Origin of the sequence: Priestia sp. YIM B13490, from assembly GCF_042787735.1 — a bacterium.
Lineage (GTDB): Bacteria > Bacillota > Bacilli > Bacillales > Bacillaceae_H > Priestia > Priestia megaterium.
The window spans coordinates 805,483-859,753 of record NZ_JBHZOT010000003.1 but is presented as its reverse complement, the minus strand read 5'-3'; the positions used below and the strand labels follow the sequence as shown (position 1 = coordinate 859,753).

Here is a 54,271-nt window from a genome sequence, read left to right as displayed (position 1 = left end):
AAGAAGAAAGAAAAATGCTGCCGGCACCTCAAACAGAAGAAACATCTGTATAATATACTAACTATAGAAAGAAGGAATTCCGATGAGTAAAAGTCGTTTATTGGTTACTAACATTGTTGGAATCATTGTGATTTTATTACTAGTAGGCTTTGGTGGATATTATTTCTACGAAAAAGCAAATTACGTTAAAACAGATGAAGCGCAGGTAGAAGCACCGCTTTCACAAGTCATCGCTTCAGCTAACGGTCAGTTAAGCGAATGGAATGTAAAAGAAGGAGATAGCGTTTCACAAGGTGATTCTGTTGGAAGCTTAAAAGAAGGCGAAAAATCAACAGACGTAACGTCTATGATTGACGGAACAATTATTAAAAACAACGCATCTCAAAATCAATTAGTAAAAGCTGGCGATGTGTTAGCACAAACAGCTGATTTATCTAAAATCTACATCAATGCAAACATTAAGGAAACAGACCTAGGTGACTTAGAAGAAGGAGACAGCGTCGACATTACAGTGGACGGAGACTCAGGTAAAGTTTTCAAAGGCCACGTTGAAGCAATCGGCCGCGCAACAAACTCAGTGTCTTCTATGCTTCCTGCTCAAAATACAGGAAACTATACAAAAGTAACGCAAAAAGTACCGGTGAAAATTTCAATTGATGATGCATCAGATAAAGTTCTTCCAGGTATGAACGCAGAAGTGAAAATTTCAATTTAATAACGGAAAAAAAGCTGCTTCCTCTAAGGGAGCGGCTTTTTTTATGCCTAAACAAATAAAATAAAAAATGTGCTAAAAAGGGGATGTATACAAAGGAAATGTGTGGTAAGATACTTCTTGTTTGAAATTGGATATCGGTAAAGAAGGTGATGGGATGACCGCGGTCGAAACAAAAAAAGGGCCAAAAGAAAAGCTGAATTTGTTTTTCTTAACGTGGCCGATCTTTTTAGAAGTGTTTCTTTTTATGTTAATGGGGATTGCTGATACCTTTATGCTAAGTGCGCTGTCAGATGATGCTGTATCAGGAGTCGGAGCAGCCAATCAATACCTTCACATTGCGATTTTGGTGTTAGAGGTCATTGGTAACGGGGCGGCAATTGTTGTCTCTCAGTATTTAGGATCAAAACGGTATATGGAAGCGTCAAAGATTTCTGCTTTGGCCGTTACGTTAAATTTAGGAGTCGGGCTAGTCATTAGCGCGGGTTTTCTTTTGTTTTCAAGACATATGATGGAAGCGATGAACTTACAAGGTGACGTACTGATGTATGCACAAAGCTATTTATCCATCGTTGGAGGAGCTATTTTTCTTCAAGCGATTATTAACTCTCTTGCAGCGATTATTCGCGTACATGGCTTTACGAAGCAGGCAATGTTTGTTTCACTTGGAATGAACATTTTTCATATTGCAGGAAACTATGCTTTAATCTTCGGGAAGTTCGGCTTTCCGGAAATGGGCGTTCAAGGAGCAGCAATTTCATCTGCGTTCAGCCGATTCGTTGCCCTTATTGTGTTCTTTTGGCTGCTGTATCAAGTGATGGAATATAGAGTGAAATTTCAGTACTACATTACGCTTTCAAAAGAATATATCGGTAAAATTTTGAAAATCGGTATTCCGTCGGCTTTTGAACAAGTGATGTATCAAGGCTGTCAAATTGTCTTTTTATACTATGCAACCTACCTAGGAGCAGAATCACTTGCTGCGAGACAGTACGCGATGAATATTTCAATGTTCATTTACTTATTTGCCATTGCAATTGGAATGGGTACAGCGATTATTGTCGGCCGTTTAGTAGGCGGAAACGAAAAAGATGAAGCGTACCATCGCGTATGGAAAAGCGTCAAATGGGCCAGTGCCGTAACGATGATGATGGTTGTTCTTGTGATGACATTCAGAACACAGCTGATCAGTGTGTTTACAGACAATCCGCATATCATTGAGCTTGGGGCGACGGTGCTGCTTCTGAGCATTGTGCTTGAAACGGGAAGAACGATGAACATTGTGCTGATTAACTCGCTGCGGGCAGCGGGAGATGCCAAATATCCGGTGTTAATTGGTGCCATGTCGATGGTCATGATGAGCTTGCCGCTCGGTTATTTCTTCGTTTTCCATTTAGACATGGGGCTCGCTGGCATTTGGCTTGCCATCGCAGCCGATGAATGGACGCGCGCAGTTATTATGTTTTTCCGCTGGAAAAGCCGAGCATGGGAAAACTACGGACTTATACAGCACGAACAAACAGCTGAAGAACCAACGCCGGTTCAAGTATAAAACAAAACCTCTGCAGGATGTGCAGAGGTTTTTTGCTGTGTGAAAAAACGAAGTGAAGCTGGTCTTTTTATGCAAAAAGCTTTAATTTGTGGGAAAAAACGGGTATGGGTACAAAGGAATGGTTTTATTCTACTTATTCTTTGTTTTAGATAACGGTATATGGTTGGATAACGTATTTAGACATGAGTCTTTTTTCTCTTATTTTTCATTTTTATCTCAATTCATGAAACTAGAAGCATAAAAAAGAGAGTTTTTTCCTATTTAGCTATAATGAGACAAATTTTATACTTATAATTATTGGATTAAACTCGAAATGTGCGGAACAGGAGGAACGATATGGGGTTAGGAAGCGTATTAGACGGACTGCTGGGTGAAGTATCTGGAAGAGTCTCAGATGTAGAAGGGAAAATTTCTAAGCTAAGAACGGCTAAAAGTAAAATTGAGCATGAACAAGCTGTTTCGTTAAAAGAAATTGAACACATCAAAAAGCCTGAGCTGGGAGACAAATGGACGGGTACGTTATCGGATGATTTTGACGAAAAACGTACGGCAGCCTACGACAACATAAAAGGCATTTTAGACGGTGATTACGATGGATACATTCGTGAAATTGAAACAAAGATATGGGCGCTAGAAGCTGAAAAAGGAGCTTTGAGCGGCTTGAACGCCGTTATTGGAGAAGCGGATTCTTTATTAGCTAAAGGTGAAGAAGCCTATGACGCAGTAGAAAACAAGATTAGTGAAATTAGAAGGGGGCTGTTTTCATGACAATTAAGCTTGATCACGCTGACGTTATCAAAAAGCTTGAAGCAGTCAGCACAGCGATTGGAAATTTATCCATTAGCAAAATGCCTGACCTTGGAAAAAACAGCCTTGATACTACAGAGAAATGGGAAGCGCGCGAAGAAGAAATTCAAACGCTTATTTCTACTTATATAAAAGCACTAAACAAAAACGTAAAAGATACAAAATCTAATGTAGACTTACTAAAAGAACAAGACGAATCTATTATCCATTCGTAGCAGCAAAGGGGGATGACTGTGGGAAAGGTATACGATGCAAAAGCACTGTTTGATGTAGCAAAAGACAGGGAAAAAGCCTACGATGAGTTACTCAGCCAGCTGGGTGAACTGAAAAAAGCGCTGCAGGGCGTAGCGGACTTAGATGGCAGCTTAGAAGGAAAAGGCGCTGATAATATAAAATCTTTTTATAAGCAGCACGCCGATACGGCCGGACAGTGGGAAAACTTAATTAAAATGCAGCAAAGCTATTTTTCAACGCTTCACGTTAAAGCTGAAAAAGCAAAGCTATCAGGAAGCACGATTGTAACTGAATCATTTTTAGAAACGGAGCTAAAAAACGCCAACAGCAATGCTAAAGAAATGGTTGCGCAGCAGCACGACGATCTGCAGAGTATTTTAAACGGCATCGATGATATCGTCTCTATTTCAGCGTTTTCAACGAGTGAGTTTAACGATAAAATAGAAGAAGCAGAGAAAAAACGCACCGATACAATTGAAGCAGTGAACCAGCTTGACGCTGAATGGTCAAAAGAATACAGCGAAATGGACGATTTCTATGCGGTAGTGGATATGCTGGTAAGCGGCTTAGAGCTTGCTACGAGTCAAGGAGGAAGTGTCTATCAGCTTGCCTTTGACGAAAAAGCCTATCACGACAGCGAGCTGTATAAAGTTCAAACTAAGCTAAACGACTATGCAACTTCATATGTTGACTACAACAAGCAGCAAGAAGAAGTATACGAGCTGGAAAAAAAGCAAGAAGAAGAAGCAAACAAGCCGTGGTATGAAAAAACGTGGGACGCGGTTTCTACCTTTACAGGAGAGGTCAGCGGATATTATGATTATAAACGAGCAGCAGAAGGCGTGGACCCTGTTACGGGTGAAAAACTTTCCACCTCACAGCGCGTCGCAGCGGGAGCCATGGCAGCAGCCGGCTTCATTCCGGTTGTCGGCTGGGTAGGAAGAGCCGCAAAAGGCGGAAAAGCCATCTACAAAACGGCTAAAGGCCTAAGCGCAGCGGATCACGCCCTAGACGCCTACAAATCCGCCAAATCCTTCAAAGTCCTGGAGCAAACCGAAAAAGGCCTCTACGGTCTTGTGGCTGCAAACGGCTTAGGAGAATACATGACCGGACGCGACATGTTCGGGAATAAAATCAGTGAAGAGCAGCGTAAAGCAAGTCTTCTGCAAGCCTTAGGAATTGCTGGAGCTGGGGCGCTTTCTACGAAGGTAGCGGGGAAAACAGCGAAAGCAGGCGCTAATGCCGTGGCAAACGGAGCGAAGAAGCTTAGTGATATGCGTAATTCACTTCGTACTGAAGTTATTACGAACAGAGCCCGCAGTGCGTACCAAAGCGTTCAAAAAAGCTCTCCATCGTGGACTCAATCCTTAAAGAAAACGTATAACAATATTCTAGATTCGAATATGCCGAGACTCATGCCAGAATTAGCGCCTCTAGGTCCAGACTTGGGCCAAAGAACGGTTCGAGAGACGTTGCAGAACTCAAAAAATTATGTCATGCAGAAAGCTGAGAAAGTTTCGGTTGCTTACAAGGGTGCGGCTAATAAAAGTAAGATTGATATTGGTAAAACCGATATAGATGAACTAAGGGAAAAATGGAATGTTCCAGAAACTGAAACAGTTGCAGTTGGAAAAACGGATGTAAAAGGATTAGAAAATTTAACTTTTGAAGGCGGATCACCGAAAGTACGCAAAGAAGCTGGGTTACCTGATTTAGATGAAATAATGCCTAACAGAAATATTAAAGCTCCAGGAAATAACCCATTGTTCACTAGACATGCAGAGGAAGGAGTTCTAAATGAATTAGATTCAGCAGTAATAAAGGCAGGTATAAAACCAGAAGATGTAGCAGGAACATTAAAACTACATCAATCGAATCCTTCAGGTGTATGTAGGAAGTGTTATCAAGGGTTAGCAAACGATAAAGTACCGCCGGGTGTGTTAAAGCAATTAAGTTTAAAATATCCTAATTTAAAAATCGAAGTAACATCGGAAATTAATGAAAGCATTAAAGTAACTGGTAGGCTTAATCTAATGATTAAAAATGGAAAGTATATTGATTAGTTGGAGGTTAATTATGGCTAATACTGAATTTAATAATTTAACAGAAGACGGTAAAGTGATATTTTTTCTGGGACTTTCAGAAAAAGCTTTGTCGGTCTTTTCTCAAAAAGAAGATCAAATTTTAGCTCAAGAAGTTCTATATAAATGCTGGGAGTGGCTAGAGAATAAAGAAAATATAGGAGATATTCTTTATGAATTATTAGACAATGAGGAAAACGGTATAACAATAGTGCAAGAGATGTCGGATAATGAAACGGATGTAATAGCTTGGAACTGTGTTATTGATGCAGTTGCTTATACTAGCAGAAAAGCGTTTGAAAGAGAAGGAGTTAAATATTATCCAGAACCAATCGCTTTAGTTGATGAGACATTGGTAGACCATTTTATGGATTGTTTTGAAATGTGTATAGAGAATTCAGATAGTTATATCCAGAGAATAAATTCTTTATTGGATGACCATAAGAATAGGGATATAGCGAGTGATTTGCGGACAGAAGTTTTAAAGGAATTACAAATACAAAGTTAATTTTCACACTATCATTTTATGAATTTTTTAGAATGATAATTATCAAATTGGAGAAGAATGTTTGCAGTTTAGAATTATAGAAAACGCTATTATGTATTGAAAGAGCACTTAATAGCGTTTTAAATAACACTTGCTCTTGTTGTCTTATAAAGTATTTGTGTCTAGATGAAAAAATACTTACTTGACATTCAAAACTCCTGTTGGTTGTCTCATCATAGACTATTACGCGCGATAATAGGACTAGAAGCAAAGCACGAGCTTAAGAGAGATGAAATTTATTAGGCGATGAATAAAAGGATGACAATAAAAAAACTTGTAAGTGTTGACATAGAAATTGTCAGAACATATATAAGATTTCATACCGTTACTACAAAATAAACGAACTTAAAGCACTTGATTGTCTACTTTAGGCAACAAGTGCTTTCTTTTATCTGAGGGTATATAATTTCAAAGGGTTTTCATTTTTAATTGTTTCAATTGAAGCTTAGTCTGATTAGCTAAAGGCCTAAGCCTTGCGACCAAAGGAACCGAAAAGCTTAACAACATGCGCAACACGCTTCGCACAAGCGCCGTTGCCAACGTCACAAAGCAAGCCTACCAAAGCGTCAAAAATGCACCGGCCTCTTGGACACAGTCGCTACATAAAACGTATAACAACATCCTAGACAGCAGTATGCCAAGACTCATGCCAGATCTTGTGCCGGCTGGTCCAGCACTTGCCCAGCAGACCGTGAGGGAGACCTTGCAGAATGTGAAGCAGCAGACGATGCAGATGGTAACGAAGGTGAAATATGATCCAGTTCATAATCGCTATCGCGGAGCTGGCGGAAGATTTATGTCCAAGCGTGATGTGGAGAAGTTGGGTGATTCGGTTAAGGTAGAGACAGTTCGGAGGGTTGATAAGCCTGCAAAAGTAGAGAGTGTGAGTGAACGGGAATTTCAAAAAGGTACGGCTAATAAAACAGCTAATGTTGCAGAAGGTATTATTAGAGATGGAAGTCATATGACTACGGAAGGTGCTTTAAAACCAAATGTTAAGTATAAAACAGGAGAATATGAGTATTTATATGAGACAGACAACACGGGAAGACTCAAAGAGTTTGACGCAGGAGACTTAAGATTAACAGAGAGAGATAGTAGATTACCACATAAATCAAACACGCCAGGAAAAGAAACAGGTGACCATGCTGGACATTTAGCTGGTGATAGATTTGGAGGCTCGCCAGATCTAGATAACCTCGTATCGCAAGCAAGTGATGTGAATTTAAGTAAATACAAGAAGTTAGAGAATAAATGGGCTAAAGCAATAGAAAAAGGAAAACATGTTTCAGTTAACGTTAAAATAAATTACGAGGGTAATAATGTAAGACCAAGTAGCTTTGATATAGAATATGAAATACAGGGACGTATGAGTTTTACAAGTATAGAAAATTAGAGGTGGTTATATTATATGAAGGTATTTGAAGATTATTTTTCAGAGTTACAAACAGACATGGTGGCTATTTGTTTAGAGTATGTTGAAAATAAAGCAGATGAAATTTATATCTATTGTTCACATGAGTCTAAAATGTATGTTTTTGACTTTTTCTTTAGAATTAATGGAAAGCTAGTCCATAAACATCAACTAAATGAGGCTACAGCCAAATTAGATGGTCAAGACAATCTAGTTTATGACGTTTCAAGAGAAAGACAGAAGGCGGCTTTGAAAATTGGTAATGATGACTTGAAACTTATTCATAAGAAATGTGAAGAATTCGATAGGGATATGCCGACCGAAATGAAACTTTTTTATGATGTTAAGAAAAATAGTTTAAAAGCAAACTATAGATATGACTTAATTTATACAAATGATGACGAACTATTGCCAGATGATATTTTTGATTGTTGGTTCGAAGAAGTAAAAGAAAGTCATTTGTAAATTAGACCTTGATTGGCTAAAGCCTTTCAAGGTTTTTTACTTTAATCAATATTGAATCTTCCAAATCCTTCAAAGTCTTGGAGCAAGCCGAAAAAGGCATCTACGATATTGTCATCATAAATGGCTTGGAAGAATACATAACCAGACGCGATGTGTTGAGGAACAACATTAGTGCAGGTAAAATAGATAACAATTGTTCTAATGGAATTTGGTTTATATGGAGAAAGATAAAGGTTGGGCAAATGCTTTGAAGGAAGCTTTTCTAAAAAAGTATCGGTAAAAAGATTTTCCTGTTAAAGAGGGCATTCGATACGCCCTATCAAATTTAGAATAGAGTATCAAATTGAAGGTGAAGAACTAGGGATAGTAACACTTGAAAACCAGTCAGGAGGATAAATTTTATGCAAATGGAAAGCCAGTTACAGGAATTGTATCAAGAAATAGCAGAAACGGTTAATAATATGATTCCAGAAGAATGGAAAAGATTTTATTTTTATGCACAGATTGATGAATCAGGGGGGCGAGTTTACTTTTTTTATAAATCAATTAGAGATAATAGCTACACGTATAGTCTAGATATACCAAAACAATTTAACATATCGGAACTAGAATTTAATAATGAAGAAGATAAGCTTTTTGATCTTAGTGAACAGCTCAGGGAAATCTTTAAAGAAAATAACCAGGAACTATGGTATTCTTTTACGCTAATGTTAGAGCAAACAGGGAAGTTCTCTGTATCATTTGATTATACAGATTGGTTGAATACAGATTACGGATTTGTAGCACAGAAAAAGATTTGGAAGTATAAATATTTAGATGAAGCACCGGCGGATGAAAAAACTAAAAGTTTAATAGATCAGTATTTAAAAGAATATCCAAATAATCCTATTTAAATAATTATTAAGGCTATACAAATAAAGGAAGCAGTAAGCACAAAGTGAAGATGCGGGATTTTCGAGTACAAATATTTAAGTAGAGAATTAGCGGATGAAAAAGATAAAGAACAAATGATGAAAATGAAAAGATATGAAGAAAATTTTAACAGCAATAATCAATAAGTTATAGCATTTGAGTGTTTTTTAAAGGAGGCAAGAACTTATGGATAAGGACGATATTCATTTTCTTCAACAGTTACTTAATAGGACAGATAAGGATTACATAATAAGTTATTTATTGAATACTAATAACTCTCTATTGCTTCATTACTCTGCTGCGAATTATAACTGGAATAGTGGATTTAAAGTGCCAACAGTTATTCTAGAAAATGCAGCTTGTGATTTTGGAACAGGTTTACTGATGTTTCATTATGCAGACGGGTATCGTATGTTAGAAGATCCTGGTGAAGTTTCAAATTCCCCCTTGAAAAATTGGAAAAAATTTTTAGGGGAAGTTTACAATAAACTCATAAACTTAGAGTTTACATCTCAGGATATCTCTTTCAATCCTGCATTAACAAATATTCAAAAATATAAATTAAAGAAGAGCAATCCAAACATTCCTGAACTCCTTATTAATAAATCTCCAGGAGATGTGGTTGATATTTTTAAAATATAATGAATTAGTAACTAACTAACTAACTAACCTTAGATTAATTGATGCATTATAAAAAGAGTTAGGTGTAAGTCTAAAATACATAAAGGAAGCTAAATATCAATATCAAGCAGCTAAATCTGGAAGAATGGTAGGTATAGAATTTGAACGAACTGAAGTCATGAAAAGAGTGGCAGGTGAGACCGTTTTTGTTGGTGTTTCATTAAGGTCAAATGTATCGGAGGTTGCTAAAAGTGGAAAATGAAATGAAGAAATTACATAAAGAAATAGCTGAAACAGTGAATAAAATGATACCAGAAGAATGGGGAAAGTTTTATTTTCATGCTCAAATATCAGAAACTGGAGGAGGAACTTACTTTTTTTATAATACCCTTGAGAATGAAAAGAACTATAAATATAGTTTAGAAATTCCTTATGAATACGACATTGATAAAGAATTCTATAAAGTGAAGGACCTAACTTTACTTGAGTTAAGTAATAGATTAAGAAACGTTTTTAAAGATAATCAGCAAGAACTTTGGTACTCTTTTACGCTATCTGTTGATAGCGATGGCAAATTAAAGGTGCATTATGATTATACAAATTGGTTTGACACAGATTACAGCTTTGATGACCAGTTAGTGATTTGGGAATATAAATATTTAGAAGCAGAACCAGATGATAGCGAAAGCAAGGCGTTAATTAATAAGTATTTAAATGAGTATGCCAATAATCCAATTTAGCATAAATCCAGTATTTGTGCTTAAATTCCCATCTCATGAAGATACTAAATTAACCCTAAAGAATTGCATCAAGAGAACATTTTACAAGCGTAGAATTAAAAGTCTATAAGCGAGGTGCACCATCATATGAAAGAATTTGAAGAACGATTTAGTGAACTCCAAGCCGATATGATATCAATTTGTATGGAATATATTAACGATAGAGCCGACAAAGTGTATATCTATGCTTCGTGTGAAGGAAACATTATCGCCAGTAAGTTTTTTTACCTTATTAACAATCAATATGTAAAATCTCATCAAGTGAACGACGCCTTAGAGGATGAGGATGAAAGATATGATACATCTCCGAAAAGAGGATTTATGGTATTAGATATTTTAAATGAAGATATTGAAAAAATTGAAGCGCTGTGTAAAGAAAATAACAGAGACATGCCAACGGAGATGAAATTAATTTATGATGTGAAGAGCGGCCACTTTACAGCGGAATACAATTACGAGATGGTTTATACAAATGATGATGTTAAAACCGCTAGTTATAATGCTAATGAGTGGTTTGAAAAGGTGAAAGGTAATAGACTTTAATATTTTGCTAGGGCTTCTTAGGCAATTTAACAAGGCAGCAGGAGGAATGTTAGATGAACGAAGAAAAAGTGAATAAGCTATATCAAGACATGGGCAATATCGTAATAGAGACCATTCCGGAAGCGTGTTCTAAAGTTTATCTTTATGGTGAAGTTGTTGATGGTGCCCAAACAGCGTACTTCTATTATTATCCTAATAACAGTGATGAAATTATATACAGTCATGACATTCCTGAAATTTTTGCTGTAAGTGAAGAAGACTATGTTAAACAATGGAACAAATTATTAGACTGCATCCAAGAATTGTGGAAAGTGTTTACCGGAAGTGAGAACCAAGAGCCATGGACCAGCTTCACTTTAATTTTTAATCACAAAGAAACGTTTACGATTCAATTTAATTATGATGATCTTTCAGCCGCAGATTCCCATGCTAGGAAGACAATATGGAAATATGAATACCTTGGTATCTTGCCAAAAAGTAAGCTAGGACAAAAGCATCTAAAGAGATATCTCGAGGCTGTAAAAGATAGATAAAAAATGAACAGCTTATAGTGTAATTCATTATGTTAAATATACATATTTCAATAGGGAATGAAAGAATACTACAGAGAAGGAGTACATTCAATGGAAATAAAAAAAGATTCAATCATTTATCCATTACCATCGGATAATTTACTAGCTGAAAAGGAAGCGTTTTGGAGAGTGAAATTACCTCCAGACTATAAACAAATGATAAAAAGAAATAACGGGGCTTCTCCAGAAGCAAAAGCTTTTAAAGTGAAGAGTCATAGCTATGTATTAATAAGGTTTTTATGTATTCTTGAAGCCCCAGAGAACAATGAAGCCGGTACGTTTGATATTGATGTAACATGGACTCAATTAGAGGATCGGCTTACAGATGATGGAGATTTATTGGGAGTAGCTTTATTACCAATCGCGACTTTATTTGCAGGAGATTTTGTGTGTTTAGATTATAGAAATTCAAGAGATAACCCTAGCGTTTGTGTATGGGATCATGAAAATTCTGCTGAGCTTGAGCCGAACACGTACCCTGTTGCAGATACATTCAAAGAATTTTTAGCTATGCTTCATTAATCCGCAGCTAAAGTAGGGCATGAAAATAATTGTGGATTTTTTGAGGCTCTCCTAGAAGTAGGCGTGATCAAATAGTAAATGTTGATTCAATTAATTATAAAAAGGGGATACGAATGAAGAAGATCGTAGAATTATTTCATGATATAGATTGTACATTGTCTCCCATGATAAGTTTTTATAGCGCTTTATCAGATCAAAAATTTTTAAAAGTCTTACACTATTTTTCAGAGGAAACTGGTTATGGAAATGAGTACCACATTTGTACATTTTCAGGTGACTTAGAGCCGTGGGAAGAGGGTTATGTTGAAAACGGAATTGAATTTCTAGACGGTACGGGTGACACTGACAAAAGTGTTATTGTCGATTATGAAACGTTTTTAACTTACTTGCACAAAATCTGCCGCGTATATATTGAAGATCATGCCCATGATAAAGAAAAAGTGATGGCTCTTTTACATAAAATCAAACAAAATTATAGTAATGAAGACTAGTAGGAGTATATGAAGAAGCAACGAATCGAGTCTTGCTATAGACAATAAGCTCCCCACACTACAGCGCATCACACCAAGCAGAGAGACGATATATTTTGGAGAGGATTCTACAAGGTAGAAAGTAGAGGGAAAACGAAAAATGGAAACAACTCACATAGCAAAAGCTATTAGAGGTGCTATAAAAGGTCGTCACTTAAATAAAGTAAGAGACTTATTTGAGAAAAATCCAGAAATGTTAACATTGGTCACACCTTTTGGCACATGGCTACATGTAGCGACAGCTCATGGTCATTTAGAAATTGTACAATACCTTATTCGTGCTGGAATAGATGTGAATGCACAAGGAGGAACTTTTTCTACCAATGCCTTAGAAAGAGCGGCTGCAAAAGGACATATAGATATTGCTAAGTATCTTATTAACCATAATATTGAACTTGATATTAGTGAACCAGATAGAAATCCGCTGTTTGCTGCCATATATAACGGTCATTTTGAGATGGTTAAACTGTTAGTCGAGAATCATATTAATATATCGATTACATACTCTGGTGAAAATATGAAAGAGATGGATGCCTATGAATTTGCGATTGAACGAGGACAAATAGAAATTGCTGAATATTTAAAGGGAAAGTTGAAATAGATAATTTACTTAGCGAAAGCAGGTGTAATGATGGTAGGCTCAAGAAACCTTATGAATAGTATATGGTTTGGTGAAAAAATCACTTTATTTCAAGCTGAAATAAAAGAACATCTATTAAAAAACCATACAGAAAGGGACATTTTATTTAATTTAATCGAGTTATATAAAATAAGGGATTTTACTCAAAAGCCGTCATTAATTCAATTGATGAACCGGACTAAAGATGAAGCGGTTTTGAATTTGTGTATAAGGGTCTTTTTCGCTATCGCAACACATGACGACTTAAGAGATTCAAACAACCTGCGATTTCTTAGTAAAGGTACTGAAGAAACAATTGATACGTTTGCATCAGCAGCGATAACATCACTTTCTCTTGAAGTAGTTCCATATTTATTGGCTTTACTTGAAGACTGGAACGAAATTGACGATACGGCTATTATCATAAGGGAATCGCTTGATTTTTTCCTTGACTATGAAGCGAAAATTGGAGAAGAGGCGACTGCCGAGGAAATAGGAGACTATTATGTTGAGTATTGCAATGAGAATGATACAGAAAGTTATTACTTTCAACAAAATTTAGCTTTTCCCGGCGACTTAGCAAAAAAATTAGTCCAAAGAGCGGTGATTGCAGCACATAACGAAGAACCATTAAAAATGGAGTTGATTCCATCTTTATTATCCATTTTAACTGGGGAAAAAGTGCCTGGAGATTGCCGCACAATTATGAATGCAAGCCATTATAAAAAAATGATGGAGTATATTAATAATCTTTCCATTAAAAACTGGGAAAAAGGACAAAAGTATTTTTATGGGTATAAGCTATAGAAAGCAACCTTACGTACTGTCCAAACGCAATATATTTGGCAACAAAATTAGTGAAAAAAGAAAGGGAAGAATAATTGAAAAAATTCATTAAAAATATAGGGGATAAAGTAGTCGTAGTTCAAGCAGAACATGAATTAAAAATGCAGGTTGAGAGTCTATTTCGTATCTTTGAAACGATAGAAAGAGAAAAATGGACTGACGGCTTTTCGATACAAATAGGGTGGTCGAACTTTATTGTTTCTGTAAAGGGTCAAGAGTATTACATTCTTTCACCGGACTATTCAGGGAATCCCTTTGAGGATTATACAGAAGATTTAACGCTTGCTCTATGGGTGCAGTTGGAACAAGTTCACTTTTTGCGCAAGTTAAACATGAAAAACGGTGAAGATGTAAGTTTTAGTGATAAAGTCGTGATAGCTAAAAATATACTAGAAGTAGATAGTATTTACTTACAAAGAAGCGGCGGAGCTGAACGAGGAGATTCTGGCTGGTACATAGGGCCGGTAAATGAAGAAGATGATACAGAAGAGCTTGAGGCTTTTTATGTTTATCAATTATTAAAGATTCGTCCATCCCTTATTCAAGTTTTAGCTTTACCATACGAATATATGGTGATTTTTGAAAGAGATCAAGTGAAGGCAGTATTAAATGAAAGAGATGAAGATATTTTGAGTGGAGGAAGAAATGATACAAATTGAACCTGAAAAGCAAGTGAGAATTGAGAAATATAAGACCAAAAGCGATGAATGCTTTGAAAATAATGATTACGAAACATCTATAGATTTATTGGTACAAGCTTGGGGTGAAATTCCACAGCCTAAAGGTTTATATCCTGACACTTACAATATTGTACGGGATATTATTGATACATTTATAGTGATAAAGAATTACAAAAGCGCTAAGCAGTGGTTAAATCATTTATATACATCGGATTTTGAAAGAATAGATGACGGAGAGCGTGAATTTTTATCAGGAAGTATTTATTATGAGTTGGGCGAATTAAATGTCGCAAAAGAATTTTTTGATATTGGTAATAAAAAGTCAGAAGGAAGATCGTTCGAAGGGCAAGATGTCAAATATATAAAGCTGCTAAAAGGATCATGAAGATGAAACCTTATTATTTCAGTAGGGAGATGCTGTAATGGAAATGAACGAGCAACTTCACCAGCAAATTGTCAAGTTATGTGAAGAAGGTGATCAATTTGCTGAACTGCAACAAATGAGTGAAGCGCTTGCTTTTTATCAACGAGCACTTGAATTAGTTCCAGAGCCAAAGGAAAAATGGTCAGCGGCTACGTGGATTTACGGCACTTTAGGTGATACATACTTTTCAATACAAAACTATGAAGATGCTATACGCAGCTTGGAATATGCCTTGAAGTGTCCGGACGGAAATGAAAATCCTTTTCTGTTGTTGCGGTTAGGGGAAAGTTTTTATGAGCTTGGAGAGTTCGAAAAAGCAAAAGCGTATTTGTACAAGGCTTATCAAATTGAAGATTATAAAATCTTTTTTCAGGAAGATGATAAATACTTTAAACTTATTATAGAGTTAATTTAAATAGAGAAAAAATATAGTTTAAGTGAAGAGTGAAACCCTCAGTAGAGCAGGCTATTGAGGATTTTTGGTTTTACTGCATATGAGTAGGGCGTGTGAACCAATATGCTGAAATAGAGTAAGAGTTTAATAGAGCACTATTTAAAAGAATATCCACATAATCCTATTTAAATCATTAGAAGAATTCTAGAAGGGGTTTCAGAAGGCTAAAGAAATCTCTCTGATACTATAAACTGGTGAAGAAGCCGTATGAACAAAAATATCTTAGGAGGTTTCTATGGATAATAAGGAAAAAGCAGTTAAAACCTATGATTTCATTAAGAACGGTGATACAGAACAAGCAAAAGAGATTCTGATTGCAGATAAAAGGTTGCTTGAATTTATAACTCCTTTTGGAACGTGGCTACACGTGGCTGTTAGAGCTGGTAGCCTTGATATGATAAAGTTCCTAGTTGAATACGGGATGGATATTAACACAAATGAAGGTGTACCAAAGTCAGCGCCAATTGCACATGCAGCGAGTGTAGGTGAATTTAGCATAGTTCAGTACTTATACGATAGAGGTGCAATATTAGATGTAAGCGATTCGAGTAGAAATCCTTTATTTTCAGCGATTTATGGCGGTCACCTTAATATTGTAAAATACCTTGTTCAGAGTGGTATTGATATTACTGTAAAGTATACGGGAGATACGATGAAAGATATGGATGCCTATGAATTTGCGATTGAACGAGGACAAATAGAAATTGCTGAATATCTAAAGCAAAAGCTGAATGAAAAAGTACAAAAGAGAGTGCTTGAAGACTAATAAAATCGTATATAGCAGGTCACAAAGCTAATAAAAGCAAGGAGGTCCATCTCATGCTAGAACCTATATATGCTGAAAACGTAATTGTCGGAGTGGTATATAAAAAGCAGTTTCAATGGTATGTAACCGATCGAGAGCTATGGTATCTGGATTATGTAAAGTTTACACAAGCTTTTGAAAATGAAGGTGATTCAGCGGTTGCTGAATATATTGAACCTGAACGAAAAGGAATCGAGGTTCTCAGCAGTGAAAATGCTGAGCTTTTTTTAAAACGTATAGAGTCATATAAAGCAGATGGAGCTACTCTTTTAAAGCTGTTTGAAAATAAAATAGAAAGCAAAGGTGAAGAAGACGTATTAGACTTTAGCCCTTCGTTTTTAGTGGATTTTGATCAAAAGGCGTTCTATTCCATGTTTCCTGAACCGGCTTCATTTGAAGAATATGTTCCAAGCGATTGGGAAGGAACGTATGAAGACTTTACAGGTTTGATTCCAGAAATAGAAAAGTATTGGGTAAATAAGGACGGAGAAAATTTATTTGAGCTGTGAAAGTAAACAGAGCATGGAGGGATAACGTTGTTTCGTGTTCAAACATTCATTAAGCGTCCAGATATTTTGATTACCGATTTATCATCTCTATATGAAAAGGAATCTACCTATTTTATCGAGATATCAAATGAAGCAGAACTCATTCGTTACGGTAATCAGCTTGATTTTACTTGCCTTGAAGGAGCTATTAAGCTCGAATACTACGGTGAGCCGCTTCTTGATGCATCTGCATGGGACGTTATAGATGGGATGTGGCTTTATTTGTTGAATGCAATGGAGAGTTTAAAAGAGACCGGGTATGGAGAGATGAATTTTCCAGATCAAGCGTTAGCATTAACCTTAAAATCGGCTTCTGAACAGTTTATACTGTATACCTTGCATACATCTCCTCCCGTAAAAGCAGTGCTTCCGAAACAAGACTTTTTTATGATGGTGTTAGGAGGAGCGGAGCAGTTTTTTAAAACGATGGAGAGATGTTTTAAAGGGAACTTTCAGTATTTCAATGAAATTAAACGTATTGAAGCGTTAAAAAGGCAGTAAGGAAGACGAGGTTACTAGTAAAAGATTACAGGAACTATGGCCACATTGTGACGGCAAGTGTAATTACTCGGCGGGCGCTGCCTTTTTCGAGCTGTTGTCCGATAGTACTTGATGTTTGCACCCAATTCACTTCATCAGGATAATTCGTAATCACTCCGTCACTTTTTGTTTTCCACAAAAATGAAGCCGGAAGCCGCTTGGTTCCAGACCACGGTGATATTTTCATTCCGGCAGAATGGACTTGGTGGATAAGAGCAGGCGTTAGGATATCATAGGAAGGGTTAAAGTAAGTGGCAAAGTCAGCAAATTGCCGGATTGAGTTTGGGTTTGTATCTCGCTCTGAAGAAGTTAGTATGCCTATAGGAACGTTTGGGAGAAGCTCATGCATTTTTCTCATGGATGAAACGTTAAAAGACTGAATGATAACGTGATCGAGCTGTCGCTTGTTGATTTCAAAAGCTACTTTTTTTTCAATTCCAGGATAAAGTTCCGGCGCTTTTAACTCTATTAATATACCGATTTTTCCTTGAAATTCATCTAACACTTGTGAAAGAGTTGGAATTTTTTCATTCGCAAATGAATTGTCTTTCCAGCTTCCTGCATCCAAGCGCTGAAGCTCCGCGTACGTTAACTCTCGAATGTGTCCGCTTCCGTTTGTTGTTCGGTCTACGGTACGGTCATGCATAATAACGAGTACACCGTCTTTGCTTTGCTGCACGTCAAGTTCAATGTAATCCGCATTCATTTCTAGCGCTTGGTGAAAAGCAGCCATTGTATTTTCAGGTGCGTAAGCAGAGGCTCCTCGGTGCGCGATATTTGTGAGTTTTTCTTCCGTGCGTGCAAAAGCAGAAGAAGCAATCGAACAGCATAATAAGGCGACGGCGCTTAGAACAGCTAAATATTTTTTCATCACGTTTCTCTCCTATGCGTTGGTATAGAAACAGCATAACGAAAAAATGTGATGCTGATATAGAGAAAGTGTGTAGAAAGCGTTGACATTTCGTAAAGAAAAATAGGGATTTTTTCATGGTGATGTTTACAAAAAATGCGTAAACGAATAGGAATTTTAATCAAACGTTAAGGAAACAGCGCTATAATAAAAGGTGTGAAAAAAAGAATAGGAATTTCTTAGAAAATAGTTGTATAATAGGTGAGTCAGTCAATGAAAGGAATGGAACATGGATATTCAGTACATACATACGTTTACGATGCAAACAAAAGAGGAGTGCCGGACGCTTCAGCAAAAGCTAAAAGCACAAATTGATTTAACATCAGGCGTCAAAATGACGCATATACATAACTGTGCTGGTGTTGATGTTGCGTATTGGGAAGAAAACGGCATATCTTACGGAGCTTGCAGCATTGTAGTGGTTGATTATCAGACGAAAAACGTTGTAGAAAAAGTGCACAGTGTAGGAGAAGTAACTGTTCCTTATCTTCCTGGATTCCTAGCTTTTCGAGAGCTGCCTTTAATTCTTGAAGCGGCTAAAAAACTTCAAATAGAGCCCGACGTGTTTTTATTTGATGGCAACGGATATTTGCACTACGAGCACATGGGAGTAGCCACACATGCTTCGTTTTTTCTCAATAAACCTACCGTTGGAATTGGGAAAAGCTATTTAAAGATCAAGGGACATGATTACGTTATGCCTGAAGATACAGAGGGCGCTTATGAAGATATTGTGATTGATGATGAAGTTTATGGTAGAGTAGTAAGGACAGCCAAAGGGGTAAAGCCTATTTTTCTGTCGTGCGGAAACTATATTGATTTGGACATGTCGTATCAGCTTATGATGCATTTTATTTCAAAAGAAAGTAAGCTTCCGATTCCGGTCCGCCTAGCAGATCTGCATACGCATGAGCTGCGGAAAAGGTACCGGCAGTCAACAGGGAAGTAAGCTGTTCATAGTGAGTTCATAGTTTCCTTTTATACTGATGGTTGGAATATAGTAGTAGTGTAAAATTATTAAAGAATGAGTAAGGTGATTAAAGGTGAGTTCATTTGTTGCGAGTATTTTGGATTTTTTAACGAGCCTTGGCTATTTAGGTATTGCGCTCGGCTTAATGATTGAAATCATTCCAAGTGAAATTGTACTAGCTTACGGAGGGTATATGATTTCTCAAGGTATGATTAGTTTTCCTGGAGCAGTCATTGCCGGAATTATTGGCGGAACGATTGCACAGTGGTTTTTATATTGGATTGGAGCCTACGGAGGACGTCCGTTTCTTCAAAAATACGGCAAGTACTTATTTATTCATGATAAGCATATTGATCTTGCTGAAAACTGGTTTAATAAATACGGCGCGGGCGTTGTTTTCTCCGCTCGTTTTGTCCCGGTTGTTCGACATGCGATTTCGATTCCTGCAGGTATTGCTAAAATGCCGTTTTGGAAGTTTACGTCTTTAACCGTGTTAGCGATGATTCCTTGGTCGATTTTATTTATTTACTTAGGCGGAAAGCTAGGCGAGAACTGGGCGAACATTGAAGACGTAGCAAGCAAATATACGCTTCCGTTTGTGGTTGCGGCATTTGTTATTATTGTTCTTTATTTCGTATTCAAACGCACGCGTGCAAAGCGCGTATAAGATCGTTTTTGGACTAAAAGCATGGCAAAAAAGCCATGCTTTTTTTGCATGGGCAACCAGAAGCTCTTTTATTTGCTCATGACTTCTTCAAGTGCTATTATTTTTCATACGCACTAAAAAAGGAGACGATTTAACGTGGTACAAGAAATTGTATTAAATGATACGCCTATTCAAATTTACAGCTATGAACAAGAAATTGTAAAAGGCAAAACAAAAGTTTCAGTTGATTTCAAAGTAACAAGTGAGGAATATCATGATATTACTACACTTTTATATAAAGGTACTTTTCATGTAAATGTCCCGGAAGAAGATCTGGATTTCCAAGGAACGATTCATCAGTACTCTACGTCTTTTACCAATTTATATGAAAAAGGCCAGGTAGGGGATTTTTCATTAAGTTTAATTGAAGTGAACGAATAAGGAGCAGATGCGTGATGAAAGTAAGTATACTCGACCAATCGCCCGTTTCATCCCATCAGACCCCGGCAGAAGCGTTAGAAGCATCGATGCAGCTGGCCAAAGCGGGTGACAAGCTTGGCTATGAGCGCTACTGGATTGCAGAGCATCATGATTTGTCTGGACTTGCCTGTTCGGCTCCTGAAGTGATGCTTGGCTATATCGGCGCACAGACTAATAGAATTCGAATTGGATCGGGAGCGGTGCTGCTACCTCACTACAAGCCGTATAAAGTAGCGGAAACGTATAACATGCTCGCAACGCTGTTTCAAGGGCGAATTGATTTAGGAATTGGACGCGCGCCGGGTGGATCGGCTGAAGCAACAAATGCGCTGTCGGATAACTTCTTGCAGCAAGTATTTAAAATGCCTGAACTTGTTGAAGAGCTTCTGCAGTTTTTAGACGATAAATTTCCGGCTGAACATGAATACGCAAAGCTTTCAGCTTCGCCGCTGCCTCCTGTCTCTCCGGAACCTTGGCTGCTTGGCACAAGTAAAAAAAGTGCCGAGCTCGCCGCTAGAAACGGAATGGCCTATACGTTTGGACAGTTTATGAGTGAACAAGATGGTTCAGCTATTATTGATCAGTACAAACAGGCATTTCAGCCAAGACGGACCGGTGATCAGCCCTATGCGATTGTCACTGTATCGGTCATTTGCGCTGAAACAACGGAGCAAGCCCATCGCATCGCAACGAGCTCACTCGTATGGAAAATTCAGCAGGATAAAATGGAAGCAAAAGGCGTGCCTTCTATTGAAGAAGCGGCCAGCTATCCGCTGACAGAAGAAGAAGAGAAAAAAATGAAGAAGATGAAAGAAGCCATGATTATCGGAGACCCAGAAGAAGTACACGTCCGTCTTCAAGAAGTTCAAGCACGCTACGGAGCGGATGAACTCATGCTTGTCACCATTACACACGATCCGGCTGACCGATTAAAATCATATGAGCTTGTCGCAGAGAAATGCAAAAAATAAGAGCCAAATGTCGGCTCTTATTTTTTATGCCCGTAATAGTACTCAAATAAGTGCTGAAATGCTTCTATAGCACGTGAAAAAGAAGCGGCGTCTTGGCGGTCTTCTATTAACCAGCACGTGGCTAGTACAGAATGAGCGTATCCCCACAGTAAAATGCGTTTTTTATTTACGTTCAGTTCTTTTACAAATATATTGATTCGATGGTCAATTGTCTCTGCCACGTTTGTTTTAGGCAGATGATTTAAAAGAAAAGGGATAATTTCGTACTCTTTTTCTCCAATTAACCCTTTTGGATCAATTATTTTCCACGCCTCACCAGACTGTAAGATGTTATCATGATGCAAATCACCGTGAAGCAAAAAAAGCTGCTGAGAAGTCCGGTTTAATTCAGAGAAAACGGATAGTGCGTGTTGAAGAGTTTCAGAAGAAAGAAAATCAATACCGTTTGGATACATTTGTGTATACTCTCGAAGCTGCTTCTCTCTTTTAATGGCTGTTTCGATAGTGGAGTCCGAGTGAGGCATGCGCCATAGAGATTTCATAAGCCTAGCAGCGGTTAACGCAGCTTCGTCTTTAGTTGATAAAGAGGAAAGCGGGCATCCGGGAGACAGCTTTTCAAGCAGTAAAATGCCTTTTTCAGCATCGCTGTCCACGACCTTTACCGTGCTCTCACCAGCTAGTGCTGTCAGTGCTTCTTGCTCATGAAGCAGCTCTGAAGGCTCTACAAAAAGTTTGACAACTAGTTCACTTCCATCTGCTTTGCGCGCAGGAGCAACAAAGTGGTAAGAAAGGGGAAAGTGACTGTGAATGTTGATGCGCCAGCGCTCTTCACAGTAGCGAATCAGCTGAGGAAAGTCAGTTAACCACTTTTGACCTTTATGAGAGTGAAGGTGAGTAATCGTATCACAAAACGTTTGAGGCAACGTATGCATGCGTTTGTCTCCTTTGTTGTTTCCAATTTTTTCTGATAAACTCATCATATACAGTCTATATAGAATCTGTAAAGAAGGAGGAGATCCTACATATGAAGAAAAAGAAGGTGAAATCCCCTTGGGCTCTTGCGGGGTTCCCGGTTTATATCATTGGGTTTTCACTTTTACTTGCTGGAAGCGCACCGGAGTGGCTAGAAACGGTGAGTAAAATCATTATTGTTCTTGGAGTCATTTTGCTTATAATCGCAGGAATTGATCTTAAAAAACGAAAAAAATCAGTACAAGCCTAAAAAACTGCCGTTTGGCAGTTTTTTTATTTGGAGAAAGGGTAACAAGATAACTAGATAAAAATGTTGAATTATTATTCTGTTTGATGTATAAATATAATATAGAAACAACGGTATTGAAAGGAGAATGAACGTGTCTTACGTAATAAAAAAAGAGGTTCCGTCATTTGAGCAGTTTGCAGCTCTGCATGAAGCGAGCGGATTACATAAAAGTAAAAAAGGCAATTATACAAAAGAACAGCTGTTTGAAGCCGCAGCCAACAGCTGGTTTAGAGTCGGTATTTATGACAATGAACAATTAATTGCATTTGGCCGTATGATTTCAGACGGAATTTACCAAGCGCTTATTTGCGACGTGATGGTAGATCCCACATACCAAAACAAAGGGCTTGGAAAGCAAATTATTCAAGAGCTGTTGACGAAATGCGAAGAAAGCGGAATTGAATCGATTCAGCTGTTTGCAGCAAAAGGAAAGCATCATTTTTATAAAAAATTAGGGTTTCAAGAAAGAGAAGAAGACGCGCCAGGCATGTCGCTTGTTATATAAAAAAGCTCAGTGATCAGTCATACTCACTGAGCTTTTTGTATTATGCAGTTTTTAAAACCGTACTTTTTTGAACTAAATTCCAAGCAACTTTTACTAAATAAATAACAAGCAAAACGTTTAGCATAGATGTAGCAAACATAGAAAACGGATAGGACGTACTGTTTTGCATATTGCTGTCACCGTATAAAACAAAAAAAGTGTTCATAAAAATACTGATGCTAAATCCAAGGGATAAATAAAGCAAGTTTTTGTCTTTCAAATAAATATAAGCAAGCAAAGCAAGAGCTGCTGCTGGAAACAAGTAGCGTTCATGCATGCTTGAAGAAAACGTAAATACTCCGGAAATTTGAATAAGTGCTGCAAGAGCGGCGTATTTAAAGCTGCGTCCTTTTATATAAATAAGCCAAGAAAAAATAGTCGTCGCGACGATAAAAATAAGCCCCCACGTATGATAGCTGAAAAACAGCAGCGTTGCAGAGCTGTCTTTATAGTTTGCGCCTATTAAACTAAAAAAGTTATAGGCGTTAACAGAGGCATACGGGTACTCTCCAATGGTGGATGAAAATAAATTAATAATCCACGCAGGACTTTTTCCAGCTGAAAAAGGCAATAAAATCACAGCAGCAGTGAAAGCAGCAGTGAAAGCAATGCCGAAGAAATGTTTCACTTGCTTCAGGCGAATGAGCTCGAAAAACAAAATAGGCAGGATAATAATCGCCTGCGGCTTCATTAAGACCGCTGCTGTAAAAATAACGGCCGACGCGTAAATTCTTTTTTCCGTAATCATTACAATTGCTAGGACAATAAGCAAAGTGAAAAATGAATCGACTTGTCCCCAAAACGTTGAATTAACTAAAATGGCCGGATTAAATAAATACCCAATTGCTAACAGATAGGCAAAAGAAGGTGCCAAGTATTTACGAGCTAAACGATAGAGTAAATAAGATGTGACGACATCTGCTAAAATAGGCGGGATTTTAATCAACAGCGAAAAATACTGCTGAAAATCCGGTAAACTGCCAACTTTCCCAACGATAAACAAGATATAAATATAAAACGGCGGATAATCGCTTCCGCTTTTAGCATAGAAATTTGAAAAATGATTAGCCGCAACCGATGCCCAGTTTTTGAAAAGAGATGCATCCATATGAGAGCCTACCCACGGAATCAGCGCAATCCGGATAAATAGTCCAGTGCCAAGTAATGACCATAAAATAACGCGAGAATGCCCTATTGAATAATGCCATTTCTTTTTCTTTAATAATCCGTAAACGAAAGCTGCTGCTATAAAAAAGCCCACTGTATAAAGAGCGAGCGGCGTTTCATAGTCTTTATTAGCTCCTTGACCTGCGGCACCGTTATCCATAGATAGATTATGAAAAGGCGTTACGTGTTCTCCGGAATTGCTAGACGAAGCGGAACCGTTTCCTGAAGGAAGACGATGATCCCTCGAATTATTATCAGGAGCAGATATACCATTCGTAATCTTTTTTAACTGATGACTTTCTTGAATCGAAAATAAATGTTCTTCTCCTTTATAGTGTGATAGTGAAACGATACTGAAAACAAATGCTAAAAGAAAAGCAGCCATTACGATAAAAGCCGTTCTTTTTTGTAGTATGTTCATATAAAATCCTCCGATGACAATGTATCGAATAAGTAGTAGTGTGTCTCCATACTATAAGGGGAGTTGGTGAAAATAAAGTGAAACTTCTTTAATAAAGAGCGGAAGAGAGAGCATAAAAAAACAAGGCCTTAGAAGACCTTGTTTTTTATATTGCTTATAGTACAGCATCAAACTTATTTACTTTCCACTGTGAACCAGATTTATAAAATGTAACGGTGCGTTTTACACTTCCTCCGTCAACTGTTGGAACCGTAAATTGATAAGAGCGAACATCGGCACGTTGATAAGTTAGTTTTGCTTTTGCTTTGTTCCACTCTAGCATGCTGAATCCGTCACCGACAGGACGAGCAAGCTTTCCGTTATATGTGATGTAGCGATAATTTGTTAATCCTTTTTGAATAGCACTGTTTGTAAAAGTTTCAGATAAGTAGCTTACTAGTTTGCTTTTTGTATTAAAATCTTGACAAAGATATGAGTACTGAGTGCCTTTATAATTAAATGTTTTTTGAGTACATAAATTACCTTTAGATCCATGAAGTGCATTCCAGAAATGGTTGCTTGCGTTTGCTGCAATTTTTACCGCATTAGTCGTTGATAGATTTTGTGATGCTGCTTGAGCTGTAACTCCTGTGCTTAGTGAAAAGAAAAGAGCAAGTGATGCTAAGATTATTCCAAATTTTTTCATTTCCATTTCCCTCCTACTCATTCATTGAAATATATGTAACATTCATGCTGTTAATATTACAATTGTTACATTTATATTACAATACTTCTTTAAAGAAATAAAGAGTATTTCTTATATATGTTTGAATTATTCCCGTATTTTCTTAAATAAAACGTAGAATTAAAAGAAAACATATAAACAGTATGTCAATTATGTGTCACATATTTCGTCGCTTTACAAGTTCGTATATAATAGGAATAAACCGACCAGTATGCTGATGTAGGTAAATAGGTCAGGCACAAAAGGAGAACGTAGACTAATGGGTGTTTCAGAAGTAACATCAGGAATTATTATTACCACTGCTGTAATTGCTATTGTGATTATTACAGTCGGTGTTTTAGCTACAATGATTGCGATTGCGAAGAAAGCAAATAAAAAGTAAGTATGTAGAGGAGAGTTAGTATAATAACTAATTCTCTTTTTTTTGAAAAAAACCTATCGCTATTTTTATAATAAAAATGCATAAATAACGCGTGCATTATTCATAGAAAAAAGCAGGAAATTTACGTTTTGAAGCTAATAGATACATAAGGCAAACTGCGCACTTTCATTATAAAAATAATGGAAGGGGTTCTAACAGACTTCAAGTGATATCGCCTATTTTATGTCATAATGAATGATATTCATTAACACAGCATCTTAGACGCACTTTATAACCAAATAATGAGGAGAGTGGTTGAGTTGCAACGACAAAAAGTAGCAGTGAATGGAGAAAGGTTAAAAAATACGCTTGAACGATTTGCCGATTATGGACGAACACCTAATAACGGTGTAACCCGCCTAGCGCTGTCAGAAGAAGACCGTTTAGCACGAGATTATTTTTGCTCATGCTGCCGGGATCTTGGAATGGATATTAAAATCGACGATCTTGGATGTATTTATGCCACGCTTGAAGGACTAGAAGATAAGCCGCCTGTTGTGATTGGCTCACACATGGACAGCGTAAAAAAAGGCGGAAGGTTTGATGGAATCCTCGGTGTAGTTGCAGGGTTAGAGTTAGTAAGGACGCTGGTTGAACATAATATTAAGCCGAAGGTGCCGATTACCATTGTTAACTTTACGAATGAAGAAGGAGCGCGTTTTGAGCCTTCTATGATGGCTTCAGGTATTTTATCGGGCAAGTTTCAAAAAGACGTTATGATGAAGAAGACAGATGTTGACGGCGTGACGTTTAAGCAAGCCCTTCAATCATGCGGATATGAAGGCGATACGAGTAACCGTCTTACTGAAGCATCGGCATTTGTAGAATTACATATTGAGCAAGGGCCTATTCTAGAACGAGAAGCCAAATCAATCGGTGTAGTCGAGTGCGTGCTCGGAATGGTATGCTATGAAATTGAAGTTACCGGGGAGTCAGATCACGCCGGGACGACGCCGATGGACATGCGGAAAGACGCGCTTTTTGCAACTAATAATTTAATTGCTGAAGCTCGTCATGAGCTCGGCAGATTAGATTCAAATTTAGTCTATACAATGGGTCGTATGAACGTACTGCCTAATATTCATACCGTTATTCCAAATAAAGTTATTTTTTCGCTTGAAGCGAGACATACGGATGAAGATGTCATTGCATCTGTGGAAAAAATTATTCAATCACTGCCTGATCAAGCGGAGCTGTTAGAAGGCTGCGAAGTGCGGGTGACCAAGCTTTGGGGTCGCGATACCGTGTGGTTTGATAAAACGGTTTGCGATGAAGTGGAAGAGTCGGTTCGTTCCCTTGGCTATTCCTACAAGCGAATGGTAAGCGGAGCTGGACATGACGCACAGTTTTTAGCTAGCTATATTCCGACGGCTATGATTTTTATACCGAGCGTAAACGGAAAAAGTCATTGTGAGGAAGAGTTCACTCCTTGGGAAGAATGTGAAAAAGGTGTAAACGTACTTTTAGAAACAGTGATTAAGTTAGCTCAGAAGTAATGAGATAAAAGAGTAAACCTGCGGAGGTTTGCTCTTTTTTAGTGCTTAGAAAGACTGTGAACTATCGCATTGAACTTTTGGTTTATTATGGCTACAATAAATGAGAAGCATCGGGATGGATGTGAAAAAAGGATGTGAAAAAAGTGAGGTCTTCTCACTTACAGAAATGAAAATTACTATTATTATTGCAGATGATAATTCATTTATTCGAGAAGGAATGAAAATTATATTAAATACATACGAGGAATTCGACGTTGTTGCTACTTTAAAAGATGGTCAGGAAGCCGTTCAATATTGCAAGAATCATTCCGTTGATATTGCATTGTTAGATGTAAGAATGCCTGTTATGGACGGTGTAGAGGCTACAAAGCTTATTTCAGAGTCAACCAAAGCAAAGCCGCTTATTTTAACTACGTTTGATGACGATGAATATATTATTGATGCCGTAAAAAACGGAGCTAAAGGCTACTTGTTAAAAAATACAGAGCCAGAGCGCATTCGAGACGCAATCAAAAGCGTGTTTAACGGACATACGGTTCTTCAAGATGTTGTGCTAGATAAGATTAAATCAAGTTTAAACGCTGTAACTGAGCGCGAGTCAAAAGCGGATATGACACAGTTTACAGAGCGTGAAACGAGCATTATGACGCTGATTGCCAAGGGGCTTTCAAATAAAGAAATTTCTAAAACACTTTTTATTTCAGAGGGTACCGTAGCAAACTATATTAGTTCGATTTTAAGTAAAACGGGACTTGAGCACCGTACTCAAATTGCTATTTACTATTTAACCGGTAAAGGGAAGTAGGGCTATGGAAGTCGGATTAATGATGACTAAGCTCATCCTTATACTGTTTTTGGCTATTACGTACATTCAGTTTAATTATGTACACTCGATTTCAGCTATTGTGTTAGCACTGCTTCTTTACAGCTGTGTTAACATTGCAGCGTCCATTGTGAAAAAGAGCGTGTTCAAGCGTATGTTTATTGTTAGTTCAATTGTCCTTATTCTATATTGTGCGTATAAACTTCATCCTTTGTTTTTTCTTCTTTTGCCGCTAAACTTTTGTGAGCTTATTGGAGAATCAGTCGTGAAAAAATGGATGGTGCTGCTGATTGTTTTGCTTCCAATGCTGCTTGTTCCCTCTGACATTAGCGCGCTGTATGTGTTAGTCGCTGCGCTTACTTTCTTTATTTATACAGGAGCAGCTCGCTATCAAAAGAGGACAATCAATTATGAACAAAAGCTTGATGAAATGAGAGTAAGTATGCAAAAGCTGCAAAAGCATGTGAATGAAAATAAAGAGTATATGAGACAGTCTCAATATGCTTCAAAATTAGAAGAGCGAAATCGATTATCGCAGGAAATTCACGATAAGATTGGTCATTCAATGACAGGAGCGCTTATTCAAATGGAGGCAGCAAAGCATGTAATGAAGCAAGATGAAGAAAAAGCGCTGTCTCTTCTTCAAAATGCAATTACAATTTCGAAAGAAGGCATTGAAGAAATCAGGTTAACGTTAAAAAGTATAAAGCCTCCCGCTGAGCAAATAGGAATCAGCAGGCTTAAATTATTTATTGGTGAATTTGAGGCTAAACATAGTATCGCAATGCCTCTTGTATACAAAGGTAATTTGGATCTTATCACCCCTCTTCAGTGGAAAATTATCCATGAAAATATAACGGAAGCTATTACGAATGCCTTAAAATATGCAGAAGCAACGATGATTTCTATTGAGCTTCATGTACTAAATAAAATGGTTAAAGTAGAAGTCAAAGACAATGGAAAAGGGGCTCACTTGTTTCAAAAAGGCCTTGGCATTGCAGGAATGGAAGAGCGAGCTGCTTCCATTAACGGAACGGTGATCGTTGACGGGGCAAACGGGTTTTCTGTTACCACGCTGCTGCCGATAGGTGAGAAACTTCATACATAAATAATGAGATTTCTCATGGAGAAAAGGTGAACTTATGCACTGACGTAAGTTTGCCTTTTTTTCATAAAATAAGGATATACCAACACACTAGAGGTGAAATGATGAACGTATTATCAATTCAAAAATTAACAAAGAAATTTGGAGATTTTATTGCGGTAGATAATTTGTCTTTACAAGTAGAAGAAGGAGATATATTCGGCTTTTTAGGAACAAACGGAGCAGGAAAAAGCACAACGATTCATATGGTAGCTAGTCTGCTTCAAAGCAACAGCGGCGATATTGAAGTACTTGGGAAAAATATAAAGAAACACCGAAATTTCGCAAAGATGAACATTGGAATTGTTCCGCAGGACTTAGCGATTTATGAAGATTTGACAGCCTATGAAAATGTGAAGTTTTTTGCAGGGCTCTACGGATTAAGAGGGTCACTTCTTAACGAACGAGTCGAAGAAGCTTTAGCGTTTGTAGGGCTTTTAGATAAACAAAAGGCGTATCCGAAAAGCTTTTCAGGAGGAATGAAAAGAAGGTTAAATATCGCATGCGCAATTGCTCATCGCCCGAAGCTTATCATTATGGATGAACCGACGGTTGGCATTGATCCTCAGTCGCGAAATTATATTTTAACATCTGTAAAAAAGCTAAATGAAATGGGAAGCACAATCATTTATACCAGTCACTATATGGAAGAAGTAGAAGAGGTATGTACAAAAATTGCGATTATTGATCATGGCAAGATTATTGCTGAAGGAACAAAAGAGCAGCTGAAAGCTATTATCACTGATACAAAAGATATTTGGATTGAAGTAAAAGAAGCGGACGATATAGATTGCAGCGGTCTAAAAGAAATTCCAGGCGTAACAGCCGTTACGTATGAAGATGGAATCATTAAAATTAATTCAAGCGCCGAAGTGAATAACTTGAACAAAGTCATTCATTATTTAATGACGCATCATATCGAAATTAAAGCAGTTAAAGAACAAGCCCCTAATTTAGAGACGGTCTTTCTCACGCTGACGGGGCGCAGTTTAAGAGATCTATAAAAGAAAGGAGGAATAACGAATGAATATTATTGCAATTGCTTTGAAAGAAATGAAAAGTGATCTGCGAGATAAGCGTGCATTTATCTTTATGATTCTCTTTCCACTGGCTCTTGTCCTTATTTTAGGAACAGCTTTGTCTCAAGCCTTTAATAACGATATGAAGATAGACGACAGTTATGTTCTCTATAAAATCGACACAAGTAATGAAGAATCTGCTGCTTTTAAGCAGTTTGCTGCCCATGCAGAAAAATCGGGCATTCACTTTAAAGCGCTGAAAAAAGATCAGAATGGAAAAAAAGAAGTAAAAGAGCAGCGCTATACAGCTTATGTAGAAATGAAAGACGGAGACATTCATCTCTACGGAAATGAAGAAAACAGCATTGAATTCAACATGGTCCAAGGTATGTTAAGCACTTTTGTGGATAAGTACAATGTGGCTATGGAAGTGGCTAAAGTAAACCCTCAGCAAGTGGATAATCTGCTCCGTGCGTCTAAGCATGACTATATTCAAGAAACATCTCTTCATTCTCAAAAACAGCCAAATTCAATAGACTACTACGCCATTTCAATGACAACTATGATTGTTTTGTACGGATCTATCTCAGCGAGTTATTTAATTAGAGGAGAGCGTATGCGAAATACAGCTAGTCGATTAGTAGCCGCTCCGGTTAAAACCGCTGAAATTTTTGTCGGAAAAATTTTAGGTACTGTTTTGGTTCACGCCATTTGTGTGTTAGTCGTCATTATGTCGACTAAATATTTTTTTGATGCCAATTGGGGAGATCATTTACTCTTAGTACTTGTAATGTTAGTATCTCAGATTCTTTTTGCCATTAGCTTTGGATTAGGAGTGAGCTACCTTACGAAGACGGAAGCGGCGTCAAGAGCAATTATTATGGTTGTTATTCAAGTGTCGTGTATTGTGGGAGGAACCTATTTTCAAAATGGATCTGGAGAGGGATTCGTCAATGTATCACCTTTAACCTGGATGAATAATGGACTTATTAAATTGATTTATACAAATGATATCGGCGCTTCTCTTTCAGTTATCGGGTTGAATGTAGGCTTCTCTATTTTATTCCTGGGCATAGCAATTGTGCTTTTGAGAAAAAGAGAGGGGTTATAACATGAAAAATATCATGTGGCTTGTCACAAATATGCTAAGAAATATGCTGCTTAGAAACAAAAGGACGCTTGTGTTTGTTATTGGTTTGCCTATTGCAGGGGTTTTAATGTCCGTTCTTATTTATGGAAATGCAGGAGGGACTTCGGTGAATATCGGAGTTGTCAATCACGATTCAACGGATATTACAAAAGATACCGTTCAGTTTTTAAAAGGGCTGCATAAAACAAATGTTAAAATGCTTACGGACAAAGAAGTGGATCATGAGATTACGTCAAAGAAAGTTGATGCGGTTATTACCTTTGAAAAAGGGTTTTCTGACAGCGTCAAAGCGAACAAACCAGATCATATTACAATCACTTCAATAAAAGGAGCAGAAGTAACGAGCTTTATTAAGTCTTATTTGTATCAATATATTGACAATATTTCTTCGCTGAATCAAGCTGCTGAAGGCGACGATGCGGCGTTTAAACAAATGTATGAGAATTATCAAAAAGCGCCATTCCACGTCTCGACGCATGCTCTTGAAGACAAAGGAACCGATCAAAACATTGTCAAGCAGACAATTGGATATTTAATCATGTTTATGCTTTTTTCTGCGGTGAATTTATCGGCTCTTATCACAAAAGAAAAAGAGCAGCGAACGTATTTTAGACTGTTAGCTTCGCCAGTGAGCGCAAGGCAATACGTGATATCCAATGTTATTACAAATATGATTTTATTAACTCTGCAAGTAATGATTACACTTGTTTGGATTACGACTCTTTTTCACGTAGATATGAACATTCCCGTATGGCAGCTGTTTTTCATTTTAGTTTTGTTTGGTCTAGTAGCCATCGGCTTGTCTCTTGTAATTATCGCTTTTACAGAAAGTTCAAAAGCAGCGAATGGTCTTCAGACGCTTATCATCACGCCAACTTGTTTACTGTCCGGCTGCTTTTTTCCGCCTGAATTTATGCCGGATGTGATGCAGAAAATAGCCGACTTTCTTCCTCAAACGTGGGTATTAAGTACGTTAAAAAGTGTTCAACAAGGAGCTGATTTAAGCAGCCTATGGTTAAATATCAGCATTTTACTAGCTTTTGCACTTGTTTTTTTCCTGCTGTCTATTTATAAATTAAATCGAAATAATACTGTTCAAAAGTTTATTTAAATGGTAAAGTCAGAGAATACCTCTGGCTTTTTTTGTAATTTTTAAAAAGTTACAAAAAAAGATTGAAAAATATAAGATGAAATTTTAGAATGAAAGAGGAAAGGGGTATACAAAAAGAGAATAAATAGGGGAGAAAAACGAAGTTCATGTTGGTTTTTTGCACAAATAAATGAAATCGCTTACATAAGTCAGCATGAAAGTACGGAAGGAGAGATTGTCAGCGAGATAACAAAGGGGGAAAAACAATGGGAATTTATGAACTACTTGTACCACGCACGGTTTTATATGGAGAAGGATCATTTTCTAAAATTGGAGAACAGGCTGCACTGCTTGGGACAAAGGCATTGCTTATAAGTGATGACGTTATGGTGAAAGCAGGCAATGTAGAAACTGGCCGTCGTTACTTAGCAGAGGCTGGCATGGACTGTGCCGTGTATACAGGCGTAAATTCAGAGCCGACAGATATTCATCTAGATGAAGCGCTTGTTATATGTAAAACGGAGCAGTGCGATGTGGTTATTGCCTTAGGGGGAGGCAGCTGTATCGATACTGGAAAAGCGGTTGCCATTATGATGACAAATGAAGGGCATCTACGAACGTATTTTCAAAATCAACAAGAGTTTCAAGATAGTCCTCTTCCTTTGGTTGCCGTGCCTACGACTGCTGGAACAGGCTCAGAAGTGACGAAAGCGACGGTTATTACAGACACGGCGTATGATGTAAAAATGATGCTCGCAAGGCCTCAATTATTGCCTGATACAGCCATTGTTGATCCGTTATTAACGCTATCATGTCCGAAACACGTAACGGCAGCTACAGGAATTGATGCACTCAGTCATGCAGTGGAAGCGTATTTGTCTAAAAAAGCACATCCTTTTACAGATTCACTTGCGCTTCAAGCAATTGAGTTAATTATGAAAAATATCCGTCTTGTGTATAGAAATGGAGAAAATGTTCAAGCAAGAAACGAAATGGCCTATGCATCTATGCTGGCAGGAATGGCGTTTTCAAATTCATCTGTTGCTCTAGTGCACGGTATGTCAAGACCTATTGGTGCGTTATTCCATGTGCCGCACGGTATTTCTAATGCGATGCTCCTGCCTGCGGTTTTGGACTATACAAAAGAGGCTTCAATCGATCGTTTAGGTGAAATAGGACAAGCTCTTTTTCCGAACGTATCATATACAAAAAAAGAGGGAGCAGATGTGTTAATTGAAGCCATCAAGCAGCTTTGTATCGACTTAGAGATTCCTAATCTTCAATCGTGGGGCATTGATCGCCAGCTATTTTACGCGGCGGTTGAGAAAATGGCAGCGGATGCGATTCAAAGCGGAAGTCCTGCTAACCATCCGGTTGTACCGACGGCAGAAGAAATTATCCAGCTGTATTACACGTGCTATGAATATGAGTTTGAGTCTGCACTTTATAAAAAATAAGATAAATTCAAAACAAATTGAATGAGGGATGAAAGGGGAAACGTTATGGATTTGCTGATTATTTTGCTGTCTCTGGGGCTTTTAATGCTGGTTGCTTACCGCGGATTTTCAGTTATTTTGTTTGCTCCATTGTGTGCGCTGCTAGCTGTTATTTTAACGGAACCAAGCTATGCACTCCCGTTTTTCTCAAACGTTTTTATGGAGAAAATGGTTGGGTTTATTAAAAACTACTTCCCTGTCTTTCTATTAGGAGCAGTCTTCGGGAAAATGGTAGAAATGTCTGGAGTCGCTGAATCGATTGCGAAAACAATTGTTAAAGTAGTAGGGGCTAAACGCGCCATCTTGGCTATTGTTTTAATGGGAGCAATCTTAACTTACAGCGGGGTAAGTTTATTCGTTGTTGCGTTTGCAGTTTATCCGTTTGCGGCTAACTTATTCCGCGAAGCGAATATTCCAAAACGATTAGTACCGGGAACGATTGCATTAGGAGCTATTTCGTTCACCATGGATGCACTTCCGGGTACACCGCAAATTCAAAACGTTATTCCAACGACTTTTTTTAAAACAGACATCTATGCTGCTCCGACACTGGGGATTATCGGATCGGTGATTGTCTTTAGCTTAGGTCTTTGGTATTTAGAAAGCCGAAGCAAAAAAGCAAGAAAAGCTGGAGAAGGCTACTACGGGTTTAATAATGAACTAGCGGCTGCTGCAGAGCTAGAAAAAGAGTCTGTACCTTCTACAGAACCTAAATATGAACCTAGCGTAGCAAGACAGATTCTTGCATTTGTTCCGCTCGTGCTTGTAGGGGTGGCAAACAAATTTTTTACTGTTTCTATTCCAAAGTGGTACCCAGACGGTTTTGATTTTGCCAAAATTGGTCTTGAAGCGTTCGGAAAAGTAGATTTAACCGCAGTTGTTGGTATTTGGTCAGTGGAATTGGCACTTGTTATTGGAATTATCACAACGATTGCGTATGACTGGAAGAGAGTGACCACCGGTTTCCAAGCTGGTCTTAACGCAAGTATTGGCGGAGCGCTTCTCGCTGCGATGAACACGGGAGCTGAGTATGGCTTTGGAGGCGTCATTTCATCTCTTCCTGGCTTTGCAACCGTTCGTGATGGTATTTCACATACCTTTACAAATCCGCTTGTCAATGGAGCCGTTACGACAAACATTTTAGCCGGTATTACAGGCTCTGCTTCTGGAGGTATGGGAATTGCGCTTAGTGCGATGGGAGATAAGTATGTAGAAGCTATTAATCAGTACAACATTCCTCCTGAAGTTATGCACAGAGTTGTAGCGATGGCATCAGGCGGTATGGATACGCTTCCTCATAACGGAGCTGTTATTACCCTACTTGCTATTACCGGGTTAACCCACAAGCAGTCTTACCGAGATATTTTTGCCATCACTGTTATAAAAACGCTTGCATGTTTCTTAATTATTGGAATCTACAGCTTAACTGGACTCGTCTAACAAATAAAGAGGCTGAGTTTAGTTAAAGAAAAATCCGAACGATGAATCGTTCGGATTTTTTTATTGTTGTGGTGAACATAGATTTCATGTATATAGGTGCTTTTAGCGGTTGATTGGAGCGGAGCCTTGCACGGAAATCAGTAGCGGTTTCACAAGGAATCTTTATCTCCTTTGTTTGTCTATAGGTTGCAGTGATTTAGTTGTATATCAAGCTTTTGGCTCTAAAACAGATTCTTTGACTTTCTAAACTGTAAGTATTATGATTACACTACTTTCTGCAGTACTATATGCCGTTACATTAATTCTTAGCATGTTTATGAAGAAAGGAGAATGACTGTGAAGCTATTTGAAGGAAATTTAAAAGTAGGCGATTGGGTCAAAGGAAAGTCTCGCGACGGTGAACTTATATACGGATATATTAAAACGATTAATCCATCTAAAAAAGCAGCACTAATCAACGTTGTAAAAAGTGATGATGAAAAAATGGTCGGCACAACCATTGGCATGATGGATGAAAAAATAGAGAAGCTGCCCCTTCAAAAAACAGCGCACGAAGAGCAGATTCTTTCATTGATTGATCTTGCGCTGCTAACGAAAGACAAGGCTTGGTTTAGTGAATTAACAGCTGAATTAAAAAGATTACAAGATAAAAAGCAAGGCTGACATTCCTGATAAGGAATGAAGGCCCTGCTTTTTTTATTATTCATAGGGGAAAAGCAGGAATGGAAAGCAGCTTGCGAGAAGAAGTAAGTGACAATATTAAGAAAGAAAAGGTGATAAAAGATGAGTAAACGTGTCTTGATTTTAACAGGAGATGCCGTGGAGGCTTTAGAAGTTTTTTATCCGTATTATCGCTGTTTAGAAGAAGATATTCAGTGTACCATTGCTTCTCCCGTGAAAAAGAAGCTTCAAACGGTTGTTCATGATTTCCTTCCAGAAATGGAAACATTCACTGAGAAAACGGGATATAAAATTGATTCTCACGCTTCTGTTGATGAAGTGGATCCTGCCGATTATGATGGTCTTATTATTCCTGGAGGACGGGCGCCTGAATACATTCGAATGAACACAAAAGTTCAGGAAATTGCTGCGCATTTTTTAAAAGAAAATAAACCTTTAGGCGTTATTTGTCATGGTCAGCTCGTGTTAACGACGGTTAGAAAGTATCTGCAGGACAGAGAAGTGACAGCGTATCCTGCTTGCCGACCGGAAGTAGAAGCGGCGGGTGCTGTATTTGTGGAACAGACGCTTCATGTAGACAGAAACCTAGTAACCGGACAAGCATGGCCGGATTTACCTAAATTTATGAAAGAGTTTTTTAACGTGCTAAAAAAAGCTGAAAAAGTGAACGCATAATAAAAAGAGCGGGCTGAGAGAAAACCATTCTTTCAGCTCTTTTAATTGATGATAGGTGAGGTGTAAACAACGTGCAGCTAGTGTCTGAACTGTCGAAGAAAATTATAAAAGAAGTACAGCTTGTGATGAAAGAACATGTAATTGTAACGGATACACGCGGAATTATTATTGCGTCTACAGAAGAAAAGCGGGTTGGTTTTTTTCATGAAGGCGCGTGGAACGTGATGCAAAAAAAGAAAAAACTATATATCTCCAAAAAAGAAGCAGCAGATTTAAAAGGAGTTAAGCCAGGAATTAATTTGCCTATCAGTTATCAAGGAGACATTATTGGCGTTATTGGCATTACAGGCACTCCAGAAGCTGTTGAGCCTTTTGCAGACATTATTCGAAGATTAACAGAGCTAATTATTCGCGAGGCATATTACATAGAAACAAAGGAATGGGAAAATAAAGGAGTAGAAGCTTTTTTTCGTGAATGGATTTATAGCCAGCAGGTAGATGCAGAATTTATTGAACGAGGCCATATTTTAGGAGTACAAGTAGAAAGCTCTTATTGCTGCACGCTGTTTCAAATTGATTCATCTCTTTCGAAAAAGAAGCAGCAGCAGGTACAAGAAATGATTCGCTACTGGTTTGAAAGTCATAAAGGTCAAGGAGATTATATCGCAAATTGGGGATACGATCGCTTGCTTTTACTTAAAGAGGCTGTAGGTGAAAAGGCAAGGCAAGGATTTAAAGAAGAATTAATAAAATGTCAGCAGTATATTCAAGCAAACAACCAAGTTATGATCGCTATTGGTATAGGAAAGCCAGCGGAGGAATTTAATTTGCATGCTTCATATGAAGAAGCGAAAAAAGCGCTTAAAGTGGCTTCAAAACGTCAAACCGTTGTTTTTTATGAGGAGCTGCTGATGGACATGATGTTAGAAGACGTTTCTGAACCTGTAAAAAAGGAATTCTTGAGTCGAGTGCTTTCTTCCATTCAAAAAGAAAAAGAGCTTCTCGAAACGCTGAAATGCTATTTAGCCAACGATCAATCGTTGAAAAAAACGGCGTTTGATTTACATATTCATATTAATACGCTTCATTACCGCTTGAAGCAAATGAAAGAACTAACAGACATTGATCCAAAAAGCGTAAAGGGTATCACGCTTTTTTACCTTGCGCTGTCTCTATTGGAGTAAGTGCGCCCTTCATTAGATAAACATACAAAAAATGAGTTTTTAAAGCGCTTTTTTTTAGTTTTTTATCCATAGTCCCTCGTGGCTTCTGCAACTATAATAAGATTAAGAGATATATAAGGAGGAACGTTATGCTTAATGAACGAACAAAAGCAAAGCTCATTGAAGTTGTAGGATCAGCCAATTTTCAAGATAGCAGTGAAGCAAGACTCGTGTACTCTTATGACGCAACACCTAACTTTCAGTCGCTTCCTGATGCGGTTATTATGCCTGAAAACAAAGATCAAGTGAAAAGAATTTTAACGATATGCAACGAAGATCATGTTCCTATTGTGCCAAGAGGTTCAGGTACAAATTTAAGCGCAGGAACGTGTCCAACGCAAGGCGGAATTGTTCTTACATTTAACCGAATGAATAACATTTTGGAAATTGATGAAGAAAATTTAACCGCTACCGTGCAGCCGGGTGTTATCACGTTAGACTTAATTAACGCCGTAGAGGCAAAAGGTTTATTTTATCCTCCTGATCCAAGCTCTATGAAAATATCAACCATCGGAGGGAACATCAATGAGTGCTCAGGAGGATTACGAGGCTTAAAATACGGCGTAACAAAAGATTACGTTCTTGGTCTTGAAGTAGTTCTTGCAAACGGAGACTGCATTAAGACAGGAGGCAAGCTGGCTAAAGATGTAGCTGGCTACGATTTAACGAACTTGTTTGTCGGTTCTGAAGGAACGCTTGGCGTCGTGACAGAAGCCATTTTAAAGCTCATTCCAATACCTGAAACAAAACAAACTCTGCTCGCGCTGTTTGAAGACATGGACGCAGCTGCTAAGACGGTTTCAGCAATTATCGCCAATAAGATTATTCCAGCCACGCTTGAATTTTTAGATCAGCCGACGTGCGAAGTAGTAGAAGATTTTGCGCAAGTTGGTCTACCAACAGATGTAAACGCTGTCTTATTGATTGAACAAGACGGTCCCCCGGAAGTGGTGAGTCGGGATATTGAAATGATCTCACGCATCTGCAGCGAAGGAAATGCTGTATCTGTAAAAGTAGCGGCTTCGCAAGCAGAAGCAGAAGCGTTAAGTACAGCAAGAAGATCAGCTCTTTCTGCTTTAGCACGGATGAAGCCAACGACGATTTTAGAAGACGCAACCGTCCCGCGGTCTAAAATTAGCGAAATGGTCAAGGCGATTAATGAAATTGCTGTAACATATAACGTTAAGATCTGTACGTTTGGTCATGCAGGAGACGGAAATCTGCATCCGACTTGTTTAACAGATGCGCGCGACAAAGAAGAGCTTCACCGCGTCGAACAAGCTTTTGAAGCGATTTTTCATAAAGCCATTGAGCTTGGAGGAACGATTACAGGTGAACACGGAGTAGGAGAAATGAAAGCACCGTATTTGGCATTGAAGATGGGCGGAGAAGGAGTAGCTGCGATGAAAGCAATTAAGTATGCTTTGGACCCGCAAGGAATTATGAATCCAGGGAAAATTTTTGCTAAAGACACGAGAAAAAGAGTGGTGGTTCGTTCATGACGGCAACAAAAGACATTCAGCAAGCATTCAAAGAACGGTTAGATTATGACGAGTTAATGAATTGTATGAGATGCGGTTTTTGTTTGCCAAGCTGTCCGACGTATGGACAAACGAATCAATATGAAGCAGCGTCACCGCGCGGAAGAATTGCTTTGATGAAAGGAGTTGTAGACGGACTTATTGAACCTGATGAATCTGTTGAAAAGCAATTGAATCTTTGTCTTGGCTGCCGAGCGTGTGAGCCTGTTTGTCCTTCGGGTGTGAAGTACGGACACTTATTAGAAGAAGCGCGTGATATTATTCAGCAGAAAAAAAGGCATAAATGGCCGGTAAAAGCGCTCAGGAATATGGTGTTTGAACAGCTTTTTCCTCATAAAGAACGATTAAAAAATGTACATTCTCTGCTTGCTTTCTATCAAAGAAGCGGCTTGCAAAAAGCTGTTCAAAAAACAAACGTACTAAACGTCCTTCCTGGTAATCTAGCACAAATGGAAAAAACGCTTCCGCTTGTGCCAACCAAAAAAGAAATGAAGAAACGGCCGTTTTTATTTGAAGCAGAAGGAACAAGAGAGCGTACGGTTGCTTTTTTTACAGGGTGTTTAATGGATACGATGTTTATGGAAACAAACAACGCGACGATTGCACTTTTACAAAAAGCGGGGTGTAAGGTCGTTATACCAGAAGTGCAGACGTGCTGCGGCGCACTGCATGCGCATGGAGGAGAAAAAGATCAGGCAAAGAAGTTAGCGAAGCAAAATATCATGGCGTTTGAATCCATTCAAGCGGATGATATTGTTCTTAATGCAGGAGGCTGCGGTGCGCTGTTGGTAGAATACGATCATTTATTAAAAGAGGAACCGGAATGGAAAGAAAGAGCAGAGGCCTTTTCTGCAAAAGTGAAAGATTTTTCAGAGATTCTAGTGCAGCAACAGTTTGTGGAAAAACAAAAGTTATCGCTGCCAAGTCAAATTATTACGTATCAAGACTCGTGTCATTTAAGAAACGTGATGAAAACGTCCAGCGCACCGAGAAAACTGATCCAAGCGATTAACGGAACGGTGTTTAATGAAATGGAAAATGCGGATCATTGCTGTGGCTCAGCTGGTATTTATAATCTAACGGAACAAGAGATGTCTATGCAAATTTTAGATTATAAAATGGAAAAAGTGAAAGAAGCCCATGCCCATACGATTGTAACAGCAAACCCGGGCTGTCTCATTCAAATGAAGCTAGGGGTAGTCAGAGAAGGAGTAGAAGAAAGTGTAAGGGCCGTTCATCTTGCAGATTTACTTCTTGAAGCAGTAGAAAGCAAATAAAAAGGCCGGACGCGTCCGGCCTTTTTTATTATTTGAACAGCTGAGAAACAATTTCGTACGAACGAAGGCGAGCTTTGTGATCGTAAATTTGAGCGTTAATCATCAGTTCATCTGCTTCTGTTTCTTCAATAAACTGTTCCAGCTTGACTTTAATCGTCTCAGGACTTCCGACAATAGAAGAGCCCAGCTGCTGTTGAAGAGAAGCTTTTTCAAAGTCAGTCCATAGTTCATCCATATTATCCACAGGAGCTTTGAGTTTACCCGGTGTGTTTCGAATTAAATTTAGAAACTGCTGCTGCATAGAAGTAGCCAAACGTTCAGCTTCTCTATCTGTATCAGCAGCGATTACGTTTACACCTAACATTGCATATGGTTTGTCTAACACGTCGGACGGCTTAAAATAACGGCGATACATGTTAAGAGCTGTCATTGTATTATTAGGCGAAAAGTGACTTGCAAATGAAAATGGCAAGCCTAGCTGTGCAGAAAGCTGTGCGCTAAAACCGCTTGAGCCAAGCAGCCAAATCGGAATATTTAAACCTTGACCGGGAACAGCTTTAACGCGCATCTGACTTTCTGAAGCCGGTTTAAAGTATTCTTGCAGTTCAGCCAGCTGTTCTGGGAAGTCACTGCCGTCGCTTCTGCGATCGCGTCGCAGAGCTTGTGCTGTCAGCTGATCTGTCCCTGGCGCTCTTCCTAAGCCTAAATCAATACGTCCTGGAAATAGTGATTCAAGCGTGCCAAAATGCTCAGCAATAACAAGCGGAGAATGGTTAGGAAGCATAATACCTCCAGAGCCTACGCGAATGCGTGACGTGCCTGCAGCTACATGACCAATTACAACGGATGTAGCGGAGCTTGCGATACCTGTCATATTATGATGTTCAGCTAGCCAGTAGCGGTTATACCCCCATTTTTCAGCGTGCTGAGCTAAATCTAATGTATTTCTAAGTGAGTCAGATACAGTTCCTCCTTCAACTACAGGAGAAAGATCCAATACGGAAATCGGAATATCTTTTAATGCTTTACTCATCAATTTCATCTTCTTTCTTTAAAGACTTCATAGGCCTTGTTATTTCAATGGAATACAAGTATTTTAACAATAATCTTTCGAGTTCCAAAATATTTTGCTTCGGTTATTTTCCTTTACGTTATTGTTCTTTATTTATACAAGCTTTTGAGAAACAAAAAGCTTGTACGGTATAAGGCAGAAGCCGCCTCTTTCTATAAAAAGCTGTCATATTTTATAGTAGAAGGGAGGATGAATATGGTTACTTTAAATGAACTAAAAAGCAAGCAGTACGATATGATATACAGTTTAGGCTATAACTGTTTTCCAGGGATATACATGAAAAAATATTCTTTGCGAAAACAAGCCGGCGTGATTGATTGGTGTATTAGCATTTCTCTTTCTCACGTCAATCAGCTGTTGAAAAATCGCTGTAAAGACTTATTTGTATATGAACACTTAACCTATATCAGTTCTTTCGGAGATGGTTCCACGCTTAGACTGCGTGATAAGGTGTATCAAATTGATTCTGCTCATGATTTTCCGTCGTCTATTAATACGGATACTAACTGGCTTTCATATAATGAAGTCAAAGAAAAATATGAACGGAGAACGGAGCGATTTTTAACGTCGATGGAGACCAGTTCTTGTATATTGTTTATTCGCATGGGCGGAACGTATGAAGAAGCGAAAGAATTAGAGCATATTTTAAAGGGAATGGTCAAAAACGATTTCTATATACTGCTGCTGACAAACAGTGAAAAAAAACTTTTGTCAGAAGCTAACTGGGACTTGTCTTATACATGTGTCTTACATGCACCTATTTTTTCAATGAACGTGCTGCGCGATGATACAGTATGGGAAGAGCTCTTAAGCGGGCTTGTTATAAAATAAAAGAAACTCTTTTTGTTTAATACGGGAATGAAAAAGCTCGTTTTTTTCATAGACTTTGTTATATCTGTGTATCAAAGGAGATGAAAAGATGGAGTCCAATGTGCGGAAGGCAATAAAAGAAATTGTATGGCTGCTGCTAGAACAAGACCAGCGCTGGAATGAGTATCTAGTACAGCTGGAGGATTTGAAAATACAAGTGGATTTGAATAGTTCCGCATATGAAGTTCTGAGAAAGATGACAGGGAATTACGAAGTGCTGCTTGAACATATGGATCTCATTCAGCAGTTTGAAAATCATTCTAAAAGTGAAACAGCGCTGAATGACTTAGTTACCATCGTTATGAAGCATTACTCATTAAAAAATTCATAAGCCTGCTTTGTGCAGGTTTATGGAGTTTAAGCTCTCAATGGAATTCGGTAGAGATAATCGTTTATAATAAGTACATATGGTGATGAAAGGGTGATCGATATGGAAGAAAAACAAGAAATTGTACCCGTTCGTACAGAGGAAACAGCCAAATATTATTCGGAAGAAAAATTTTGGGACAAGCTTAAAAAGTTTGGTAAAAAAGCGGGAGCAAACGTTGTTTATGCCGTATTGCTTTTATACTACACGCTACAAAAACCTGATATTCCCCCAAAAGCAAAAGCAGTCATTATAGGAGCGTTAGGTTATTTTATTCTTCCTTTAGATTTAATTCCGGACTTTGCAGCAGGAGTTGGATTTACAGATGATTTAGGAGCTCTCGGGCTTGCATTGATTCAAGTTGCCATGTACATTGATGAAGGTGTTAAACTGAAAGCAAAAGAAAAAATTAAAGCGTGGTTTTCAGAAGAACACAATTTTTCCATTATTGATGCTAAAATAAAGTAACGTTATGATCGAAATGTAATTATTAAATAAAGTGAGCAAAAGAAGGTGATAGATGAATCATCTTCTTTTTAAGCGATAATATATAGGTCTTTATAACTATTTTAATCCGTTTTATGTAAAAAAAACAGGATTAAAATATTTTTTTCATTAAAATTTTAAGCAATGTAATTGAATAATTGCCCTACAAATGTTAAGTTAAAACATGTTCATAAATTCGTCACAGAAAGCAGTATACAAATAAGTAAGATTGTTTGTAAAAACTTTGTGAAATTATGGAACTTTTTAACTGAGAGTTTCAAACTCTTAGAGATTCTTCCTCATCAATCAGAAGTCGCTTTCTTTCGTTCCAAGATTAAGCATCTTTCATTTGAAGGTGTTTTTTTTCAGCTTAAGTAAGCCAACAACATGATTGTATGACAAGTTTTTGCTAAGGTTGTAGAGTTACTGTATTGTATGACAAGTTTTGTGTGATTTGATTTAACTAAATGAACAGCTTCGAAGTAAATAAATGATTGCAGAAAAACAAAGTCCATGCGTTTTCATGAACCATTATACGTTACTTCATATTTGTAGAGATGTTTAGCAAAAAGGGAGATGAATGGCCTGACGTAAACAATATCCATAGACAAGCCTTAGAAGATAATTATCTTTCTAAGAAAGCAAATTTATATGATTGATTCTAATCTAAACAATGGAGTGTTCAAAAATGGAAATTAGTCAAATCTTTATTATTTTAACCCCAATCTTTTTCGTTATTTTGCTAGGTTATTTAGCAGGGTACTTTAAAAAGTTTGATGCAACAACATCTAAAGGGTTAAATACGCTTGTAACAAAATTTGCGTTACCTGCACATCTATTCGTTGGTATTACAACAACATCAAAACAAACGCTTATTGAAAAATGGCCGTTTTTACTAGCATTAGTTCTTGGTATTATTGGATTTTATGTTCTTTTCTTACTTGTGGCAAAATATGTATTCAAATACTCACTAACAGGCGCGTCTATGTTCTCTTTAAACTCTACGCAGCCAACGTTTGCGTTTATGGGTATTCCCGTATTAGGTAGCTTGTTTGGCGCGGATGTAGTAGCAATTCCAATCGCCATTACTGGTATCGTAGTAAATGCGATGCTTGATCCTTTAGCAACTATTATTGGTACGGTTGGACAACGCGAAAGAAGTGAAGGGGATTCAGAAGAAAGCTTATTTAAAGTAACCATTAAATCAATCTTACACGGTCTTTCTGAGCCGTTAGCTTGTGTTCCGTTAATCGCAGTAGTATTAGTATTATGTGGATTCCAATCTCCAGATTTATTATCAAGCAGTTTAAATCAAATTGGCTCAATTACATCAGGTGCGGCTCTATTCGCAGTTGGGGTAACAATTGGTATTCGTAAAATTCAATTTAGCCCATCGGCATTTGGTATTGCAATTTTGAAAGTGGCTATTCAGCCGCTTGTAATGTTAGGAATTGCAACAGCAATGGGTCTATCATCAGCTGATATCGTAAAATTAGTATTATTAGTAGCGTTCCCAGGTTCAGCTGTAGCAGCGATGATTTCAGTTCGCTTTGACAGCCTAGCTGGTGAAACAGCTTCAGCATTCGTACTTAGTGCCATTATGTCACTTGTTACATTACCATTGTTAATTTCTTGGTTAATGTAATCACATGCATGGATATAGAACAAAAAAGGCTTTGCTATTTTAGCAAAGTCTTTTTTTGTATATCTATACTTAAAAAAGCTTTAAAAATTCTTGAGCGATTTTGGGAAGATAACTGTCGGTACGCCACGTAACTAAAGGCTCAATTACAAATGGATTATCTTCTATGTTTAAAATTTTAATACGTTCTAGTGAAAAAGAGGAAAGCATTGAATAAGGAACAATGGCAGCACCAAGGCCACGACATACTAAATTAAGAAGCATCGCTGAGTCATGGCATTCGCATAAAATATTAGGTGTTATATCCATCTTTTTAAATTCCTTCACAATGCGATTATATATGCTTATTTCCCGGTTTGAGCGAAGAAGAATAAGAGGGAGAGAAGCAATTTCGACGACTGAAATCTTTTCTGTTGCATAACCACTTTCTTTAGGAACAGCTACAACAAAAACATCTGGTGCAAGTGTTTTTGTTTTGACATGTTTATAAGGTAAGTCAGTAGTAGTGACTGCTACATCGATTTTTCCTTCTGTTAATAATTCGTTTAAGTGAGCTGGTTCGTTTTCATAGATGTTAAAGGTGCTGTTTGGGTACTGTTTTTGAATAATAGTTAGCTTATCGAGAACCGTTGATGCACAGTAGATTGTGCATCCAATTTCAAGCTTTTCATTTGTTACGTTTTTACATTCCTGTACTTCCAATACTGATTTTTCGACCCTTTGCACAATTTCTTTCGCTCGTTTTAAAAAAAGCTCTCCTTCTACCGTTAACAATAAGCGCTTGTTATTATTTCGTTCAAAAAGCAAAAGCCCTAGCTCATTTTCGAGCTGTTTTAGCTGCCTGCTTAAAGGAGGCTGAGCCATATGCAGGCGCTTTGCTGCTTTGGTCACATTTAATTCTTCAGCTATGACAATAAAATAATGCAGCTGTCTTAATTCCACTGTATTCAACTCCATACTTTAAAGGTATTATTATATATTTTATCAATATTTTAATTGTATGGAAAATGAGTGTAAAGTTAAATGTGTAACCAACGCAGAGAGGAGGAAGAGAAATGAAAATAGCTGTAGGAATCACAGGAGCCACGGGAGCTATTCTAGGTATTCGAATTTTAGAGCTTTTGAAGAAGTCTTCTGTTGAAACGCATTTAGTCATGTCGACTTGGGCTCATGCCACAATTAAGTTAGAAACACCGTATAGCGTTCAGCAAGTAGAAGCACTAGCAGATTATTGTTATTCATATCAAGACCAAGCAGCGAAAATTTCGAGCGGTTCTTTTCGTATAGATGGAATGATTGTTAGTCCTTGCAGTATGAAAACATTAGCATCTATTCGAATGGGACTAGCAGATAACTTAATAGCGAGAACGGCAGATGTGATGTTAAAAGAAAGAAAGCCACTTGTGTTACTTCCTCGAGAAACGCCTTTGAATACGATTCACTTAGAAAACATGCTGGATCTTTCAAAAATGGGCGCTATCCTTGTGCCTCCTATGCCGGCATTTTATAACAAGCCTGAAACGATTGATGATATTGTCACTCATATTGCTGTTCGAACGTTAGATCAATTAGGAATTGAGCTTCCTGAGGCAAAAAGATGGAATGGAATTAAACATTTATCACAAGGAGGAAAATAAACATGGCTTATAAAGACTTTAGAGATTTCCTTAATACGCTACATAAAGAAGGGCAGCTACTGACGATTACAGATGAAGTGCAGCCTGATCCAGATTTAGGTTCAGCAGGTCAAGCCATCAGTAATTTAGGAGATCAAACGCCGGGATTATTATTTACCAATATTTATGGGTACAACAACGCAAAGGTAGCCCTAAACGTAATGGGTTCCTGGTCAAATCACGCGTTAATGATGGGAATGCCTAAATCAACTCCTGTAAAAGAACAGTTCTTTGAGTTTGCTCGGAGATATGAAAAATTTCCTGTCAAAGTAAAAAGAGAAGAAACGTCGCCATTTCATGAGTGTGAGATTAAAGATGATATTAACTTATTCGACCTTTTGCCGTTGTTTCGCTTGAATCAAGGAGACGGAGGCTACTATCTAGATAAAGCGTGCGTTATTTCTCGTGATCAGCATGATAAAGAGAACTTTGGCAAGCAAAACGTAGGTATATATCGTATGCAGGTCAAAGGGAAAGACCGTCTAGGCATTCAACCTGTGCCGCAGCATGATATTGCCATTCACTTGAAACAAGCCGAAGAAAAAGGTGAAAACCTCCCTGTATCAATTGCTTTAGGATGTGAGCCTGCGATTGTCACAGCAGCCGCTACGCCGCTTCATTACGATCAATCAGAGTATGAAATGGCAGGAGCTATTCAAGGTGAGCCATACAGAATTGTGAAGTCTCAGCTTTCTGATTTAGATGTACCTTGGGGAGCAGAAGTGATTTTAGAGGGAGAAATTTTAGCTGGTGAACGTGAATATGAAGGTCCTTTTGGCGAATTTACAGGTCATTACTCCGGCGGCAGAAGCATGCCTGTTATCAAAATAAATCGTGTATACCATCGCAAAGATCCTATTTTTGAAAGTTTATATATCGGTATGCCTTGGACAGAAACAGATTATTTAATTGGAATTAATACAAGCGTTCCTTTATATCAGCAGCTAAAAGAAGCATATCCTGAAGAGATTGAAGCTGTGAACGCGATGTATACTCATGGTCTCGTTGCTATCGTTTCAACAAAAAGCCGATACGGAGGATTTGCTAAGGCGGTTGGTATGAGGGCATTGACTACGCCGCATGGATTAGGATATTGCAAGCTAGTTATTTTAGTAGACGAAGATGTGGATCCGTTTAATTTACCGCAAGTCATGTGGGCGCTATCGACAAAAATGCACCCAAAACACGATGTTATAACAGTGCCTAATCTTTCAGTTCTGCCACTTGATCCAGGGTCTGAGCCGGCTGGTATTACAGATAAAATGATTTTGGATGCTACAACACCGGTTGCACCGGAAACAAGAGGCCACTATTCTCAGCCTTTAGATACACCACTTGAAACTGAGAAATGGGAAAAAATCTTAACGAATATGATGCAAAAATAAACAAGGAGGAATCGACATGCATACTTGTCCAAGATGTGAAGCCAAACAAGCGAACTTAGTATCTAAATCACCAGTTGAAGGAGCCTGGGAGATTTACTTATGCAGCGTGTGTTTGTTTACCTGGCGTTCTTCTGAACCTGAGACCATCACCAATCCTGAAAAATACCCTCGACCATTTAAAGTCAATCCAAAAGACGTACCGCTGGCAACGCACGTGCCTCCTGTGCCACCCCGATCTTAATCAGCAAAGGTGGTAAGTAAAATGAATAAAGCAGAGCTGCCAAAAGCCGTGCGCGTATTTTTAAATGGAAAAGACTTAGAAAGAAAGCAGCATGATGCAATGCTGCTATCTACAGTGACATCCGAGGGTTTTCCTCATGTAGCCATGATTAGCGCAGGAGAGCTGGTAGCTATTAGCTCTTCACGCGTCAAGCTGTTAGTATGGAAAGATACAACGTCTTCAACAAACATGATACAGAATCATAAGACAACCGTTACATTAGTTGTTGAAGGAAAAGCTTATTACATTAAATTTTGGCTAAAAAAAGAAGCTTCTGTGTTATCAGGCTATGAGCTATTTACGGGAGAAGTAGCCGCTGTTAAAGAAGATTACGCAAAATATGCAGTTTTAACATCAGGAATTCAATTTCAGCTTCATGATTCCAAAGAGGTACTGAGCCGCTGGAAGCAATCAATTGAGGCTGTTCTTTCTACTGAAAAAACCGATTCTTAAAAATAAGAATCGGTTTTTTAGCTGTAGTGAAATTTTTTTAAATAGCATGCTAGCTGAACTTTTAATAGGTGTTCACTGTTTGTAAGTGATATGTTCATTTTTTCTTCAATTTTTTTCAACCGCTGATAGAGTGTATTAACATGAATATGAAGCTGCTTAGCTGTAAGTGAAGCAGAGCGGTTATTATCTAAATACGCTTCTAGCGTTTGCTCTAAAGGTTCATCGTTTGAATGATTGTTCTTAAGAGGGAGAAATACTTCATCAATAAAGGTTTTGACTTCTTCTTTCGATTGATTAATAAATAGCCGGTTAATTCCTATTTCCTCATACAACATGCATCCATCTTGCTGCTGAGACAAAAGGTAAGAGACAGCTTTTTCAGCTTCACTATAACTTTTTCCTATTTGAGTAAAGTGGGAATACCGACTTCCAATCCCTGTTTTTACACGACATTCATTGTAGTAACGCCATTTTGAGAGTAAATCTTCTAATTGTTTGATAATAGCATGATGTTTTTCATAAGGGTCAAGCGTAAATACAATGGTTACTTTGGTGTCGAATCCGTATACGACCGGTGCTTTTGAGCTGAAAACCGATTTGATGTCAGATACAAGGCGATGAAGGTGTAAGTTTAAGAGCTGCAGGTCCGCTTGTGAACGAATGGTAATGAGAGCGACCAGAATATGCTTTTTTGTATCAATGTTTAACTCAGCCGCTTTTTGATACAGCAAAGTGGTGTCATAACACGATAAGTATTCACTAAATAATTCATGTGTTCGCTTGTAAAATAAATCAACTAACGTTTGTTTTTTCAGCATTTCTAATGCAATAACAGAGCTGCTTTGTTCGAGTGCCACTTGATCTAGAGAGGAAAGATTTCCTTGCATAATAAGTAACCCTAAGAGCGTGTCAATGCCGTGTATGGGGTGAATGTACACACTGTGTGCCTCATTGTTTGCCTCAATAGTATAAAAACAAGGCTTTGTATGTAAAAGAAAATGCGTGTGAAATTCAGCTGCTTTTGTGTCTATATCAAAGAATTTTAAAAAGCCATAGGTCTTATTATCAACAAAATCTACAATGGTGACAGGAGATGTAACCATTCGGCGCAATTCGGTAAGTATCGGTTCAATTCCTTTACTTTGAAGTGAAACATTCATGAATGTACGATGAATTTGATCGCGGCGTATTAAAAGTTCATTTTGGTTTTTTACATCTTCAAAAAGCGCTGAGTTTAAGAGAGCAATCGATACTTGATCGGAAAAGCTTTCTAACAATTCTTTATCCTCTTCATTTAAAAGAGGGGCTGTACCGTTTTGATAAATAATGAGTACGCATACCGTTTGTTCTTCCATACAAATTGGGACAGAAATAATAGATTGAATGTTTGTAAACGTATAGGACTGATTAAGATAATGAATATTGTCGTCAGTCATAGTAGAAGAATCGCGTAATATAGCCTTTAAGTTTGTATACATATAGCTTTTATTATGCTGAAATGTCTTTCCGATAATTCCTTCGCCAACTTTCATTTTCATGTTTTGAATTTCATTGTTTGGCCCCCCGGACCAGGCGCGAGGCAAAAGAAATTGAGTGGAAGAATCAAACATCCACAGCACGCCCATATCCGCAACAGAAATAACTGAAAGAGCATTTTCAAGAATTCTTGTTAATAGAAAATCTGAGTCTTGTAAAAGTGAGATTTCCTTAATGCTTTTCATAAGCACGTTTAAAATGTGCTCATGCCGCTCTAGCTTTTTTTGCAGCATATAAGGAGAAAAGGTAGCTGATAGCTGTTTTATTTGTGGGGGTGTCCAGTCATGCTTAGCAAGTATGCGAACAACAAACGCATAGCGATTTGGAAAGGATAAATAAATTTCCTCGAACTCTTCATATGCCGTATGCTTTTGAAAGGAATCACTGCCGTTATGTAGGCTAGTGGGAGGAGTGTAAGTCAGGGATGAGCATGAAGAACTGGAAAAAATCACGTTAAAATTTGCAGAATCAATACTTGCCCAAATCTGATAAGGACTATTTTTGATAATAGATGTAAGATAACCTTTCATATTAGCTAATAAATCACTCATGTTAACAACCCCTTATAGACTACTTAATGTAAAAAAATACATAGTTATAGTTCTTATTATATAGAAATACACATTGAAAAAATAGTCAGAATTTTTTAATATTTATATAACGAATTGATTTGTTACAAAACATTACATTAAATGGAATAAAAAGGAGATGAGTGCATTTATGTTAGTAAGGTCGAACTGGAAATACGTCATTTTATTTTTATTATTTTTAGGCTGGTCGCTTGGAAACTTAGATCGTTTTATTATTAATTACGCTATTTTAGATATTTCGAAAGATCTACATCTGAATGCTTCTTCTACAGGCATCATCTTAAGCAGCTTTTTTGCAGGATACGCACTGATGCAAATACCTGGGGGGTGGCTAGCAGACCGCTTTGGATTTAAAAAAGTCATTACAATCGCCGTTCTTTTATGGTCTTTGTTTACGGTTTTTACCGGAATGGCCTGGTCTTTTGCTTCTATTATTATCATTCGCTTTTTATTTGGTTTAGGGGAAGGAAGTTATTTTCCATCTGCATCAAAAGGAATCGCAGGGTGGTTTCCTCAGCAAGAACGCAGTAGAGCCATGTCCTTTTTGTTATCGTCAGGTACGATTATGGGCGTGGTTACACCAATTCTAGCGACGCAGCTGATGCAAACGATAAGCTGGAGAAGTATCTTTTATATCATAGGAGCCATCGGACTCGTTATTACAGTTCTGTTTGTTTTTTTACTGAAAGAAAAGCAGCAGAGAGAAAAAACAGAGATTTCTGCTATTCCTGCTAAGCAGATGACATTAAAAGAAATTATCAAAACTCCGATGATTTGGAATTTATTTATTGCATACTTCAGTATCTACGCCATTAACTGGGGGCTCATGTCGTGGATGCCTACATATTTAGCCGAAGTAAGACATCTGAATTTAACGGACATCGGTTTTCTTTCCGCTATCCCAGCATTTGTAGGCATTATAGGAATGTTTGTTAGCGGCTTTGTTTTAGACAAGCTTCCGGACGGAAAAGACAAGACGATAGCGGCGGTGTTTGGTTTACTGATGGGTATTTTTCTTTGCTTTATGGCCATTTCACCTAGCGTAGGCATGTTTATCGTTTTTCAAAGTGCCGTCACCTTACTGTTTTCGTTTAATGTGATTTTAATCGCTTCAGCTCCTTTAAAAATGCTGCCTGAATCAGTGGTCGGTTCAGCAAATGGTTTTATTAATACAGGGGCTCAAGCAGCCGGCGTATTAACCCCGATGCTTATTGGTTTTTTAGTACAGTCGTTTGGCGGGTCGTATAATGCAGCGTTTGCTTTATTAATTATCTGCGCTCTTGTCTGTGCTATTTCGTTATTTTCGATTCGACCTGCAAAAGTGGTAGTGGACGCACAAAATGCTGTTAAATAATGAGGAAAAAGGAGAGTGTCTCATGGATATTATTAAAGAAGTCGAACAACTTATTGAAAAAAAGCGAAACGAGCTAACTCAAATCAGTGATCAAATATGGGAATATGCAGAAACGAAGTTTGAAGAGTATAAGTCGGCACAGCTAATTTGCGACATGTTAGAAAAAGAAGAGTTTACGCTTCGTACACATATCGCTAACCTTGAAACAGGTTTTATTGGAAGTTACGGGAACGGTTATCCGATCATCGCTATTCTCGGTGAATACGATGCGCTTACGGGGCTGAGTCAAAAAGATAAGTGCGCAGTAGCAGATCCGGTCAAAAAAAACGGAAATGGCCATGGGTGTGGACATAACCTACTTGGCGTAGGCTCACTAGCAGCTGCGCTTGCTGTCAAAGAATATTTAAAAGAAAAAAATGTTCCGGGGACCGTTCGATACTATGGATGTCCAGCGGAAGAAAGTGGTTACGGAAAGACGTATATGGTACGAGAAGGAATTTTTCACGATGTAGACGTCGCGTTGTCATGGCATCCCGCTACCGTTAATGGTGTTATGCATACGTCATCAAATGCGGTTATGCAAGCAGCTTTTAAATTTAAAGGAAGAAGCAGTCATGCAGCTGCTAGTCCTCATCTTGGCAGAAGCGCTTTAGACGCTGTAGAGTTGATGAACATTGGTGTAAATTATATGCGTGAACATATGATTGATGAAGCGCGCGTACACTATGCGATTACAAACAGCGGAGGCATCTCTCCTAATGTTGTTCAAGCAGAAGCGGAAGTCATGTACTTAATTCGTGCTCCGAAGCCATCTCAAGTAAAAGAACTTTTTAAACGCGTTGTGAAAATTGCAAATGGAGCAGCTTTAATGACTGAAACACAAATGGAACAGGAAATTCAAGGAGCCTGTGCTAATCTAATTCCAAATCAAACAATGGAGCAGCTGATGCATAAACAAATGATGCAGATAAATTTGGCTGAGGTGAAACATGAAGAAATAGCTTTTGCCAAAGCTATTTACGAGTCTACATCCGCTGAAGATAAAGAAGCAGCAAAAAAACAAGTGGGTTCACTGCTAGACAAAGCTTTAGCGGATCATCCAGTCTTCAATCAAATTGCTCCTATGTCTAAAAATGTTTCCTTCATGACAGGATCAACTGATGTCGCAGACGTTAGCTGGAATGTTCCAACTGCACAGTGCGTGACCGCAACGTGGGCTTATGCTACGCCGTTTCATACATGGCAAGCTGTTGCTCAAGGGAAAACGGAGTATGCCCACGATGCGATGTTATTGGCTGGAAAAGCCATCGCGGCTACGGCGATTGAAATGATAGAAAATCAAGAGCTGATTAGTCAAGCCAAACAAGAGCTGGAGGATAGACTAGAAGGGGAAAGCTATGAATGTCTTGTGCCTTCTCATATACAGCCGCCTAATTACTCAGAAAGTGAGCAAGAAGACTATAGCGTAGTATAAAAAACGAAGCGGGGAAAAACGTATTTTCGTGTAAGGAAGATCCGAACGATGAATCGTTCGGATTTTTTATTGTTAGGTTGAACACAGGTTTCATTTATCCCGTTTGTTCGTCTTTAGATTGGATTGATGTAGTTATGGCTCAATCTCTTTTTTGTTTTCATTAAAAATAAATGGTTAAAAATATATCTCTTTGCTGAACCTAACCCTATCTAATTGTTCAAGAAAAGAGGTAAAAACATGAGAGCATATAAAGTAGAAAAAGATGGGTCAATTTCAACTTCACTAAAAGGAAAATCAGTTTTATCTACT

At 38.0% G+C, this 54,271-nt stretch carries 61 protein-coding genes (1 of these 61 cut by a window edge); 54 read left to right on the top strand and 7 right to left on the bottom strand.

Annotated elements, in window-relative coordinates; translation table 11 throughout:
- Positions 1–82 precede the first annotated feature (82 nt).
- From ACFX4R_RS14350 to ACFX4R_RS14240, 23 genes are all read left to right on the top strand, one after another.
- Positions 83–715: an HlyD family secretion protein gene (locus ACFX4R_RS14350; protein WP_025751627.1), complete on the top strand. Its 633-nt coding sequence runs from the start codon at positions 83–85 to the stop codon at positions 713–715.
- Between the two features lie 154 nt (positions 716–869).
- Positions 870–2,264, top strand: a complete 1,395-nt coding sequence (locus ACFX4R_RS14345; protein WP_014459767.1) for an MATE family efflux transporter — start codon at positions 870–872, stop codon at positions 2,262–2,264.
- A 336-nt stretch (positions 2,265–2,600) separates the two neighbouring features.
- Positions 2,601–3,032 (top strand): YwqH-like family protein, encoded by a 432-nt coding sequence (locus tag ACFX4R_RS14340; RefSeq protein ID WP_013057382.1) that lies wholly within the window; start codon positions 2,601–2,603, stop codon positions 3,030–3,032.
- Positions 3,029–3,286, top strand: coding sequence for a YwqI/YxiC family protein (locus tag ACFX4R_RS14335; protein ID WP_013083474.1), 258 nt, complete (start codon positions 3,029–3,031; stop codon positions 3,284–3,286). Before ACFX4R_RS14340 ends, ACFX4R_RS14335 begins: the two co-directional genes overlap by 4 nt.
- An 18-nt stretch (positions 3,287–3,304) precedes the next feature.
- Complete coding sequence (locus ACFX4R_RS14330) at positions 3,305–5,368, top strand: ribonuclease YeeF family protein (protein ID WP_377569827.1); 2,064 nt, start codon at positions 3,305–3,307, stop codon at positions 5,366–5,368.
- A gap of 13 nt (positions 5,369–5,381) precedes the next feature.
- Positions 5,382–5,894: an Imm6 family immunity protein gene (locus ACFX4R_RS14325; RefSeq protein ID WP_162214380.1), complete on the top strand. Its 513-nt coding sequence runs from the start codon at positions 5,382–5,384 to the stop codon at positions 5,892–5,894.
- A gap of 544 nt (positions 5,895–6,438) precedes the next feature.
- On the top strand, positions 6,439–7,329 hold the full coding sequence (locus tag ACFX4R_RS14320) for a DNA/RNA non-specific endonuclease (protein WP_340597209.1): 891 nt from the start codon (positions 6,439–6,441) through the stop codon (positions 7,327–7,329).
- Between the two features lie 15 nt (positions 7,330–7,344).
- Positions 7,345–7,812 (top strand): DUF600 domain-containing protein, encoded by a 468-nt coding sequence (locus ACFX4R_RS14315; RefSeq protein ID WP_162214379.1) that lies wholly within the window; start codon positions 7,345–7,347, stop codon positions 7,810–7,812.
- Between the two features lie 407 nt (positions 7,813–8,219).
- Positions 8,220–8,705, top strand: coding sequence for an antitoxin YezG family protein (locus tag ACFX4R_RS14310; RefSeq protein ID WP_025751641.1), 486 nt, complete (start codon positions 8,220–8,222; stop codon positions 8,703–8,705).
- 205 nt (positions 8,706–8,910) lie between these two features.
- A complete protein-coding gene (locus tag ACFX4R_RS14305) occupies positions 8,911–9,366 on the top strand; it encodes a DUF4274 domain-containing protein (RefSeq protein ID WP_162214378.1) in 456 nt (151 codons plus the stop codon).
- A gap of 230 nt (positions 9,367–9,596) precedes the next feature.
- Positions 9,597–10,085 (top strand): immunity protein YezG family protein, encoded by a 489-nt coding sequence (locus ACFX4R_RS14300; protein ID WP_280559755.1) that lies wholly within the window; start codon positions 9,597–9,599, stop codon positions 10,083–10,085.
- 126 nt (positions 10,086–10,211) lie between these two features.
- Complete coding sequence (locus ACFX4R_RS14295; protein WP_162214376.1) at positions 10,212–10,667, top strand: immunity protein YezG family protein; 456 nt, start codon at positions 10,212–10,214, stop codon at positions 10,665–10,667.
- 53 nt (positions 10,668–10,720) lie between these two features.
- On the top strand, positions 10,721–11,200 hold the full coding sequence (locus ACFX4R_RS14290; RefSeq protein ID WP_116740450.1) for an antitoxin YezG family protein: 480 nt from the start codon (positions 10,721–10,723) through the stop codon (positions 11,198–11,200).
- A 90-nt stretch (positions 11,201–11,290) separates the two neighbouring features.
- Positions 11,291–11,761 (top strand): SMI1/KNR4 family protein, encoded by a 471-nt coding sequence (locus ACFX4R_RS14285; protein ID WP_033579207.1) that lies wholly within the window; start codon positions 11,291–11,293, stop codon positions 11,759–11,761.
- Positions 11,762–11,874: 113 nt separating this feature from the next.
- Positions 11,875–12,252: a ribonuclease toxin immunity protein CdiI gene (cdiI, locus tag ACFX4R_RS14280; protein WP_193422877.1), complete on the top strand. Its 378-nt coding sequence runs from the start codon at positions 11,875–11,877 to the stop codon at positions 12,250–12,252.
- A gap of 139 nt (positions 12,253–12,391) precedes the next feature.
- Positions 12,392–12,892 carry an ankyrin repeat domain-containing protein gene (locus ACFX4R_RS14275; protein WP_116740454.1) on the top strand — a complete coding sequence of 167 codons (501 nt, stop codon included), beginning with the start codon at positions 12,392–12,394 and terminating at the stop codon, positions 12,890–12,892.
- A 30-nt stretch (positions 12,893–12,922) separates the two neighbouring features.
- Positions 12,923–13,717 carry an Imm47 family immunity protein gene (gene imm47, locus ACFX4R_RS14270; protein ID WP_377569825.1) on the top strand — a complete coding sequence of 265 codons (795 nt, stop codon included), beginning with the start codon at positions 12,923–12,925 and terminating at the stop codon, positions 13,715–13,717.
- Between the two features lie 74 nt (positions 13,718–13,791).
- Positions 13,792–14,415: an immunity protein Imm33 domain-containing protein gene (locus ACFX4R_RS14265; protein WP_377569823.1), complete on the top strand. Its 624-nt coding sequence runs from the start codon at positions 13,792–13,794 to the stop codon at positions 14,413–14,415.
- A complete protein-coding gene (locus ACFX4R_RS14260; RefSeq protein WP_014459781.1) occupies positions 14,402–14,821 on the top strand; it encodes a hypothetical protein in 420 nt (139 codons plus the stop codon). Before ACFX4R_RS14265 ends, ACFX4R_RS14260 begins: the two co-directional genes overlap by 14 nt.
- Positions 14,822–14,858: 37 nt before the next feature.
- Positions 14,859–15,275: a tetratricopeptide repeat protein gene (locus ACFX4R_RS14255; RefSeq protein WP_377560323.1), complete on the top strand. Its 417-nt coding sequence runs from the start codon at positions 14,859–14,861 to the stop codon at positions 15,273–15,275.
- A gap of 274 nt (positions 15,276–15,549) precedes the next feature.
- Positions 15,550–16,080 carry an ankyrin repeat domain-containing protein gene (locus tag ACFX4R_RS14250; RefSeq protein WP_280559751.1) on the top strand — a complete coding sequence of 177 codons (531 nt, stop codon included), beginning with the start codon at positions 15,550–15,552 and terminating at the stop codon, positions 16,078–16,080.
- A 53-nt stretch (positions 16,081–16,133) separates the two neighbouring features.
- On the top strand, positions 16,134–16,628 hold the full coding sequence (locus ACFX4R_RS14245) for a hypothetical protein (protein ID WP_377569821.1): 495 nt from the start codon (positions 16,134–16,136) through the stop codon (positions 16,626–16,628).
- A 27-nt stretch (positions 16,629–16,655) separates the two neighbouring features.
- Positions 16,656–17,168: a hypothetical protein gene (locus ACFX4R_RS14240; RefSeq protein ID WP_098333061.1), complete on the top strand. Its 513-nt coding sequence runs from the start codon at positions 16,656–16,658 to the stop codon at positions 17,166–17,168.
- A 34-nt stretch (positions 17,169–17,202) separates the two neighbouring features.
- On the opposite strand, the gene ACFX4R_RS14235 is transcribed toward ACFX4R_RS14240, so the two are convergent.
- A complete protein-coding gene (locus ACFX4R_RS14235; protein WP_377569818.1) occupies positions 17,203–18,078 on the bottom strand; it encodes a glycerophosphodiester phosphodiesterase in 876 nt (291 codons plus the stop codon).
- Positions 18,079–18,346: 268 nt separating this feature from the next.
- Here ACFX4R_RS14235 and ACFX4R_RS14230 point away from each other — a divergent pair, with 268 nt between their 5' ends.
- The 4 genes from ACFX4R_RS14230 to ACFX4R_RS14215 all read left to right on the top strand — a co-directional run bounded on the left by ACFX4R_RS14230 (position 18,347) and on the right by ACFX4R_RS14215 (position 21,184).
- Positions 18,347–19,066 carry an endonuclease V gene (locus ACFX4R_RS14230; protein ID WP_050690174.1) on the top strand — a complete coding sequence of 240 codons (720 nt, stop codon included), beginning with the start codon at positions 18,347–18,349 and terminating at the stop codon, positions 19,064–19,066.
- A gap of 94 nt (positions 19,067–19,160) precedes the next feature.
- Entirely contained in the window at positions 19,161–19,754 is a 594-nt protein-coding gene (gene uptA / locus ACFX4R_RS14225) for an undecaprenyl phosphate transporter UptA (protein ID WP_057245111.1), read from the top strand.
- Between the two features lie 135 nt (positions 19,755–19,889).
- Positions 19,890–20,174, top strand: a complete 285-nt coding sequence (locus tag ACFX4R_RS14220; RefSeq protein ID WP_014459792.1) for a DUF3219 family protein — start codon at positions 19,890–19,892, stop codon at positions 20,172–20,174.
- Between the two features lie 14 nt (positions 20,175–20,188).
- Positions 20,189–21,184 (top strand): LLM class flavin-dependent oxidoreductase, encoded by a 996-nt coding sequence (locus ACFX4R_RS14215; protein ID WP_377569816.1) that lies wholly within the window; start codon positions 20,189–20,191, stop codon positions 21,182–21,184.
- A gap of 17 nt (positions 21,185–21,201) precedes the next feature.
- Here the strand turns inward: ACFX4R_RS14215 and ACFX4R_RS14210 are convergent, their stop codons facing one another.
- On the bottom strand, positions 21,202–22,116 hold the full coding sequence (locus ACFX4R_RS14210; protein WP_280559745.1) for an aminoglycoside phosphotransferase family protein: 915 nt from the start codon (positions 22,114–22,116) through the stop codon (positions 21,202–21,204).
- A gap of 92 nt (positions 22,117–22,208) precedes the next feature.
- On the opposite strand from ACFX4R_RS14210, the gene ACFX4R_RS14205 reads away from it, so the two are divergent.
- Both ACFX4R_RS14205 and ACFX4R_RS14200 read left to right on the top strand, forming a co-directional pair.
- Positions 22,209–22,406 carry a hypothetical protein gene (locus ACFX4R_RS14205; protein WP_043982972.1) on the top strand — a complete coding sequence of 66 codons (198 nt, stop codon included), beginning with the start codon at positions 22,209–22,211 and terminating at the stop codon, positions 22,404–22,406.
- Positions 22,407–22,536: 130 nt separating this feature from the next.
- Positions 22,537–22,950 carry a GNAT family N-acetyltransferase gene (locus tag ACFX4R_RS14200; protein ID WP_377569814.1) on the top strand — a complete coding sequence of 138 codons (414 nt, stop codon included), beginning with the start codon at positions 22,537–22,539 and terminating at the stop codon, positions 22,948–22,950.
- Positions 22,951–22,990: 40 nt separating this feature from the next.
- Here the strand turns inward: ACFX4R_RS14200 and ACFX4R_RS14195 are convergent, their stop codons facing one another.
- Both ACFX4R_RS14195 and ACFX4R_RS14190 read right to left on the bottom strand, forming a co-directional pair.
- Positions 22,991–24,577, bottom strand: a complete 1,587-nt coding sequence (locus ACFX4R_RS14195; RefSeq protein ID WP_377569812.1) for an MptA/MptB family glycosyltransferase — start codon at positions 24,575–24,577, stop codon at positions 22,991–22,993.
- Positions 24,578–24,731: 154 nt separating this feature from the next.
- Positions 24,732–25,268: an IseA DL-endopeptidase inhibitor family protein gene (locus ACFX4R_RS14190; protein WP_014459798.1), complete on the bottom strand. Its 537-nt coding sequence runs from the start codon at positions 25,266–25,268 to the stop codon at positions 24,732–24,734.
- Positions 25,269–25,560: 292 nt separating this feature from the next.
- On the opposite strand from ACFX4R_RS14190, the gene ACFX4R_RS14185 reads away from it, so the two are divergent.
- The 14 genes from ACFX4R_RS14185 (at position 25,561) to ACFX4R_RS14120 (ending at position 40,777) form a co-directional block, all read left to right on the top strand.
- Positions 25,561–25,683, top strand: a complete 123-nt coding sequence (locus ACFX4R_RS14185) for a hypothetical protein (protein WP_013057357.1) — start codon at positions 25,561–25,563, stop codon at positions 25,681–25,683.
- Positions 25,684–25,982: 299 nt separating this feature from the next.
- Complete coding sequence (locus tag ACFX4R_RS14180) at positions 25,983–27,218, top strand: Zn-dependent hydrolase (protein WP_377569810.1); 1,236 nt, start codon at positions 25,983–25,985, stop codon at positions 27,216–27,218.
- A 166-nt stretch (positions 27,219–27,384) separates the two neighbouring features.
- Entirely contained in the window at positions 27,385–28,023 is a 639-nt protein-coding gene (locus tag ACFX4R_RS14175) for a response regulator (RefSeq protein WP_340447600.1), read from the top strand.
- 4 nt (positions 28,024–28,027) lie between these two features.
- The gene (locus ACFX4R_RS14170) at positions 28,028–29,149 is read left to right on the top strand and encodes a sensor histidine kinase (RefSeq protein WP_377569809.1); all 1,122 of its coding nucleotides are present in this window, start codon (positions 28,028–28,030) and stop codon (positions 29,147–29,149) included.
- A gap of 101 nt (positions 29,150–29,250) precedes the next feature.
- A complete protein-coding gene (locus ACFX4R_RS14165; protein ID WP_043982960.1) occupies positions 29,251–30,189 on the top strand; it encodes an ABC transporter ATP-binding protein in 939 nt (312 codons plus the stop codon).
- Between the two features lie 19 nt (positions 30,190–30,208).
- A complete protein-coding gene (locus tag ACFX4R_RS14160; protein WP_280559737.1) occupies positions 30,209–31,315 on the top strand; it encodes an ABC transporter permease in 1,107 nt (368 codons plus the stop codon).
- A 1-nt stretch (position 31,316) separates the two neighbouring features.
- Positions 31,317–32,465 (top strand): ABC transporter permease, encoded by a 1,149-nt coding sequence (locus tag ACFX4R_RS14155; RefSeq protein ID WP_377569807.1) that lies wholly within the window; start codon positions 31,317–31,319, stop codon positions 32,463–32,465.
- 245 nt (positions 32,466–32,710) lie between these two features.
- The gene (locus tag ACFX4R_RS14150; protein ID WP_377569805.1) at positions 32,711–33,901 is read left to right on the top strand and encodes an iron-containing alcohol dehydrogenase; all 1,191 of its coding nucleotides are present in this window, start codon (positions 32,711–32,713) and stop codon (positions 33,899–33,901) included.
- A gap of 45 nt (positions 33,902–33,946) precedes the next feature.
- Complete coding sequence (locus ACFX4R_RS14145; RefSeq protein WP_013083445.1) at positions 33,947–35,380, top strand: GntP family permease; 1,434 nt, start codon at positions 33,947–33,949, stop codon at positions 35,378–35,380.
- A 336-nt stretch (positions 35,381–35,716) separates the two neighbouring features.
- Positions 35,717–36,043 (top strand): IDEAL domain-containing protein, encoded by a 327-nt coding sequence (locus tag ACFX4R_RS14140; protein ID WP_013083444.1) that lies wholly within the window; start codon positions 35,717–35,719, stop codon positions 36,041–36,043.
- 120 nt (positions 36,044–36,163) lie between these two features.
- Complete coding sequence (locus ACFX4R_RS14135; protein WP_237074980.1) at positions 36,164–36,736, top strand: DJ-1/PfpI family protein; 573 nt, start codon at positions 36,164–36,166, stop codon at positions 36,734–36,736.
- A gap of 71 nt (positions 36,737–36,807) precedes the next feature.
- Positions 36,808–37,920 (top strand): CdaR family transcriptional regulator, encoded by a 1,113-nt coding sequence (locus ACFX4R_RS14130; RefSeq protein WP_043982951.1) that lies wholly within the window; start codon positions 36,808–36,810, stop codon positions 37,918–37,920.
- A gap of 128 nt (positions 37,921–38,048) precedes the next feature.
- A complete protein-coding gene (glcD, locus tag ACFX4R_RS14125; RefSeq protein WP_043982949.1) occupies positions 38,049–39,461 on the top strand; it encodes a glycolate oxidase subunit GlcD in 1,413 nt (470 codons plus the stop codon).
- Positions 39,458–40,777, top strand: coding sequence for a (Fe-S)-binding protein (locus ACFX4R_RS14120; RefSeq protein WP_043982946.1), 1,320 nt, complete (start codon positions 39,458–39,460; stop codon positions 40,775–40,777). The genes glcD and ACFX4R_RS14120 overlap by 4 nt, the downstream gene beginning before the upstream one ends.
- 28 nt (positions 40,778–40,805) lie before the next feature.
- On the opposite strand, the gene ACFX4R_RS14115 is transcribed toward ACFX4R_RS14120, so the two are convergent.
- A complete protein-coding gene (locus tag ACFX4R_RS14115; protein WP_013083439.1) occupies positions 40,806–41,810 on the bottom strand; it encodes an LLM class flavin-dependent oxidoreductase in 1,005 nt (334 codons plus the stop codon).
- Positions 41,811–42,044: 234 nt separating this feature from the next.
- Here ACFX4R_RS14115 and ACFX4R_RS14110 point away from each other — a divergent pair, with 234 nt between their 5' ends.
- From ACFX4R_RS14110 to ACFX4R_RS14095, 4 genes are all read left to right on the top strand, one after another.
- The gene (locus tag ACFX4R_RS14110) at positions 42,045–42,680 is read left to right on the top strand and encodes a DUF1796 family putative cysteine peptidase (protein ID WP_377569802.1); all 636 of its coding nucleotides are present in this window, start codon (positions 42,045–42,047) and stop codon (positions 42,678–42,680) included.
- A gap of 88 nt (positions 42,681–42,768) precedes the next feature.
- Positions 42,769–43,050: a hypothetical protein gene (locus tag ACFX4R_RS14105; protein ID WP_013083437.1), complete on the top strand. Its 282-nt coding sequence runs from the start codon at positions 42,769–42,771 to the stop codon at positions 43,048–43,050.
- 99 nt (positions 43,051–43,149) lie between these two features.
- Complete coding sequence (locus ACFX4R_RS14100) at positions 43,150–43,554, top strand: YkvA family protein (RefSeq protein ID WP_043982937.1); 405 nt, start codon at positions 43,150–43,152, stop codon at positions 43,552–43,554.
- A gap of 706 nt (positions 43,555–44,260) precedes the next feature.
- The gene (locus ACFX4R_RS14095) at positions 44,261–45,217 is read left to right on the top strand and encodes an AEC family transporter (protein WP_025751675.1); all 957 of its coding nucleotides are present in this window, start codon (positions 44,261–44,263) and stop codon (positions 45,215–45,217) included.
- A 69-nt stretch (positions 45,218–45,286) separates the two neighbouring features.
- Here ACFX4R_RS14095 and ACFX4R_RS14090 read toward each other — a convergent pair whose 3' ends face one another.
- Positions 45,287–46,156 carry a LysR family transcriptional regulator gene (locus ACFX4R_RS14090; RefSeq protein WP_043982936.1) on the bottom strand — a complete coding sequence of 290 codons (870 nt, stop codon included), beginning with the start codon at positions 46,154–46,156 and terminating at the stop codon, positions 45,287–45,289.
- A gap of 113 nt (positions 46,157–46,269) precedes the next feature.
- On the opposite strand from ACFX4R_RS14090, the gene ACFX4R_RS14085 reads away from it, so the two are divergent.
- Genes ACFX4R_RS14085 through ACFX4R_RS14070 form a run of 4 tightly spaced genes read left to right on the top strand, consistent with a single transcriptional unit; the run spans position 46,270 to position 49,008 of the window.
- Complete coding sequence (locus ACFX4R_RS14085; RefSeq protein WP_165575067.1) at positions 46,270–46,851, top strand: non-oxidative hydroxyarylic acid decarboxylases subunit B; 582 nt, start codon at positions 46,270–46,272, stop codon at positions 46,849–46,851.
- A gap of 2 nt (positions 46,852–46,853) precedes the next feature.
- Positions 46,854–48,275, top strand: a complete 1,422-nt coding sequence (locus ACFX4R_RS14080) for a non-oxidative hydroxyarylic acid decarboxylases subunit C (protein ID WP_165575068.1) — start codon at positions 46,854–46,856, stop codon at positions 48,273–48,275.
- Between the two features lie 16 nt (positions 48,276–48,291).
- A complete protein-coding gene (locus ACFX4R_RS14075; protein ID WP_116516046.1) occupies positions 48,292–48,516 on the top strand; it encodes a non-oxidative hydroxyarylic acid decarboxylases subunit D in 225 nt (74 codons plus the stop codon).
- 21 nt (positions 48,517–48,537) lie between these two features.
- Entirely contained in the window at positions 48,538–49,008 is a 471-nt protein-coding gene (locus ACFX4R_RS14070) for a hypothetical protein (RefSeq protein ID WP_323619014.1), read from the top strand.
- A gap of 17 nt (positions 49,009–49,025) precedes the next feature.
- Here the strand turns inward: ACFX4R_RS14070 and ACFX4R_RS14065 are convergent, their stop codons facing one another.
- Positions 49,026–51,095, bottom strand: coding sequence for a helix-turn-helix domain-containing protein (locus ACFX4R_RS14065; RefSeq protein ID WP_377569799.1), 2,070 nt, complete (start codon positions 51,093–51,095; stop codon positions 49,026–49,028).
- 169 nt (positions 51,096–51,264) lie between these two features.
- Here ACFX4R_RS14065 and ACFX4R_RS14060 point away from each other — a divergent pair, with 169 nt between their 5' ends.
- The 3 genes from ACFX4R_RS14060 to ACFX4R_RS14050 form a co-directional block, all read left to right on the top strand.
- Positions 51,265–52,488, top strand: coding sequence for an MFS transporter (locus ACFX4R_RS14060; RefSeq protein ID WP_165575069.1), 1,224 nt, complete (start codon positions 51,265–51,267; stop codon positions 52,486–52,488).
- A gap of 22 nt (positions 52,489–52,510) precedes the next feature.
- Positions 52,511–53,962 (top strand): M20 family metallopeptidase, encoded by a 1,452-nt coding sequence (locus tag ACFX4R_RS14055; RefSeq protein WP_377569797.1) that lies wholly within the window; start codon positions 52,511–52,513, stop codon positions 53,960–53,962.
- A gap of 237 nt (positions 53,963–54,199) precedes the next feature.
- A protein-coding gene (locus ACFX4R_RS14050; RefSeq protein WP_162214354.1) for an NAD-dependent malic enzyme crosses the window boundary here: on the top strand, positions 54,200–54,271 show its 5' end (the start). It continues 1,632 nt past the right edge of the window; the window shows 72 of its 1,704 coding nt (coding positions 1–72); the start codon lies at positions 54,200–54,202; its stop codon lies beyond the right edge, outside the window.

Coding starts and splice junctions, on each gene's coding strand:
- ACFX4R_RS14350 (WP_025751627.1), top strand. CDS start 83: ATGAGTAAAAGTCGTTTATTGGTTACTAACATTGTTGGAATCATTGTG.
- ACFX4R_RS14345 (WP_014459767.1), top strand. CDS start 870: ATGACCGCGGTCGAAACAAAAAAAGGGCCAAAAGAAAAGCTGAATTTG.
- ACFX4R_RS14340 (WP_013057382.1), top strand. CDS start 2,601: ATGGGGTTAGGAAGCGTATTAGACGGACTGCTGGGTGAAGTATCTGGA.
- ACFX4R_RS14335 (WP_013083474.1), top strand. CDS start 3,029: ATGACAATTAAGCTTGATCACGCTGACGTTATCAAAAAGCTTGAAGCA.
- ACFX4R_RS14325 (WP_162214380.1), top strand. CDS start 5,382: ATGGCTAATACTGAATTTAATAATTTAACAGAAGACGGTAAAGTGATA.
- ACFX4R_RS14320 (WP_340597209.1), top strand. CDS start 6,439: ATGCGCAACACGCTTCGCACAAGCGCCGTTGCCAACGTCACAAAGCAA.
- ACFX4R_RS14315 (WP_162214379.1), top strand. CDS start 7,345: ATGAAGGTATTTGAAGATTATTTTTCAGAGTTACAAACAGACATGGTG.
- ACFX4R_RS14310 (WP_025751641.1), top strand. CDS start 8,220: ATGGAAAGCCAGTTACAGGAATTGTATCAAGAAATAGCAGAAACGGTT.
- ACFX4R_RS14305 (WP_162214378.1), top strand. CDS start 8,911: ATGGATAAGGACGATATTCATTTTCTTCAACAGTTACTTAATAGGACA.
- ACFX4R_RS14295 (WP_162214376.1), top strand. CDS start 10,212: ATGAAAGAATTTGAAGAACGATTTAGTGAACTCCAAGCCGATATGATA.
- ACFX4R_RS14290 (WP_116740450.1), top strand. CDS start 10,721: ATGAACGAAGAAAAAGTGAATAAGCTATATCAAGACATGGGCAATATC.
- ACFX4R_RS14285 (WP_033579207.1), top strand. CDS start 11,291: ATGGAAATAAAAAAAGATTCAATCATTTATCCATTACCATCGGATAAT.
- cdiI (WP_193422877.1), top strand. CDS start 11,875: ATGAAGAAGATCGTAGAATTATTTCATGATATAGATTGTACATTGTCT.
- ACFX4R_RS14275 (WP_116740454.1), top strand. CDS start 12,392: ATGGAAACAACTCACATAGCAAAAGCTATTAGAGGTGCTATAAAAGGT.
- imm47 (WP_377569825.1), top strand. CDS start 12,923: ATGGTAGGCTCAAGAAACCTTATGAATAGTATATGGTTTGGTGAAAAA.
- ACFX4R_RS14260 (WP_014459781.1), top strand. CDS start 14,402: ATGATACAAATTGAACCTGAAAAGCAAGTGAGAATTGAGAAATATAAG.
- ACFX4R_RS14255 (WP_377560323.1), top strand. CDS start 14,859: ATGGAAATGAACGAGCAACTTCACCAGCAAATTGTCAAGTTATGTGAA.
- ACFX4R_RS14250 (WP_280559751.1), top strand. CDS start 15,550: ATGGATAATAAGGAAAAAGCAGTTAAAACCTATGATTTCATTAAGAAC.
- ACFX4R_RS14245 (WP_377569821.1), top strand. CDS start 16,134: ATGCTAGAACCTATATATGCTGAAAACGTAATTGTCGGAGTGGTATAT.
- ACFX4R_RS14235 (WP_377569818.1), bottom strand. CDS start 18,078: ATGAAAAAATATTTAGCTGTTCTAAGCGCCGTCGCCTTATTATGCTGT.
- ACFX4R_RS14230 (WP_050690174.1), top strand. CDS start 18,347: ATGGATATTCAGTACATACATACGTTTACGATGCAAACAAAAGAGGAG.
- ACFX4R_RS14215 (WP_377569816.1), top strand. CDS start 20,189: ATGAAAGTAAGTATACTCGACCAATCGCCCGTTTCATCCCATCAGACC.
- ACFX4R_RS14210 (WP_280559745.1), bottom strand. CDS start 22,116: ATGCATACGTTGCCTCAAACGTTTTGTGATACGATTACTCACCTTCAC.
- ACFX4R_RS14205 (WP_043982972.1), top strand. CDS start 22,209: ATGAAGAAAAAGAAGGTGAAATCCCCTTGGGCTCTTGCGGGGTTCCCG.
- ACFX4R_RS14195 (WP_377569812.1), bottom strand. CDS start 24,577: ATGAACATACTACAAAAAAGAACGGCTTTTATCGTAATGGCTGCTTTT.
- ACFX4R_RS14190 (WP_014459798.1), bottom strand. CDS start 25,268: ATGGAAATGAAAAAATTTGGAATAATCTTAGCATCACTTGCTCTTTTC.
- ACFX4R_RS14185 (WP_013057357.1), top strand. CDS start 25,561: ATGGGTGTTTCAGAAGTAACATCAGGAATTATTATTACCACTGCTGTA.
- ACFX4R_RS14175 (WP_340447600.1), top strand. CDS start 27,385: ATGAAAATTACTATTATTATTGCAGATGATAATTCATTTATTCGAGAA.
- ACFX4R_RS14170 (WP_377569809.1), top strand. CDS start 28,028: ATGGAAGTCGGATTAATGATGACTAAGCTCATCCTTATACTGTTTTTG.
- ACFX4R_RS14165 (WP_043982960.1), top strand. CDS start 29,251: ATGAACGTATTATCAATTCAAAAATTAACAAAGAAATTTGGAGATTTT.
- ACFX4R_RS14160 (WP_280559737.1), top strand. CDS start 30,209: ATGAATATTATTGCAATTGCTTTGAAAGAAATGAAAAGTGATCTGCGA.
- ACFX4R_RS14155 (WP_377569807.1), top strand. CDS start 31,317: ATGAAAAATATCATGTGGCTTGTCACAAATATGCTAAGAAATATGCTG.
- ACFX4R_RS14150 (WP_377569805.1), top strand. CDS start 32,711: ATGGGAATTTATGAACTACTTGTACCACGCACGGTTTTATATGGAGAA.
- ACFX4R_RS14145 (WP_013083445.1), top strand. CDS start 33,947: ATGGATTTGCTGATTATTTTGCTGTCTCTGGGGCTTTTAATGCTGGTT.
- ACFX4R_RS14135 (WP_237074980.1), top strand. CDS start 36,164: ATGAGTAAACGTGTCTTGATTTTAACAGGAGATGCCGTGGAGGCTTTA.
- glcD (WP_043982949.1), top strand. CDS start 38,049: ATGCTTAATGAACGAACAAAAGCAAAGCTCATTGAAGTTGTAGGATCA.
- ACFX4R_RS14120 (WP_043982946.1), top strand. CDS start 39,458: ATGACGGCAACAAAAGACATTCAGCAAGCATTCAAAGAACGGTTAGAT.
- ACFX4R_RS14115 (WP_013083439.1), bottom strand. CDS start 41,810: ATGAGTAAAGCATTAAAAGATATTCCGATTTCCGTATTGGATCTTTCT.
- ACFX4R_RS14110 (WP_377569802.1), top strand. CDS start 42,045: ATGGTTACTTTAAATGAACTAAAAAGCAAGCAGTACGATATGATATAC.
- ACFX4R_RS14105 (WP_013083437.1), top strand. CDS start 42,769: ATGGAGTCCAATGTGCGGAAGGCAATAAAAGAAATTGTATGGCTGCTG.
- ACFX4R_RS14100 (WP_043982937.1), top strand. CDS start 43,150: ATGGAAGAAAAACAAGAAATTGTACCCGTTCGTACAGAGGAAACAGCC.
- ACFX4R_RS14095 (WP_025751675.1), top strand. CDS start 44,261: ATGGAAATTAGTCAAATCTTTATTATTTTAACCCCAATCTTTTTCGTT.
- ACFX4R_RS14085 (WP_165575067.1), top strand. CDS start 46,270: ATGAAAATAGCTGTAGGAATCACAGGAGCCACGGGAGCTATTCTAGGT.
- ACFX4R_RS14080 (WP_165575068.1), top strand. CDS start 46,854: ATGGCTTATAAAGACTTTAGAGATTTCCTTAATACGCTACATAAAGAA.
- ACFX4R_RS14075 (WP_116516046.1), top strand. CDS start 48,292: ATGCATACTTGTCCAAGATGTGAAGCCAAACAAGCGAACTTAGTATCT.
- ACFX4R_RS14070 (WP_323619014.1), top strand. CDS start 48,538: ATGAATAAAGCAGAGCTGCCAAAAGCCGTGCGCGTATTTTTAAATGGA.
- ACFX4R_RS14065 (WP_377569799.1), bottom strand. CDS start 51,095: ATGAGTGATTTATTAGCTAATATGAAAGGTTATCTTACATCTATTATC.
- ACFX4R_RS14060 (WP_165575069.1), top strand. CDS start 51,265: ATGTTAGTAAGGTCGAACTGGAAATACGTCATTTTATTTTTATTATTT.
- ACFX4R_RS14055 (WP_377569797.1), top strand. CDS start 52,511: ATGGATATTATTAAAGAAGTCGAACAACTTATTGAAAAAAAGCGAAAC.